The following is a 56,163-nucleotide window of genomic DNA, read 5'->3' as shown; positions in this document are numbered from 1 at the left end:
CAGCAGCGGCGGCTCGGTGGACGGCGCGCCGAGCAGCGCCCGCAGCTCGTGGCAGACGGCCTGGGCGGCCCGGGCGGCATCGTGCTCCAGGGAACCGAGCAGCGGCTCGTGGACGAAGAGCACGTCCGCGTCCGAGCCGTAGCCCAGCTCGTGGCCGCCGAACCGGCCCATCGCGATCACCGCGATCCGGGTCGGCAGGTCCCCGTGCTCGGCCTCCCAGCCGGCGACGCAGGCGCGCAGTGCGCCCTGCAGGGTGGCGGCGTTGAGCGCGGTCAGTGCCTCGCCCGCGGTGTCCAGGGCCTCGGCGGGGTCGTCGCCCAGGCGCCCGAGGACATCGGCGGCGGCTGTACGGAACAGTTCGCGGCGCCGCACCGAGCGGGCGGCGGCGACGGCCGCGGCGGTCGACCCGGCCCGGCCGACGGCGGCCAGTATCTCCTGCTCCAGCCCGGCCCGGCGGCGCGGCTCCAGGCCCTGCGGGTCGCCCAGCATGGCAACCGCCTCGGGCGCGCGCAGCAGCAGGTCGGGGGCGAGCCGTCCGGCCGACAGCACCCGGGCCAGCTGCTCGGCGGCGGCGCTCTCGTCCCGCAGCAGCCGCAGGTACCAGGGGGTGCGGCCGAGCGCGTCGGAGACCTGCCGGAAGTTGAGCAGCCCGGCGTCCGGGTCGGCCGAGTCGGCGAACCAGCCGAGCATCACCGGCAGCAGGGTGCGCTGGATCGCGGCCTTGCGGCTGACCCCGGAGGCGAGCGCGGTGAGGTGCCGCAGCGCGGCGGCCGGGTCGGCGTAGCCGAGCGCCTCCAGCCGGGCCCGGGCCGCGTCCGGGGTCAACCCGGCCGCGCCGGGCGGCAGTTCGGCGACGGCGTCGAGCAGCGGCCGGTAGAACAGCTTCTCGTGCAGCCGCCGGACCTCGACGGCGTGCCGCTTCCACTCGCGCTGCAGCGCGGCGACCGGGTCGGCCCGGGTGTCGTCGTTGATCAGCGGGGCGAGCGAACGGGCCAGCCGGCGCTGGTCCTCCGCGCCGGTGGGCATCAGGTGGGTGCGGCGCAGCCGGTGCAGCTGGATCCGGTGCTCCAGCGAGCGCAGGAAACGGTAGGCGGCGTCCAGCGAGGCGGCGTCGGCCCGGCCGACGTACCCGCCGCGGGAGAGCGCGGCCAGCGCCTCCAGGGTGTTGCCGCTGCGCAGCGCCGGGTCGGTGCGGCCGTGCACGAGCTGGAGCAGCTGGACGGAGAACTCGACGTCGCGCAGCCCGCCGGGGCCGAGCTTGAGCTGGCGGTCCAGCTCGGTGGCGGGGATCGAGTCGATCACCCGGCGGCGCATCTGCTGGACGTCGGCGACGAAGTTCTCCCGGGCCGCGGCCTTCCAGACCATCGGGGCCAGCGCGTCGATGTAGGCGGCGCCGAGCTCGGCGTCCCCGGCCACCGGGCGGGCCTTGAGCAGCGCCTGGAACTCCCAGGTCTTGGCCCAGCGCTGGTAGTAGGCGAGGTGGCTGGCCAGGGTGCGCACCAGCGGGCCGTTGCGGCCCTCGGGGCGCAGGTTGGCGTCCACCGGCCAGATGGTGCCCTCGCCGGTGGTGTCCGAGCAGAGCCGGGTGAGGGCGGCGGCGAGCCGGGTGGCGGCCTTGACCGCCTCGTGCTCGTCGACGCCCTCCTGCGGCTCGGCGACGAAGATGACGTCCACGTCGGAGACGTAGTTGAGTTCGCGCCCGCCGCACTTGCCCATGCCGATCACGGCGAGTCGGCAGGCCCGGGCGGCGTCCGTATCCTGGGCGGCGGCGAGGTCCAGGGCGGTCTGAAGGGTGGCGCCGGCCAGGTCGGCGAGTTCGGCGGCGGTCTGGGCGAGGTCGGTGGTGCCGGTGAGATCGCGGGCGGCGATGGCGAGCAGGCAGCGGCGGTAGGCGATCCGCAGCGCGTCGGCGGGGCTGCGCACTCCCTCTTGGCCGCCGGCCCGGACGCCCTCCGCCAGCGCGCGCCGGAAGTCCTCCGGGCCGGGGTGCATGTCGCGCAGCTCGAACGTGACCAGGGCGTGCCAGTCGTGCGGGTGCCGGGCCAGGTGGTCGCCGAGCGCGGTGGAGGCGCCGAGCACGCCGAGCAGCCGGTCGCGCAGCGGCTTGGAGGTGGTGAGGGTGTCGCGCAGGGTGTGCCGGTCGGCCTCGTCGGCGGCCTCCAGCAGCCGGGCCAGACCGAGCAGGGCGAGGTCCGGGTCGGCGGTGGCGCCGAGCGCGTCCAGCAGGACGGGGTCGTCGGCCAGGCCTTCCAGGCCGGGCCCCGCCAGCAGCCGGACCGCCTGCGCCGGATCGTTGAACCCGCGCCGCACCAGCCGGATCTCCGGCCGGCTGACCCGGCTTCCGGCCCGCTGCTCCTCCACCGCCATCGCCCCTCCGGTTTCCTGCCCGCACCGCCTGACAGCAGCCTACGTTCCCCGGTCGGCGCCCGCCGTCGTACACCTGCCCGCAGGCCCGCCCGGCCACCGGTGGACCGACCGGAGGGGCCCGGGCGTCGGCATGGCGTGTCGGCTTGCCCGCCCGTTCCGGCGCGCGGTGAAGTACGCCCATGACCAGCCTGGACGCCCTCGACGAGGGCTCCCCCGCCACGCCCCCGCGCCCTCCTGGGCGCCGCCTCGCTCCGTTCGTCGCCCGCCCCGGGGTGTTCGCGCCGCTGACCGGCACGCTCGCCGCCGCCCTGATGGCGGTCCGGCTCTTCGTCCCGGGTCCGATCGGAATGGCCGACAACGGCGACGCCGGCGTGCGGATGTGCGCCCTGGACCTCATCGTCCGGGTCGACCACGGATCGGTGCCGTTCCTCAAGTACGCCAACTTCGGCTACGCCAAGGCGGCTCCGTACATCTGCTCCCCGGACCAGACGTACCGGGGCAGCGGCGAGCTGCTGCTGCGGCCGGCCAAGCCGCTGACCCGGATGCTGGGCCTGCCCGGGGTCCTCGACCTGCGGGCGCTCGCCGTCCTGTTCTGCCTGATCGTCGGCGCCGCCTTCGCGGTGTTCGCGGCCGCGCTGCGCGGCTCGCTGCGGGCCCGGCTGCTCGTCTGCGCGGCGCTGTTCGTGGTGGTGGGCGACACGACCTTCGCCGGCTACGCGGCCTCGCCGTACAGCGAACTGGCCGGTCTGGCCGGCCTGTTGATCGCCACGGCCGGTGCCACCCACCTCGGCGGCTCCCCCCGGACCCGGTTCTGCGGGCTGGCGGTGTTCACCGCGGGCGCGGTGCTCGCGGTCGGCTCCAAGGTTCAGTCGGCGACGATGGCCGTGCCGTTCCTCGCCCTGCTCTGCTTCACGAAGGTCCCGCTCGGCCGGGCCGCGGGCCGGATCGCGAGCCGGGTGCTGCCGCTGCTCGCGGCCGCGGCGGTCGTGGCGTCCGGGCTCTTCGCCATGGAGGTCTCACCGGCGGAGTTCCGGGTGATGAACCCGACCGAGATGATCTTCGTCGGCCTGCTCGGGACGAGTTCCTCCCCGGCCGCGGCGGCCGCCGACCTCGGCCTGCCGGAGAGCTTCGCCCAGTACGCCGGGAAGAGCTGGTGGGCCGACCACCCACCGCAGCGCGACCCCGCCTGGCCCACGGTCCGGGACCGGATGACGTACCGCAACATCGCCGGCTTCCTGGCCACCCACCCGGGCGTCACGCTGCGGCTCGCGGCCCACTCGATGGAGGACTTCGGCGCCGCCTACCCGAGCTACCTCGGCTCCTACCCGGCGAGCGCCGGACTTCCCCCGACGGCCCGCGAGTCCCGGCTGGCCGTCTACGGCTCGCTGCTGCGGGACGTGGGCGGCGGCCTGCTCGTGCTGGTGCTCGGCATCGGCGCGGCCGGGATCGCCTGGGTACGCCGGGTCCGCGACAACCCGCGTCGGCGGGCGTTCGTCGCGACCATGCTGTGCCTGGCCGGAGTGACGGCCGTACAGTTCCTCACCGCCACCTACGGCGAGGCGATCGAGGGAACCAAGCACCTGGTCTTCGCCATCTTCGGCGCGGGCCTGGTCCTGGTGATGACGGCCACCGCGGCCTTCTGCACCCCGGCCCCGACGGCCCGGCCCGCCGGACCGCTGCCGACGCCGCGCGAGGAGCGGGACACGGCCCCGGAGCGGACCCCCGCCCCGGCCAACTGACCCGACGCCCACCCCCTGACCGGAGGACGACCCCATGGCGACCGAGCGCCCGGCCGAGGCGCGAGCTCCGCGCCGACGCCCCCTCCAGATCGCGGCCGGCGCGCTCGGCGACCTGCTGTTCACCACGGGAGTGCTGCTCGCCCTGCTGGTCTCCTACTCGCTGTGGTGGACGGACCTGACGGCCACCCGGCACGCGGGCCTCGCCTCCGAGCAGCTGCGCCAGGGCTGGTCGGCGGCGGCCCCCACCGCCCCGCCGACCGACCCCGCGGGCACCGCCGCCGCCCCGCCTCCCTTCGAGGCGGGCGGCGATATCGGCTTCCTGCACGTGCCCGCGATGGGCCCCGGCTACCAGGTGCTGATCAGGATCGGCACCGACGAGGACACCCTCGCGGAGGGGGTCACCGGGGTCTACACGACGCCGTACAGCGCGGCGATGCCCTGGGAGGCACAGGGCAACTTCGCCCTCGCCGCCCACCGCGACGGCCACGGCGCGAAGTTCCACGACCTGGACCTGCTGAAGCCGGGCGACCCGCTGGTCGTGGAGACCCGCGACCGCTGGTTCGTCTACCGCGTCGACGCCACGCTGCCCGAGACCTCCAAGGACGACACCGACGTCATCGCCCCGGTGCCCACCGGCTCCCCGTACACCGCGCCGGGCCGCTACATCACCCTGACCACGTGCACGCCGGTCTACACGTCGCTGTACCGGATGGCCGTCTGGGGCAGCCTGGTACGGGAGCAGCCGATGGACCCGGACCGTACGCCGCCCCCCGAGCTGCGCTAGCCCAGGTCCCTCGAACGGGTGCAGGTAGGAGTACCCACGCCCACCCGGACGGCAATCATGGGCAGAGGCCATCCGCCCCGGCCGTCGAAGGGCGGGCCCGAGCCTCCCGGAGGGACCGTGATTCCGATCATCAATCTCTGGCTCGCCACAGCGCTCATGCTGTCACCGCTCGCCGCAGGCGCGCCCGCCGCCTCCGACGACTGGGTCGAGACACCGTACGGCTGGTCACGGATCGCCTTCACCGACCGCTTCCAGCGACTCGACGTCGGCCCGGGCCGTACCTGGGGCTGGCAGACCGGCGCGTACCGCGACGACTGCCGCGGCAACACCCACGACTTCAAGTCCGACTACCTGACCCCGACCGCGCTGAGCGCCGCGGACGGCCGGTTGACGATCACCGCCCGGCCCGCCGCCGACGGCAGGTGGGACACCGGACTCATCACCACCGGCGACTCGTGCGACACCGGCGGCAGCGGCGCCGAGGTCCGCACCGGCGACCTGTTACTGGCCCAGGTCCGGCTCCCGGCCGCGAACACGGGTGCCTGGCCCGCGCTGTGGACCTGGCGGGACGGCCGCAACGAGCTGGACGTCTTCGAATGGCACGCCGACCGGCCCGACACCCTGGAGTTCGTCAACCAGGTCCATTCCGGCACCGGCCAGTACACCTCCCCGGACATAGCCGCCGGCGGCTGGCTCTGGATCGGCGCACGCTTCGGCGCCGAGAACACGACCTGGTACGTCGGCACCGCGCCGGATGCGCTGCACCCCGTCTACCAGGACGGCACCGGGGTCGGTGAGGACTTCGCCGCCTACGTGGTCCTCAGCCTCTCCGTCAACAACGGGGTCTACCACACCGCCCCCACCACCGACACGCCCGCTTCGCTGGCCGCCGAGGAGATCACGGTCTACCGTCCGGCCCCGCCCGGCCTGCCCGACAAATGACGGACGGGGCGGTGCGCCGGCAGCGCACCGCCCCGGTCGCCCGCTTCAGTGCTCGACCGCCACCGGCGCACCGGCCTTGAGTTCGGCGTTGCGCCTGGTCTTCGCCCAGCTGTCCCGGCCGTTGACCAGCCGGGCCAGCGCCCGCCAGGTGGCCACGCAGTACAGCCAGGTGTAGACGGTGTAGCAGATGCCCCAGCCGATGCTGCGCCAGAACCCGCTGCCGCGCTCGCACTTGGCCCGGTAGAGCGGCCCCCAGAGCGTGAACTGGACGACGCTGAACAGGAGATAGGCGGTCAGCAGCCCCCACCCGCCACTGTCCAGGAACTGGCCGATGATCGCCGGGTGGGCCGCGTAGCGCAGCGCCAGCAGCGCGATCAGCACGGGGTACACCACGCTCCCGAACAGCTGCAGCCACGGCTGGAGGAGGCAGTACGAGATCTCCAGCACGCCGAGCGTGGTCAGCCGCGGGGACCGCCAGATCTGCGGCAGGTACTGCATGCACTGCATGGCGCCCTGCCCCCAGCGGGAGCGCTGGACGAGCAGCTGCTTGACGTTCCACAGGCCCTCCTGATCCACCCAGGTGTCCCGCGTGAACGCCGACCGCCGGCCGGCCAGGGTCAGGCGGAGGCCCAGCTCGTAGTCCTCCAGCAGGGAGCCGCGCCACGGGCCGCCGTCGCCCTCGCTGATGTCCCGCAGCGCGGAGAGCCGGGCGAACTGCCCGTTGCCGCCGAGGGCCACGGTACGGGTGACCCGGCGGCTCAGCTGCATGGCGGGGATCGCGGTACGGAACTCCAGGTCCTGCATGCGGACCAGCGTCCGGCCGAGCAGGTTGCTCAGCCGCCCGCCGTCCGGCATCGGCCGACGCTCGGTGCGGTTGCCCATCCGCACCTCGATCTGGACGGCCGCCACCTCGGGGTCGCCGAAGAGGTGGCCGGCGGCGATGACCTCCAGGCAGCCGGGGGCGGGCGCGCCGTCGGCGTCGAACACGCCGACGACCACCGTGTCGGCCGACGCGCCCTCGGGCAGCCACTCGCACAGCGCCCGGTAGGCCGCGTTGAGCGCGTCGCCCTTGCCCGTCCGGGCGTGCGGCGCGTACCGGGCGACCAGGTGGACGTGCGGGTCCTCGATCTGGTGGGCTCGGATGATGGCGGCCGTGGCATCGGCCGACTCGTCGTCGATCACCCACAGGTGCATCCCGGGGAACTCGGCCCGCAGCCTGGTCAGGGTGTCCCCGATGACCGCCGCCTCGTCCAGGCACGGAACGAACACGTGCCAGTCGAAGGCGCCGGCGTCGCCCCTCGGGTGCGGCTTGCTCCGGAGGAACGGCACCACCAGCGTCACCAGGTAGGCCACGAACGTGCTGCCGAGGATCAGCGACAGCGCCATGGCCGTGCTGACGACGGTGCCTGCGGAGTCGTTCACGGTGCGGTGCCTCCGTCGGCGGGTGCGCTCCCGCGGCCTCGGCCGGTCCGGGAGACGAGCAGGAAGAACGCGGCGATCGAGAGCATCGCCCCGACACTGGTCATCAGGGACCCGACCAGCAGGTGCGACCAGCCGTAGCCGTGCTTCAGGCCCCAGGTGTGCGTGGCGAAGGCGATCAGCAGCAGCCGCAGCTGGTTGACCGCGAACAGGATCAGCGCCGACACGCCCAGCGCCGTCAGCACCCGGCCCACCCGGAACCTGACGAAGCCGACCAGGACGCCGGCCAGCGCCGCGATCGGGGCGATGACCAGCGCGGCCGTGCACTCGGAGGTGATCCTCAACCCCTCCATCCGCAGGCTGTGCACATCGAAGAACACGATCGCGAAGCGGGGGTCCACCGCGACCGGGCTGGCGGTGACGAGGTGGACGAGCGGGCCCGCCGCGACCGCCTCCAGCGAGCGGAAGCGGTCGTTGTGGACCATCAGCAGCAGCGCGCCGATCAGCAGCGCTCCGGACAGGCACAGCCGCAGGGACCGGACCGCGCCCGCGCGCGATCCGGCCCCGGTGCCGAGCGTTCCTGCCGGATTAACGGCCTCAGCCATGCTCGCGGCGCTGACGCGCGACCCGCATCAGCACTGCACCGGAGATGCCGAGGACCATCGCCAGCAGCGTCATCAGAACGCTCTGGCCGCCGCCGGTCGCGGCGAGCGCGCCGCCGCCGGCGGCCACGCCGCCGTGCGGCATAGGGGGTTTGTACATGGGGGTTCCTCCGCTCGTAGTCGGTATGGGGGTGGGCTGGCGTGGTGGTCAGGGCACCGTGACCACTGCCCGGGGCTTCGGCCCCGGCACCGGCAGGGGCCTGCCGGTACGGGTCGCGTCGGCCTGCCGGTCGGCAAGCCCCAGCGCGATCTCGACGATGCGCTCACTGGCCCGGCCGTCCCCGAACGGCGACGGGCGGGCGGCCAGCCGACCTGTCAACGAGGTGTCGGCGATCAGGGCACGCGCGAGGCGGCCGAGTTCCGGGCCCGGCCGCAGGAGGGTGGCGAACCCCGCGTCGACCGCCTCCGGGCGCTCGGTGCTGTTGCGCACCACGATCAGGGGCTTCTTGAGGACCGTGCACTCCTCCTGGACGCCACCCGAGTCGGAGACGAGCAGGCGGGTGTGGAGCGCCAGTCCGAGGAAGGACGCGTGGTCGATCGGCTCGACGACGCGCAGCCGGTCCAGCAGCCCGCCGAGGCCTTGCGCCTCGGCGCACGACCTGGTCCGGGGGTGGATCGGAAACAGCACCGGCAGCCCCAGGTCGGCGAGCTCGGTGAGGATGCGGCGCAGCCGGGCCGGTTCGTCGGTGTTCTCCGGCCGGTGGATCGTCGCCAGCACGTACCGGTCCGGGTCCACCCCGTACCGGCGGAGCATGGCCAGGGACTGCGCCCGGCCGGGCAGCGATTCGGCGACCGCCTCGACGATGGTGTTGCCGGTGATCCGGATCCGTTGCTCCGGCACGCCCTCGGCGCGCAGGTTCGCGGCCGCCGACCCGGTCGGCGCGCAGTGCACGTCGGCGAGCACGCCCACCACCTGCCGGTTGGTCTCCTCCGGCATCGCCCGGTCGCGCGAGCGCAGCCCGGCCTCCACGTGGACCACCGGCACACCCTGGTAGTGGGCGGCCTGGGCGCCCGCGGAGGTCGTGTTGGTGTCGCCCTGCACGATCACCGCGGCCGGCGGATCGGCACTGAACAGCTCGGACAGCGCCGAGATCATCGTCCCGATCTGCCGCCCCCGCGCCGCCCCGCCGACTCCGGCGAGGCGGGTGTAGGGGGGCGGCAACCGAAGCCCACGGAAGAAGGCGCCCGAGAGCGATTCGTCGTAGTGCTGACCGGTGTAGACGACGCGGGCGCGCTCACCGAGCCCGCGCACCACCCCGGCCAGCTTGACGATCTCGGGCCGCGTCCCGAGAACGACGGCCACTGCCCCACCACGGTTCATCCGACGGCCTCCGGGATCACGCCGTGAGGCTGCGGCGGCGACGCCACAGGAAGAACCCGACCGCGGCCGGAGCCGCGACCGCCGCCGCGGCACCCGCGACCGCGGGGTGCGCGACCGGGATCGGCTGGCCGCAGTCGATCTTGAACTCCTTGTGCTTCTCGCCGGAGCCGTTACCCTCGATGCTCACGAACATGCCGTCCGTGAAGCCCATGTCCGTGTTGAGCGGCCCGGAGATGTCCTGCCCGATGTTGCCCGCCCCCGGGTTGAACGTCGCGCTGCCGGCGGCGACCGGCGGCCCGTGCATGCCGAAGGTGCCGGGGGAAACCTCCCAGGTCAGCGTCTCGCCGGCGTCGAAGCCGAAGGCGTCGATGTAGAACTGACAGACCTTCGGATCGTTGCGGTCGTCGTTGACTCCCGTCGTGAGCAGGTGGACCTGGATGTGACCGGCGTTGCCCTGCGCCACGGCCGGCCCGGCGAACGCCGCCGCCCCCATGGCGAGCACCAGTGCCGCCGCCGAGCCCGCCACGACCCTGCTTCTGGCGGCCTTCGCCACTCTGGTCACTACGTTGGACATGCTGGGACCAACCCTTTCCGGACTCCGAACCCGATGCGGTCCCCGCTGATCAGCGAGGCCGCTCGGCGCCTTTACGACGCCAGAAGTGAGGATTCATGGGAAAGGGGCATAAATCGGGCATTTCGTGCAGGACACAGCCGAAGCACCCGGCGCAAATCACTCTGGTGCAGGAACCCGGGCCCGCCCGAAACAGAGCGGGCCTGCCCCGATCGGAGCAGGCCCGCTTGACAGCTGACGGATCGTCAGAGCACCTGGAGGTTCTTCCGCAGCTCGAAGGGGGTGACCTCGGAGCGGTACTCCTCCCACTCCTGGCGCTTGTTCCTCAGGAAGAAGTCGAAGACGTGCTCGCCGAGCGTCTCGGCGACCAGTTCGCTGCGCTGCATCAGGTCGATGGCCTCGCCGAGGTTCTGCGGCATCGGCTGGATGCCGAGGGCGCGGCGCTCGGAGTCGGAGAGCGCCCAGACGTCGTCGTCGGCGCCGGGCGGGAGCTCGTAGCCCTCCTCGATGCCCTTGAGGCCGGCCGCGAGGGTCACCGCGTAGGCGAGGTAGGGGTTGCAGCCGGTGTCCAGCGAGCGGACCTCGACCCGGGTCGAGCCCTGCTTGCCGGGCTTGTACATCGGCACCCGAATCAGCGCCGAGCGGTTGTTGTGGCCCCAGCAGATGTACGACGGGGCCTCGCCGCCCGCGCCGGCGGTGCGCTGGGAGCCGCCCCAGATGCGCTTGTAGGAGTTCACCCACTGGTTGGTGACGGCGGCGGTCTCGGCGGCGTGCTTGAGCAGGCCGGCGATGAAGGAGCGGCCGACCTTGGAGAGCTGGTACTCGGCGCCGGACTCGTGGAAGGCGTTGCGGTCGCCCTCGAACAGCGAGAGGTGGGTGTGCATGCCCGAGCCGGGGTGGTCGGAGAAGGGCTTCGGCATGAAGGTCGCGTGCACGCCCTGCTCCAGCGCAACCTCCTTCATGACCAGGCGGAAGGTCATGATGTTGTCGGCCGTCGACAGCGCGTCGGCGTATCGCAGGTCGATCTCCTGCTGGCCGGGGGCGCCCTCGTGGTGGGAGAACTCCACCGAGATGCCCATCGACTCCAGCATGGTGATCGCCTGGCGGCGGAAGTCGTGGCCGACCCCGCGCGGGGTGTGGTCGAAGTAGCCGGACTGGTCGGCGGGGATCGGCGGGGTGCCGTCGCCGGGCAGGTTCTTCAGCAGGAAGAACTCGATCTCGGGGTGGGTGTAGAAGGTGAAGCCCTGGTCGGAGGCCTTCTCCAGGGTGCGCTTGAGCACGAACCGGGGGTCGGCGAAGGAGGGCGAGCCGTCCGGCATCAGGATGTCGCAGAACATCCGGGCGGTGCCCGGCGTCTCCGAGCGCCACGGCAGGATCTGGAACGTGGTCGGGTCCGGCTTGGCGATCATGTCGGACTCGTAGACCCGGGCGAAGCCCTCGATCGCGGAGCCGTCGAAGCCGATGCCCTCCTCGAAGGCCTGTTCCAGCTCGGCCGGCGCCACCGCGACCGACTTGAGGAACCCGAGCACGTCGGTGAACCACAGCCGGACGAACCGGATGTCACGCTCTTCGAGCGTCCGAAGCACGAACTGCTGTTGCTTGCCCATGGGGACAGTCTCACCTCTGCTCTTTACGCTCGTGTTACGCCCGGAAGGCCCCCGAAGGCGACTGTCCCCATCATGGCCGATCATCGCCGCCATGGGCAGTCCCGGCCCCCTCCCCGGGTGCTCGCCGGCCCCCCGGCCGCCACATTGCGTCAGATCGACGATTACACTCGAAGGCATGCCGAATCTCCGTCTCGCCCTGAGCCAGATCGACCCCTGGGTCGGTGACATCGCCCGCAACAGTGATGAGGTGGTGCGCTGGACCAAGCAGGCCGTGGAGGCCGGTGCCCAGCTGGTCGCCTTCCCTGAGATGGTCCTGACCGGCTACCCGGTCGAGGACCTCGCCCTGCGCCACTCCTTCGTCGAGGCCTCCCGCGGCGCGCTGGTCGAGCTGGCCGGGCGGCTGGCCGACGACGGGCTGGGCGAGGTGCCGGTGGTGGTCGGCTACCTCGGGCGCTCCGAGCACGCCTCGCCGCGCTTCGGCCGCCCGGCCGGGTCTCCGCAGAACTGCGCGGCGGTGCTGCACCGGGGCGAGGTGGTGACCCGCTTCGCCAAGCACCACCTGCCCAACTACGGCGTGTTCGACGAGTTCCGCTGGTTCGTCCCGGGCGACCAGCTGCCGGTGCTGCGGCTGCACGGGGTGGACGTCGCGCTGGCGATCTGCGAGGACATCTGGCAGGACGGCGGCCGGGTGACGGCGGCCCGCGAGGCCGAGGCCGGGCTGCTGCTGGTGATCAACGGCTCGCCGTACGAGCGGAACAAGGACGACCAGCGGCTCGACCTGGTCCGGCGCCGGGCCGCCGAGGCGGGCTGCCCGCTGGCCTACGTGAACATGGTCGGCGGCCAGGACGAGCTGGTCTTCGACGGCGACTCGATCGTGGTCGGCGCGGACGGCGAGGTGCTGGCCCGCTCCCCGCAGTTCGAGGAGCACCTGCTGGTCCTCGACCTCGACCTGCCGGCCGCCAGCAGCGACCACACCGACGGCCTGCTGCTGAGCGACGGCCTGCGCCTGGTCCGTACCGAGCTGGGCGGCGAGCCGCGGCCCGCGCCCGCCGAGAAGCAGGCCACCGAGGTGGCGCCGCGGCTCTCCGACGAGGCCGAGATCTGGGCCGCGCTGGTCTCCGGCACCCGGGCGTACGTCGCCAAGAACGGCTTGAGGTCCGTGCTGATCGGCCTCTCCGGCGGCATCGACTCGGCACTCGTCGCCTCGATCGCCGTGGACGCGATCGGCGCCGGGAACGTGTACTGCGTCTCCATGCCGAGCCGCTACTCCTCGCAGCATTCCCGCGACGACGCGGCCGAGCTGGCCCGCCGCACCGGACTGCACTTCCGGACGGTCTCCATCGCCCCGATGTTCGACGCCTACATGGGCGCCACCGAGCTGACCGGCCTGGCCGAGGAGAACCTGCAGTCCCGGCTGCGCGGCACCCTGCTGATGGCGATCTCCAACCAGGAGGGGCACATCGTGCTCGCGCCCGGCAACAAGAGCGAGCTGGCGGTCGGCTACTCGACCCTGTACGGCGACTCGGTGGGCGCGTTCGGGCCGATCAAGGACGTGTACAAGTCGCTGATCTTCCGGCTGGCCCGCTGGCGCAACGAGGAGGCCGAGCGGCGCGGCGAGGTGCCGCCGATCCCGGAGAACACGATCAGCAAGCCGCCGTCCGCCGAGCTGCGGCCGGACCAGATGGACACCGACTCGCTGCCCGACTACGACCTGCTGGACAGCGTGCTGGACCGGTACATCGAGGGCGACGAGGGCCGGGACGCGATCGTCGCGGCCGGCTTCGACCCGGCCGTGGTGGACCGGGTGGTCCGGCTGGTCGACACCGCCGAGTACAAGCGGCGCCAGTACCCGCCGGGCCCGAAGATCTCGGTCAAGAACTTCGGCCGGGACCGCCGCCTGCCGATCACCAACCGCTGGCGGCGCGGCTGATCCAGCGGCTGATCTAGGCGTACCGGTAGGTGGCGGCCACCGCGAGGTGGTCGCTGCCGTCCCGGGGCAGGGTGCGGGAGTCGACCGGCAACAGGGCGCCCTTGCTCATGATCTGGTCGATCCGGGCCATCGGGAAGGCCGCCGGCCAGCTGAAGCCGAAGCCGTCCCCGGCCGCACCCTGGGCCGAGCGCATCTGCGAGGTGACCGGCGCCAGGCTGCGGTCGTTCATGGTGCCGTTGAGGTCGCCGAGCAGCAGCACCTTCTTCAGCGGCTCGGCCTGGATCGCGTCGCCGAGCGCCTGCGCGCTGACGTCCCGCTGGTCGACGGTGAAGCCGCCCTCGGCCTTCAGCCGGACGGACGGCAGGTGCGCGACGTACACCGCGACCGGGCCCTGCGGGGTGGTGACCTGCGCCCGGAAGGCCCGGGTCCAGCCCATCTTGAGGTCAACCGGTGTGACATCGGCGATCGGGTACTTCGACCAGAGGCCGACGGTGCCCTCGACCGCGTGGTACGGATACGCCGGGGCCAGGCCGGTCTCGTAGCCGCGCAGCGCCTTGCCGGCCAGCTCCTGGAGGGCGACGATCTGTGCGCCGGAGTCCACCAGCCCGCGGACCGTGCCCGGCACGTCGGTGTTGTCGGCGGCCACGTTGTGGCTGACCACCGTCCAGTCGCCCTTGCCGCCGCTCTTGTCGGTCAGCAGGCCGCCGAACAGGTTGAGCCAGAGCACGGCGGGCACCAGCAGGGCGATCAGCGCGGTGGCCGAGCGGCGCAGCAGCGCCGCGACCAGCAGCACGGGGACGGCCAGGCCGGCCCAGGGCAGGAAGGTCTCCAGCAGGCTGCCGAGGTTGCCGACGCTGTTGGGGATCTCGGCGTGGAAGGCCAGCAGCACGGCGGTGAGCAGGGCCAGCGCGGCGAGGACCAGGCCGCGCCGCCAGGTGGTGCTGCCGCGGCCGTCCCGGCCCCAGTGCCGCAGGCCCAGGAAGCGCCCGGGACGGCCCGCGGGGTCCGGGGCGCTCTCCTCGCGCCGGGGCCGGTCGGTCCTGTCCGTCTGCGTCATCCGTGGCTCCCGTTCGCTCGTGCCGTCCGCCGGTCCGGCGCCGGGTCCGTCGGGTTCCGGGTGTTGTGCCGGACTGGTGCCGGTTTGATCGGATCCCGGCTCAGCCTATGCCGGGACAGACGCGGGGCCCTTGGAGCGGGGTTCCGGCGTGGCCCGGTTTGGTGAGCCAGGCCACGTCAGGCGTCGGGGCGTTCAGACGTCCGGCGTCAGGGGGCGGCGGGGCGGGGGGCGAGGCCGTCAAGCAGGGCGTCGACCATCTTGCGGGCCAGCTCCGGGTCCTCCAGGTCGGAGTCCTCCCAGAGGATGCTCCGGTAGAGGATCGGGCCCAACAGGAGGTCGCCGAGCAGGTCGAGATCGAGGTCGGCGCGCAGCACGCCTTCGTCGATGGCCCGTTGGACCAGGTCGAGGGCCGCCTCGCGCCGCGGCTTGACCACCCGGTCGTGGTAGGCGGCGTGCAGCTCCGGGAGGCTGTGCATCTGGCCGAAGGCGGCCTTGAGCACCCAGCGGGTGCGCTTGGCCAGGCCGCGCCGGCGCATGTAGTCGATCATCGCGACCAGCTCGTCCCGGGCGCTGCCGCCGGTCGACTCCGGCATCGGGACCTCCAGCCGGCTGACCACGTCGACCAGCAGGGCCTCCTTGTTGGGCCAGCGCCGGTAGATGGTGGCCTTGCCGACGCCGGCGGCGGTGGCGATGCCCTCGATGGTGAGCTCGGACAGCGTGGTGCCGCCCGCCATCAGGTCCTCGACGGCGGTGAAGATGGCCTGTTCGGCGGCCTCGCTGCGCGGCCGGCCGCGGCGCGCGGTGGCGCAGGGCTGCCCGGCCCCGGCGGCCGGAGTGTCCGTCTTCATCCCCGCTGTTCTCCCTGGATCTACGGGCGCGCGGGCGCCGTTCCGTTTCCCATGGTCCGGGGCCGGCCGGGTGGTGGCCGGACCCGGTCCGTAAGGCCCTGCCGCTCCGGGCGTACCCGGGGCGGCAGGGCCATTGTCGCTCAGCGCTTCGCCGGTCAGGCGTCCGCGGCCGCGGTCTCCCGCCGGTCGGTCGACTGATCGGCCGGCTGGACGGCCGGGGCGCCGGGCCCGCCGGTGGGGCCGGCGGCCTTGCGCGGGAGCAGGAACCAGGCGATCAGGGCGCCGGCCACGGTGATGCCCGCGGAGAGCGAGGCCACCACGTGCATGGCGCTGATGAAGGAGTCGTTGGCCGGGCCGAGCAGCGCCTGCCCCTTGGGACCGAGCCGGCCGGCGATGGCCAGGGTGGCCTCCAGGGACTCGCCGGCCTTGTCGCGGTACTCGGCCGGCAGCTGGTTCAGGGTGTCGGTCATGCCGTCGCGGTAGAAGGTGGAGAGCACCGCGCCGAGCACGGCGACCCCGAGCGAGCCGCCGACCTGGCGGAAGGTGTTGTTGACGGCCGAGCCGGCGCCGGCCTTCTCGCGGGGCAGCGAGCCCATGATCGCGACGGTGACCGGCGGCATGACGTGGGCCATGCCCGAGCCCATCAGCAGGCCGAGCACGATCAGCACCCAGATCGGCGTGGCGGCGGTCAGCAGGGTGTAGCCGACGAAACCGACCCCGATCAGCAGCATGCCGACGGCGGCGGTGGCGGCGACGCCGAAGCGGTCGACCACGAGCCGGGCCCGGGGCGCGAACAGCAGCTGGGCGACGGCCAGCGGCAGCATCAGCAGACCGGCCTGGAGCGCGCTGTAGCCGCGCACGCTCTGGATGTAGAAGACGCCGAAGAAGGAGACGCCCATCAGCGCGAAGAACACCACGCCGACGACCACCACGGAGGCACTGAACACCTTGTTGCGGAACCAGGTGACGTCCAGCGCGGGGTGCGCGGTGCGGCGCTCGAACCAGACGAACGCGACCAGGGCCACCACGCCGACCAGCACCGGCACCCAGGCCCCGGCGGCGGTGAAGTCGGCCAGCTCGCCGCCCTTGATGATGCCGTAGATCAGCGCGACCAGGCCGATGATCGACAGCAGCACACCGACCGGGTCGAGCCGGCCCGGGTTCGGGTCCTTGGACTCGGGCACCAGGATCACCATCGCGATCACCGCGACGATCACGATCGGGACGTTGATCAGGAAGACCGAGCCCCACCAGAAGTGCTCGATCAGCACGCCTCCGGTGATCGGGCCGATCGCGATGGCCAGGCCGACCGCGCCCGCCCAGATGCCGATCGCCTTGGGCTGCTCGGCGCGCTCGAAGACGTTCATGATGATGGCCAGCGTGGCGGGCATCGCGAGTGCGGCGCCGACGCCCATCAGGGCGCGGTAGCCGACGAGTTCACCGGGCGTCGCGGCCATGGCGGACAGCAGCGAGGCGATGCCGAAGACCACCATGCCGGCCAGCAGGGCGCGCTTGCGGCCGAAGCGGTCGCCGAGCAGGCCCGAGGTGAAGAGCAGTCCGGCGAACACCAGGGTGTAGGAGTTGATCGACCATTCCAGGTCGCTCTGGGTGGCGCCGAGTCCGACCGGCGCCGGGGTCGCGATGGTCTTCATCGCGACGTTGAGGATCGAGTTGTCGAGGACGACGACGAGCAGGGCGAGCACCAGGGTGCAGAGGATCGCCCAGCGGCGGCGGTGGATGGCTTCCGGCACACGGGGTGGCGCGGCTGCGGTGGTCATTGGTCTTCCCGTCCGTGATGGCGTGGCACTGGCGGGCAATTCCGAGCCGCGGACGTCTCGTAACCCCCTTGATCAGAGTAGCCGCCTTTTCGATACGAGACGACCCCGTTTCGCAAAATGAGGGCAAAGCCCGTCCGGTGTGCCCCAGCCGGTGTGCCCCAGCCGGTGTGCCCCAGCCGGTGTGCCGCAGATCGCACCGGGCCGCCCGCACGCCCCTTTGCGCTCGCGCCGGGGCGTGCAAGCATGGAGGTGATCCGGGGACGCCGCACGGCGCCACGAGACGACAACCCTTCAGGAGCCTGTTCGATGAACGCTTCTCCGTCTTCGCCTGCCCAGAACCAGGCGTCGCCCGCCACCCTCTACGGCGGGGTCACCAACCGACGCGTCACCGTCCGCGATCTCGCCGCCGCCAAGCAGCGCGGCGAGAAGTGGTCCATGCTCACCGCCTACGACGCCCTCACCGCGGGGGTGTTCGACGAGGCGGGCATCCCCGTCCTGCTGGTCGGCGACTCGGCCGGCAACTGCCACCTCGGCTACGAGACCACCGTGCCGGTGACCATGGATCAGATGGTGATGCTCTCCGCCGCCGTCGTCCGCGGCACCGAGCGGGCCATGATCGTCGCCGACCTGCCGTTCGGCTCCTACCAGGAGTCCCCCGCGCAGGCCATGCGCAACGCGGCCCGGCTGATGAAGGAGGCCGGGGTCGGCGCGGTCAAGCTGGAGGGCGGGGAGCGCAGCGCCCGCTCGATCGAGCTGCTGGTCGAGGCCGGCGTCCCGGTGATGGCCCACATCGGCCTCACCCCGCAGTCCGTGCACGCCCTCGGCGGCTACCCGGTCCAGGGCCGCGGCGACGAGGCGGCGCACCAGCTGCTGCGCGACGCCAAGGCCGTCCAGCAGGCCGGCGCCTTCTCGGTGGTGCTGGAGGCGGTGCCCGCCGAGCTGGCCGCCCAGGTCACCGAGCAGCTGGCGATCCCGACCGTCGGCATCGGCGGCGGCCCGGAGACCGACGCCCAGGTTCTGGTCTGGACCGACATGGCCGGCATGACGGCGGGCCGGGTGCCCAAGTTCGTCAAGAAGTACGCGAACCTGCGCGGCGTCCTCGGCGACGCCGCACGTGAGTTCGCCGAGGAGGTTCGCACCGGCGCCTTCCCGGCGGCCGAGCACAGCTTCCACTGACGGCACCTGGCTCTACGGCCCCGCTCCGCAGGTCGGAGCGGGGCCGCTGTCACGCCCGAGCGGCGATGACAGCGGCGTGACAGCGGGCCCGGCCGTACGACAGGGCGCTGACAGCCGGGGCGGACAGCCTGGAGGCATGACAGGAATCGCCACCGCCCCGAACACGCGGGGAACAGCCGGGAACGCCGTCGAGGTGCACGGCATGGTCAAGCACTTCGGCACCACCAAGGCCCTCGACGGCGTCGACCTCACCGTCCGCGAGGGCACCGTCCTCGCCCTGCTCGGCCCCAACGGCGCCGGCAAGACCACGCTGGTCCGCATCCTCTCCACGCTGATCAAGCCGGACGCCGGCACCGCGTTCGTCGGCGGCTACGACGTCCTGCGCCAGCCCAAGCAGCTGCGCCGCACCATCGGCCTGACCGGCCAGTACGCGTCCGTGGACGAACTGCTCTCCGGCTACGAGAACCTCTACCTGATCGGCCGGCTGCTCGACCTCTCCAGCCGCGGGGCCAAGGCCCGGGCCGCCGAACTGCTGGAGCGCTTCTCGCTCACCGAGGCCGCCAAGCGGCCCGCCAAGACCTACTCCGGCGGCATGCGCCGCCGCCTCGACCTGGCCGCCAGCATGATCGGCCGCCCCCAGGTGCTCTACCTGGACGAGCCCACCACCGGTCTGGACCCGCGCACCCGCAACGAGGTCTGGGACGAGGTGCAGCGGATGGTCGCCGAGGGCAGCACCGTGCTGCTGACCACCCAGTACATGGAGGAGGCGGAGCAGCTCGCCAACGAGCTGACCGTCATCGACCGGGGCAAGGTGATCGCCAACGGCGGCGTCGCCGAGCTCAAGGCCAAGGTCGGCGGCCAGATTCTCCAGGTCCGCCCGGCCCACCCGGCCGAACTGCCGGAGATGGCCCGCCGCCTGCACGAGAGCGGCATCACCGGCGCCACCATCTCCCCCGACGACGGCCTGCTCGCGGTGCCGATCACCGGCGAGGAGCAGCTCACCACCGTGATCGGGGTGCTCGGCGGCCGCGGCTTCGCGATCGCCGGCATCGACACCAAGGTGCCCAGCCTGGACGAGGTCTTCCTCGCCATCACCGGCAAGCCCACCGCCGACCCGGCCACCGCGCCCGCCATCGCCCTCGTCAAGGAGCCCGTCGCATGACCACCGCCACGCTCGCCCCCACCCGGGCCGGGGACACCCGGGCCGAGGACCCCCGGATCGGCCTGGCCGGCACCCTGCGCCACGTCGGCGCGCTGACCCGGCGCAACCTGATGCGGATCAAGGCCGACCCGGAGTCGATGTTCGACGCCGTGCTGATGCCGATCGTCTTCACGGTGCTGTTCGTCTACGTCTTCGGCGGCGCCATGTCGGGCAACCAGGACGACTACAAGCAGCGGCTGATCCCCGGTCTGCTCGGGCAGACCGGCATGACCCTGGCACTGGCCGTCGGCACCGGTCTGAACAGCGACTTCCAGACCGGGGTGATGGACCGGTTCCGCACCCTGCCGATCGGCCGGGCCTCCGTCCTGCTCTCCAAGATCGTGGCGGAGACGCTGCGGGCGCTGATCTCCTCCGCGATCCTGCTGACCTTCGCGTTCATCCTCGGCTTCGAGCTCAAGACCGGCGTACTGGAGCTGCTGGCCGCGGTCGGCCTGTCGCTGGTGTTCGGCATGTCGATCGTCTGGATCTCGATGCTGCTGGGCATGGCGATGAAGAGCGCCCAGGCCGTCCAGGGCGTCTCCATGCTGGTCCTGATGCCGATGCAGTTCGGCAGCTCGATCTTCGCGCCGACCGAGACCATGCCGGGCTGGCTGCAGGCCTTCACCAAGGTCAACCCGCTGTCCGCGCTGGCCGACGCCGCCCGTGGCCTGCTCAACGGTCAGGGGCCGATCGCCCACCCGGTGATGGTCGTGCTGATCTGGTCCGCCGCCTCGACCGCGATCTTCGCCCCGCTCGCGGTGGCCCGCTTCCGCAAGCGCACCTGAGACGGGGCGGCCGGCCCTCCGCGGGGGGAAGGGCCGGCCGCCCGCCCCGGTCAGCCGATCACGGTCTCCAGCAGGTCCCTGGTCTGCTGCGGGGTCATGCCGTTGCCCTCGGCGTGGGCGGTCTCGTACGCGTCGTCACCCAGCACGGCCCGCAGGGCGGCCGCCGAGCGCTCGCGTTCCGCCCGGTCCAGGAAGCCGCCCTTCGGGCCGTTCAGCCCGGTGTGCGCGCCGAGCAGGACGGTGGCCAGGCGGGCCTTCGCCAGGTCGCCGTCGCGCTCGGCGAAGGCGCGCAGCACCCCCACCGTGGCCGGCACGACCATGACCGCCATCTGCTCGGCGAAGCCGCTCCCGGCCTTCGTCGAGCGGAGCAGCCGCCGGCCGTCGCGCATCAGGGCGAGTCCCCGGTCCGGGTCGCCGGCGCGCGCCGTGACCCAGCCCCGCGCGGTCGTCAGCAGCCCGGCCGTCATGCCGGGGGCGAAGCCGCCGACCCGGGTCACGTCCAGTTGGTCCAGCTCGGCCAGCGCCTGCGGGTACTCGCCGCGGTGGGCGTGGATGCCGCAGAGCGTCAGATGCCCGAACAGCAGCGCGCCGGTGGTGACCTGCCTCGCACCCGGGTTGTCGAGGGCAGCGAGGGTGTCCCGGATGATCCGCTCGCCGCGCGCCATGTCCTGCTCCAGCACGGCGCTGCCGAGGTTCACCCGCAGGATCGGCACCTCCTGCGGCGCGCCCAGCTCCTCGGCCAGCTCGATCGCCTGCTCGTACGCGGCGGCGGCCTCCTCGGCGTCCCCCCGGTTGGCCAGCGCCTCACCGCGGGCCGAGAGCGCCTGGGAGATTCCCCAGAGGTCCCCGGCCTGCCGGCACAGCTCCAGGGACCGCTCGCCGTCACGGATTCCCTGCTCCGCGCCGCCGGGCCAGTCGTTCATCATCTTGGCCCGGATCTGCAGGATGAACGCCAGATCGGTCGGCCCGCCGTGCACCTCGCAGCCGCGCACCGCGTCGTCCATCAGGTCCTTCATCACGTCCAGCCGGCCCGTCAGGAAGGCCGCGAACACCCGCATCAGCGCCGGGAACCGGTAGGCCTGCGGCAGGTCCGGGGTGTAGGCGGCGAGCAGGTGCTGCGAGACGGCGATCGCCTCCGGGTCGCCCAATACCTCCAGGTTCCCCTCGAACAGCCCGACCAGCCGGTACATCGCGAGCATCCGGCGGGCCTCCTCGGCCACCCCCACCGGCATCGGCACGCCGTACGCGAGCACGTGGCGCTCCAGCGGCACCGGGGCCGGCCCGGCCGGGTCGAACGGGTCCGGGGCGAGCGCGGCCACCGCGTCGTACCAGCCGCGGGCCTCCATGCTGTAGCCGCGCAGCGACCAGTACCAGCTCATGCCGAGGGCGACGACCAGCGCCTGTTCCTCGTCCCTGCGGTCGACGGCACGGCGCAGCGCGGCCCGGATGTTGTCCTGCTCGCTCTCCAGCACGGCCAGCCAGTGCAGTTGCTGCGGGCCGTGGATGTTCAGGTCGGCGGTGGCGACCACCGCGCGGAAATGCGCCAGGTGGCGGCCCTCGGTCGCGGCCTGCTCGGCGGACTCGGCCAGCCGCTCGACCGCGTACTCGTGGATGGTCTCCAGCATCCGGTAGCGCGGCAGGCCCGCGCCGCCGAGGTCGGCCACCAGCAGGGACTTGTCCACCAGCGAGAGCAGCAGGTCCGCGACCTCCTCGCGGGGCACCTCGGAGTCGTCGGCGCAGATCGCCTCGGCGTCCTCCAGCCGCCAGCCGCCCGCGAACACCGAGAGGCGGCGCAGGACGGCGCGTTCGCGCTTGCCGAGCAGGTCCCAGCTCCAGTCGACGACCGCGCGCAGGGTCTGCTGGCGCGGCAGCAGGGTGCGGCTGCCTGCGGTGAGCAGGCCGAAGCGGCCGTCCAGGCGGTCGGCGATCTGGCGGGCCGTCATCACCCGCAGCCGGGCGGCGGCGAGTTCGATGGCGAGCGGCAGACCGTCCAGGCGGCGGCAGATCTCGGCGCAGGCCTCCGGCTCGCTGCGCGGGTCGAAGCCGGGACGGGCAGCGGCGGCGCGCTCGGCGAGCAGGCGCAGCGCCACCGGGTCGGGCAGCGGCTCGACGGGCAGGACGGTCTCGCCGGGCACGCCGAGCGGTTCGCGGCTGGTGGCGAGCACGGTCAGGCCCGGGCACTCGACCAGCAGCACCTCGGCGAGGTCGGCGGCGGCCTGGATCAGGTGCTCGCAGTTGTCCAGGACGAGCAGCATCCGGCCGTGGCCGCAGTGTTCGACCAGCCGGCGCAGCGGGTCCTCGGCGCGCTTCTCGATCACCTCGGCAACCATGCTGCTGCTGTGCAGGACGATCTCGCGCAGGCCGAGCGCGGAGACGACGGCGGCGGGGACGGCGTCCGGGCTCTCCAGCGGCGCGAGTTCGGCCAGCCAGACGCCGTCCGGCCAGTGCCCGGCGGCGAGTTCGGCGCGGCCGGCCTCGATCGAGAGACTGGTCTTGCCGGAGCCGCCCGGGCCGGTGAGGGTGACCAGCCGACTGATAGTCAGAACCTCGCGCAGGGCCGCGAGATCGCTCTCCCGGCCGACGAAGCTGGTGAGCCGGCCGCGCAGGTTGCCTACGGCGCGCGGGGGTTGGGGCGGCGTGGGGGTCCGCTCCGCCGCTTGCGCCGGGGCCGTCTCGGACGGGGCCAGCAACTCGGCGTATAGGGACTTGAGTTGACGACCGGGGTCGACGCCGAGCTCGTCGGCGAGGGCGCGCCTGGTCCGCTCGTAGTGCCGCAGCGCCTCGGCCGTCCGGCCGCTCTCCTGCAGCGCCCGGACCAGCAGGTACTGCCACGGTTCGTCCAGCGGACGCCGGTCGCACAGTTCGGCCAGCTCCGCGACCAGCTCGGCGGCCCGGCCCAGCCCGAGATCGGCGGTGATGCGATGCCGGCGGGCCTCGTCGCGCTGCGCCTCCAGCCGGGCGGCCGGGCCGCCGCGGTCCGGCAGGTCGGCCAGCGCGGGGCCGCGCCAGAGCGCCAGGGCGGCCCGCAGCCGCTCGGCGGCGCGGGCGTGGTCGCCGGCGTCGAGCGCGTGGCGGCCCTCGTCGGCCAGCCGGCGGAACTCGGCGAGGTCGGTGGCCGGGCCGGTCAGCCAGTACCCGGCGGGGCCGGAGCCGACCTCGTCCCGGCCGATGGTGCGGCGCAGCCGGCCGACCAGGGTCTGCAGCGCGGCGGAGGAGTCCTGCGGCGGCTCGGTGTCCCACACCTCGTCCACCAGGAGGTCGGCCGGCACCGGGCGGCCCTGCCGCAGGGCCAGCGCGGTGAGCAGCGCCCGCAGCCGGGCGCCGCCGAGCGGGACCGGCGTGCCGTCGTCGTGGTGGGCGGTGGTGGTTCCGAGGATGCCGTAATGCACCGGACCATTCTGGTCGATGCCCGGTGGTGCGGGCGCACAATTGTGCTGGCCCTCCCGCCCGGCCCTGCGGCTCCGACGTTCGTGTCCGCGCGGAACCCGGACGGGGGTGCCGGACGTTCACCCGGGGCGGCTTGTCCGGTCACCGGCGCGCCCGGCATGATCGATCCCCCGACCACCCAGAGCCCGCTCTTCCCGACAGACCCGGAGCACCCCACCATGACCTTCGCCGCAACGCAGCGCTCGCGCAGCGACGACCGCCGGATCAGCCCGGTGTTCTGGGTGCTCCTCGCCATACTCGGCACCTCCGCCTGGGCGGTGTACGCCGGGTACGGCAACACATCGTTCGGGGTGTTCCTGTTCGTGGTGGCGGGCTGGATGGTCTCGCTCTGCCTGCACGAGTACGCGCACGCGCGCACCGCGCTGCACGGCGGCGACATCAGCGTCGGCGCCAAGGGCTACCTGACGCTCAACCCGCTCAAGTACACCAACGTCCTGCTCAGCTTCGTGCTGCCGATCGTCTTCGTGATCCTCGGCGGCATCGGCCTGCCCGGCGGCTCGGTCTGGATCGAGCGGCACCGGATCCAGGGGCGGCTCAAGCACAGCCTGATCTCGGCGGCCGGGCCGCTGGTGAACCTGGTGTTCGCGGCGGTGCTGCTGATCCCGATCGGCGCCGGCTGGCTGGACGACCCGACCGTGCACGCGGTCTGGAACGGCTACGAGCTGCCCGTCTCGCCCTTCTCCGGCGCGCTCGGCTTCCTCGGCTTCCTCCAGCTCAGCGCGGCGCTGCTGAACCTGCTGCCGGTGCCCGGCCTGGACGGCTACGGGATCGTCGAGCCCTGGCTGTCGTACCAGACGCGGCGCGCCGTCGAGCCGTTCGCCCCGTACGGGATGCTCGCGGTGTTCGCGCTGCTGTGGCAGCCGCAGGTCAACTCGTTCTTCTTCGGGGTCGTCCACGACATGATGAGCCTGTTCGGCGTGGACGCCGACTACGCGACGCTCGGCCGATACCTCTTCAGCTTCTGGAAGAACTAGGCCCGGTCGGTGGCCTGGTCGGTGGCTTGGGAGGCCAGCTTCGCCCGACGGCGGTTCATCCAGAGCACGTTGCTCGCCACGCCCGCCATCGGGATCCAGATCAGGCCCAGCCAGTAACCCTGGGTCAGCGAGACCACGGCGGCGGTCAGCGCGAGGACGACGACGATCAGGGCGAAGAGGGACGTGCGGGGCATGACGGAAGGCTCCTAGGGCCGGGAACGGTCGGGCCGGGGGGCGGCCGGGACCCATTGTCGCCGACCTCACCCCCGGACCGGGTCCGGGGGTGAAGCCGACACGACATCGCCCGGGATCAGACGTCCGTGATCCGCAGACCCGCGTGCGCCTTGTAACGGCGGTTGACCGAGATCAGGTTGGCCACCAGCGACTCCACCTGGTGGGCGTTGCGCAGCCGCCCGGCGAAGATCCCCCGCATGCCGGGGATCCGCTCGGCCAGGGCCTGCACGACGTCGGTGGCGGCCCGCTCGTCGCCGAGCACCATCACGTCGGTGTCGATCTGCTCCACCGACTCGTCCTGGAGCAGCACCGCCGAGAGGTGGTGGAAGGCGGCGGTGACCCGGGAGTCCGGGAGCAGCGCGGCAGCCTGCTGGGCGGCGCTGCCCTCCTCCGGCACCAGCGCGTACGCGCCCTGCTTGTCGAAGCCGAGCGGGTTGACGCAGTCCACGACGATCTTGCCGGCCAGTTCCTCGCGCAGCGCGGTGAGGGTCGCGGCGTGCCCGTCCCACGGCACCGCGACGATCACGATGTCGCTCTCCCGGGCGGCGGTGGCGTTGTCGGCGCCGCGCACGCCGAGGCCCAGCTCGGCGGCGGAGGCCTCGGCCCGGACCGCGTCGCGCGAGCCGATGATCACCTGCTGGCCGGCCTTGGCCAGCCGCAGGGCCAGTCCGCGCCCCTGGTCGCCGGTGCCGCCGAGGACGCCGACCACCAGCTGCGAGACGTCCGGCAGCTCGTGGGCCGGGTTTGTCGCTGAATCGAGGGAAGTCATGGGCCGATCCTGCCAAACTCCCAGCCGGGCGCGACATTCTGGCCCGCATGGACGCGGTGAGAGTTTCGGCACTCCGGCAGCATCTGGCGGGCACCGGCTGGCTGGAAGTGGTCGGCGGCTTCGCCGGCTCGCTGCGGCGGTCGGTGTCCCGGCGCGGGGCGGGCGGGCTGCTGCTGGTCGGCACCGAGGCGTACGAGCCCTGGCATCTGGCCGCCCACCTGGAGGACGAGGCCGCGTGGTCGGACGTCCCCCGGCTGGCGCCCACCCTGCTCCGGCACCGTCCGCCGGCCGGCGCCCCGGCCCACCTGGCGCAGGACCTGCGGCGGCTCACCGAGGCCCGGCGCGGCGCGACCGTCCTGGTGGTGGCCCCCTCGGCGGCCGGCGCGCCGCTGCTGGAGCGGGTGCAGGACGCCCGTCGGCACGGTGCGACGGTGCTCGCGGTGGACGGCGCGGCCCCGGCCGATGCCGGGGACCTCGGCGGGCTCGCGCACGAGCGGCTGGCCGTCGGCACGGCCGCGGACGAGCCCTTCGACCTCGCCCAGCACCTGGTCAGCGCCGCTGCCGGGCAGCCCCCGGCCCGGCGCTCGGCACTGGACCGGCTCGCCGACCTGGCCGGCCGGCTCACGGCGGCGCCGGCGATCAGCCGCTGGTAGCTCCGCGCCGGCGGAAAACCCGTTGCCCACACCGGCACATCGAGGCCGCCCGACCCCAGCGCTGGGGTCGGGCGGCCTCGACGTTTCGTCAGGTGTTGTAGATCGTGGAGCGGTGGCCGACGTGTACGACCCACACCACCAGCTGTCCGTTGTCGATCGTGTAGACGATTCGGTAATCGCCCACGCGCAGGCGCCGGCGGTCGGGCTGCGACACGAGTGCGGTGGTGTTGAAGCCGAGCGGATCGCTTTCCAGCTCGGTCAGCTTGGCCAGGATGCGAAGCGCCATGTCGCGGGGGATCTTCCGAAGTTCGGCCTGAGCCTCCGGCCGGAACACGGTGCGGTACTCACTCACTGCGGGCCAGCGTCTCCCTCATGACGTCCTCGATGGGAATGCCCGGCGAGGGGTTGGCCATGCGCTCGTCGATGATCCGGTTGATCTCGCGCTCTTCCCACGCCTGGTACTTCCGCAGGACCTCGATCGACACGACGGCGGCGACCTCCTTGCCGCGGCGTGTGATCACGGTGGGTACGTCGTCCCGATCGGCCCGCTCGACCACTTCGGCCAGGTGCGCGCGGACGTCGCGGATCGACTCTATGGGCAACGGCTGCGTCATGCGCCCAAGCGTACACGGTGTCCCATGTGTACACAATGGCCCCTCGCCCGCAACCGTCCGGCAAGCGCTACTCGGCCTCGTCCTTCGGCTTGTCGCTCCAGCGCGGGTCGTTCTGCCACTCGCGGTTGCGCTCGTCGGCGAGTTGGAGGGCATGGGCGGCCTCGTCGGGGGTGGCGTACGGGCCGAGGCGGTCCTTGGCGGGGCACTCGGGGCCCTCCTCGACCTTGCCGTGCTTGATGCAGTAGAACCACTCGCCGGGCCGGCCGGTCGGCTTGCGGTGGAATCCCAGGGGCATGACGGTCTCCCGTGCAGACGGATGGGTCGGTACCGATCATTCCCCGCGCGGGGCCGCTCCGCACACCGCCCGGCCGGACGGGGCCCGGCCGATAGACTCGCAGGCATGGCTCTCGTACCCGGCATCCAGTCCCCCACCCGCAAGGTCCCGGCGCACATCGCGCGCCCCGAGTACGTCGGCAAGCCCGCGCCGACCCCGTACACCGGGCCCGAGGTGCAGACCGCCGAGACGATCGAGAAGATGCGGATCGCGAGCCGGATCGCCGCGCAGGCGATGGCGGAGGCGGCCAAGCTGATCGCCCCCGGCGTCACCACCGACGCGCTGGACGCCGTCGCCCACGACTACATGTGCGACCACGGCGCCTACCCGTCCGACCTCGGCTACCGGGGCTTCCCCAAGTCGATCTGCACCTCGATCAACGAGGTCATCTGCCACGGCATCCCGGACTCGACCGTCCTGCAGGACGGCGACATCGTCAACATCGACGCCACCGCGTACATCCACGGGGTGCACGGCGACCTCAACGCCACCTACCTGGTGGGCGACGTGGACGAGGAGTCCCGACTGCTCGTCGAGCGGACCCGGGAGTGCCTCAACCGGGCGATCAAGGCGGTCAAGCCGGGCCGTCAGATCAACGTGATCGGGCGGGTCATCGAGTCCTACGCCAAGCGCTTCGACTACGGCGTGGTGCGGGACTTCACCGGGCACGGCATCAACACGTCGTTCCACTCCGGCCTGGTCATCCCGCACTACGACAGCGAGCGGGCCACCGAGGTGATCAAGCCCGGGATGACCTTCACCATCGAGCCGATGCTCACCCTGGGCACCTACGACTACGAGATCTGGGCGGACGGCTGGACGGTCGTCACCGAGGACCGCAAGCGCACCGCCCAGTTCGAGCACACCCTGGTGGTCACGGCGGACGGCGCGGAGATCCTCACCCTGCCGTGACCCCGTTGGCCTCGCACCGAGGTCGGCGCGCCTTTCAGCCGATGAGCCACTGCTCCTCGGCGACCGCGCCGACCTCGGTGCAGGCGTCGGTCAGCACGTCCAGGACGCGCAGCGGGTCCGGCAGGGGCAGCTCGGGCCCGCGCAGCCACCCGACCTGGGAGCCGTCCGGCAGCGCGGCCGGCGGGAGCAGCGTGTACGAGCCGCGGCAGTGCCAACGCAGGCCGGGGTGCTCGGACATGGTGTCCGGGGTGGAGTCGAGGACACTCGGCCACCACTCGTCCTCGTCCTGCGGGGTGCCGCGGGTGGCGGTGAAGAACAGGTAGCGGTCATCGCCGACGGCGGCCACCGGCCCCTCGACGCCGAGCGCGGTCAGCCGCTCCAGCGCCAGCCGCCCGGCCTCGGCCGGGACGTCCAGGACGTCGTGCACGCGGCCGGTGGCGGTGACGAAGTTGGCCCGCGGGTCGCGGGAGATCCAGCGGGCCAGCTGCTCGGGGTCGGTGGTGGCCTGGGTCTGCCAGGCGAAGGACACCGGGTGCTGGGCGGGGGCCGGACAGGCGACCCGGTCGCAGGAACATCGGTAGCCGGCCGGATGGGCGGCGGGTGCGAGCGGGAAACCGGCGCGGACCGCGCCGAGCAGCTGATCCAGTCGGGCGGCGGGAGTGTCCGCGTCGCCCGGGCGGGCCCGCTGACGATCACGCTTCTGCCACCAGGTCGTCCACCTGCTGCCGGCTTCCATCGGGCCCCTTCCGCGCGCTGCCGTGCCTGGTTTGACACAGCGTTCGACGTACCACTCCGACGCAACACACGGCACCCCCCGCTGCTTCCCGGGTCGGTGCTCGGCCTTGCTGTCCCCGCCCTGCCGACCGGGGCCGGGATCACCGGACGGCCGACGCCCGGGTCACGGTACGGAGTCGCGGCAGCGCTCAGGCTGCGGCTCGGCGGCCCGGAGAGCACGCCGATACGCGCCTCGCCCGGCCCGTACGGGGCCCGCTGACCCGGGTGAACCCCGAGGGCGTACAGGAAGGATAAGGGTGCGCGGGGCCTCCGGATTACCGGGGGCGGTGCCTCGCCGGTCACACTCCCGGCACGCGGCCGTCACACCGGCTTCTCGTCCGGGCTCCCGGCGGCGGCTCGGCGGCCTGGTCCGGCCATCTGCTCCGGGCACCTGCTCCAACCACCGGCTCCGACCGCCGGCTCCGGGCACTGGCTCCGGTCACTGGCTCCGGTCACTGGCTCCGGTCACTGGCTCCGGTCACTGGCTCCGGTCACCCGTGCGGAGGTGAGACCCTGGTGGGGTGAAAGCGGACACCGAATTCGTCGGCGGCCCTCTCGACGGCCGGATCCTTGCCATCGAGGTGGGGATGATGCTCGGCGTGCCCAAGACCTACAAGGTGCCGGTCCCCGCGCACGGCGACACTCCCGCGCGCACACTGGTGTACGTCCGGTCCAAGCAGGTGCGGGGCATCCGCTGGTTCTGGCGCTACGAGTACGACGAGGCGGCCACCGAACGCGCGCCCGGCTGACGACCGCGCCCGCCGCCGTTCGCAGCCTCCCCGGGAGGACGGCCATGGCGAGAACCGTGCGGCACCCCAGGAGCAGGTCCGAGGCGGTCGCGCACCACAACCGGCAGGTGGCCGGGGTGACCGCGCTGCTGCTGGTGGCGGTCAGCGTCTACACCGTCGTGATCGGAGCGAACGGCTGGCTCTGGTTCGGCTGGGCGGTGCTGCTGCTCGCCTGTGTGGCCCTGTTCACGGTCCACCCCTGAGCAGCGGCACCACCCGTCGCCGATATCTCCGGCGTCCCCCCTCGTCGGTCAGTCATCCTCGGCGAGGATCAGGTACAGCTTCTTGCGGGCCTCGTTGAGCACCACAAGGCCCTTGGTGCGCTGCGCCTCCGTGCCGGTGGTCATGACCTGACGGATCGCCTGGTCGACCGCGGCGAGCGCCTGGCCGACCTCCTGGACGGCCTCCCAGTCGACCTCCCGGCCGGCCTCCGCCCACGGCTCGGCGGGCCCCGCCTCGGCCTCGGCCCGGCCCGCCTCGGTGAGCGAAACCAGCCGCTTGCCGCCGACCTCCTCCGCGACGATCAGGCCCTCCTCCTCCATCAGCTGGAGGTTGGGGTAGATCGAACCCGGGCTGGGCCGCCAGGCCCCGCCGGTCCGCTCGGCGATCTCGGCGATCATCTCGTAGCCGTGCATCGGCCGCTCCTTGAGCAGCGCCAGCAGCGACGCCCTGACGTCCCCGCGCCGGGCCCGGCCGCCCCGCCGGCCGTGCGGGCCACCGCGTCGTCCGCCACGCCCGCCGAAGCCGTGTCCGAACGGGCCGCCCATCGGGTGGCCGGGACCACCGCCGAACGGCGGGCCGAAGCCGCCGAACGCCCCGCGGCCCTCGAAGCCCTCCCCGGGCATCCCCTCGAACTCCGGGCCCGGGCCGCGGCGCCGTCCGCCGCGGGGGCTCTCCCCACGAAATCGCATTCCTGAGCGCATGGCGCCCACCTCCTCTGAGTCGTCGGGACAGTCGAGTAACTGTCTCGATAGCTCGACGATATATCGGCGACTGTCGCTCGTCAACGGATTCCGACCCGGATTCCGACCCGGCGTCCGCCCCGGCCCCCGACACCGGCTCCGACACGGCCGGACGCCCGGGACCCGGGCCCGGCCCAGCCGCTACGGTGGCGGGCATGGCCGGTGAACGAGATCTCGCGACGCTGCTGCGCGGCATGCGCCCAGTGCTCAACCCGGGGCGGTACGTGTACTGCACGCTGCCCGCGAAGGTGCCCGCCGGAATGCGGCCGGTGGTGACCGTCGCCGAACCCGAAGGCGTGACGGTGGTGGTCGCCCAGGAGGAGGCGGACGCGCTCGGGCTGCGCTACGAGTACGTGGCGGCCTGGATCACCCTGCAGATCCACTCCGCGCTGGAGGCCGTCGGGCTCACGGCGGCGGTGGCCGGGCGGCTCGCCGAGGAGGGGATCAGCTGCAACGTGGTGGCCGGCTTCCACCACGACCACCTGTTCGTCACCGCCGACGACGCCGAGCGCGCCGTCCGGGCGCTGGAGGAACTGTCGGCCCGCTCCGCGTGACAGTCGCTCCGCCTGACGGGGCCGCCGAGTGGCCGCCGCCGGAGGGGGCTCCGACACTGGGAGAGGCTGCCGGACCGCCCCGGCCCGTCGGCCCCTCACCGGAAGGAGACGGCCGCCATGGCCATCTGCGTCACCTGCGGAAACGACTACTGGCTCGCCTTCGAGATCAAGACGATCACCGGCGACACCTACACCTTCGACAGCTTCGAGTGCGCCATGGAGAAGCTTGCGCCGCGCTGTGAGCAGTGCCAGGTCCGGATCGTGGGCCACGGCGTGGAGGTGGCCGGCCGGTTCTTCTGCTGCGCCAACTGCGCCCGCGTCAACGGCGGCCTCGGCGAGCAGATCCGCGACGCCGTCGGCTCGCATCCCGCCTGACCCGCACGGCCGGAGGCATGGCGCACCCGGCCTGGCCGTTGGCCTGGCCGGGAGGCGGAAAGGGGGCGGAAGAGTCGGCCTGTACGCCGGGTTCTGTCTCCCGGGCTGCTTGCGCGGCCCGGGGAGGCGGCCATCCATCTAGGACTGCCGTTGCCGACAGCCTCGTGCGGTCTACCCGCGAGCTCGGGCGAGCAGCCCTCGAACACTCGCGCACGGCGCCCGAGGGCACCGATCTTGACCTTGCTCCAGGTGGGGTTTACCGAGCCGGCCGGGTCACCCCGGTCGCTGGTGGTCTCTTACACCACCGTTTCACCCTTACCCGTCGCCTGAGCGGCGGGCGGTCTGTTTTCTGTGGCACTGTCCCGCGGGTCACCCCGGGTGGGCGTTACCCACCACCCTGCTCTGTGGAGCCCGGACGTTCCTCGGCGGGTCAGGGACCCGTCGCGACCGCCCGGCCGGCTCTTCCGCCGTAGTGGTCATCGTAGCCGCTCGGACGGAGCCTCCCGTACTCCGGCCCGGGCCACCGGCGCATCCCCGCCGAGCCGGGCCGCGACCCGGGCGGCGCCCGCGGTGGCCCACGGGGTGGTGGTGGCCAGGCCGAGCGCGAGGATCGCGCCGCCCAGGCCGACCAGGATCCACCAGCCGGCGTGGCTGGCCGCCGCGAAGCCGGTGGCGACCGGGCCGACGACCGCCGAGGTGACGACCGTACCGATCACCGCCACCCCGAGCGACTGCCCGACCTGCCGGCTGGTCGACGCGACGGCGGCCGCCACGCCCGCCTGGGCGCGCGGCATGCCGGAGACGGCGGCGTTGGTGATCGGCGCGTTGACCATGCCGAAGCCGAAGCCGAACAGCGCGTACGCGACGAGCAGCAGCACCGCCGGGGAGTCCGCCGTCAGCCGGGTGAGCAGCACCCCGCTCGCGGCGAGGCCGAGCCCGGCCGCGACCAGCGGGCCGCGCGGGCCCCGGCTGCCGACGATCCGTCCGGACAGCGGCGCGCAGACCAGCATCATCCCGGCCATCGGCAGCGTCCACAGGCCCGCCTCGACCGGGCCGTAGTGGCGGACGTCCTGCAGGTAGAGGGTGTTGAGGAAGAGAAAGCCGCCGAGCCCGGCGAAGGCGCAGACCGCCGTGACGGTGGCGCCGGTGAACGGCGGGCTGGCGAAGAACCGCGGGTCGACCAGCGGCTCGGCCACCCGCCGCTCCCACAACGGGAAGGCGACCAGCGCGGCCCCGGCGGTCGCGGCGAGGGTGAGGATCAGCGGGGACGTCCAGCCGTTCCCGGGGCCCTCGATGATGGCGGCGGTGCCACAGCCGAGCAGGACGATCATCAGCAGCTGCCCGACCGGGTCCAGTCGGCGCGGCCGCGGCGCGCGCGACTCGGGGACGTAACGGGCGGTCAGGATTATGGCGACCAGGGCGACCGGAACGTTGATCAGGAAGATCGACGGCCAGCCCGCGCCGTCCACCAGGAAGCCGCCGAGCAGCGGCCCGAGCGCCATCGAGATGCCGACCACACCGCCCCACACCCCGATCGCGCGGGCCCGCTCCCTCGGATCGGTGAAGGTGTTGGTGATGATCGACATCGCCACCGGGTTGAGCATCGAGCCGCCCACCGCCTGCAGCGCGCGGAACGCCACCAGCCACTCCAGGCTCGGCGCCAGGCTGCACAGCAGCGAGCCGAGCGCGAAGCACAGCAGCCCGGTCTGGAACACCCGACGGCGGCCGAACCGGTCCGCCACCGAGCCGAACAGCATCAGCAGCGAGGCCAGGACCAGGGTGTACGCGTCGATGATCCACTGCAGACCGGAGGCCGGGGCGTCCAGATCGCGCTGGATCGCCGGCAGGGCGATGTTCACCACGGTGTTGTCCAGGCCGACGATGAACAGGCTCAGGCAGCAGATCGCCAGGACGAGCAGGCGGCGGTGCCGCCCGGGGACGGAGGGGGTGAGGGGTTCGGGCACGGGACGATCCTCCCACCCCCGCGAAGGTCAGACGGCGGCGAAGCGGACCGTCCGGGTGGCCGGATCGGCCGTCGCCAGGCGCACCCGGATCAGCCCGCCGAGCGGCAGCGCCGCGCGATCCGCACCGGCTCCGCCGTCCGCGGCGTCGCAGCGCGCCCGGACGGCCGGTTCGCGCAGCTGGACGGTGCCGGAGCCGGGCCGCTTCTCGTCCACGTCGATGACGACCGCCGTGAAGTCCTCGCCCTCCCGGCCGGCCAGCAGTTCGGCCTCCACCAGGTCCACGCAGGCCCGCTCGACCTCGCCCGAGCGGCGGTCCCCGCTCGCCATCAGCGCCGGTACGGCGGGCAGCGCCTCGCGCGTCCAGTCCGGCACGTCCTCCCCCGCGGCGACCGCGGCGCACACCTCCTGCGCGAACCGGTCGCCGAGCCGGCGCAGCGGGGCGGTGCAGTGCGCGTACGGCGCGGCCAGCGCGGCGTGGTCCGGATCGGCGGGGGCGGGCAGGCCGCGGGACTCGTCGAAGGCGTGGTAGCCGGCGCCGCGCAGCAGCCCGGTGCACTCGTTGAGGAACGCGGCGTTCAGCGGCACGTCCGGGTCGAGCGAGCGGATCAGCTCCGGGTACGGGAGACCCGCCGGCCAGTCGACGTCCAGGGCCTGGGCGATCCTCCGCAGCCGCTCGTACGCCTCGGCGGGCGCGGCCGGCAGGGTGCGCAGCAGGCCGACCCCCGCGTCGAGCATCAGGTCGGCCGCGGCCATGCCGGTGAGCAGCGAGATCTGGGCGTTCCAGCCGTCCGCCGGTCCGGGCGCGCGGTAGCCGAGGACGTAGCCGTGCAGGGTCTCCTCGACCTCCTGCTCCGGCACCGGCAGGCTGATCCCGCCGCGGGCGCGCTCCTGCTCCTCGCGCAGCCGGCCGACGGTGGCGAGCAGGGCGAGCTGCTCGTCGGCGCCGCCGAGGTCCACGCTGCGCTGGACGGCCGCGTAGTCGAGGCGGCGGTGCGAACGGACCAGGGCGCGGCGCAGGTCCGCCAGGACGACGGCGCCGTCCGCGTCCAGGTCCAGCTGCCAGAGCAGCGCGGGGCGGGGCTCGCCGGGCAGCAGGCTGGCGGCGTCCTCGGAGATCCGGGCGGGGTGCAGCGGGATGCGGTGGTCGGGGAAGTACAGCGTCTCGACGCGGCGGCGGGCCTCGACGTCGATCGCCCCGCCCGGGTGGACGAAGGCGGCGACGTCCGCGATCGCGTAGTACACCCGGTAGCCGCCGCCCGGGCGGCGGGTGAAGTGCATGGCCTGGTCGAGGTCGCGCGAGCCGGGCGGGTCGACCGTGAACAGCGGGAGGTCGGTGGCGTCGTACTCGGGCAGCCGGGGGCGCTCGGCCGCCTCCTCCGCCTCGGCGAGCACCTTTTCCGGCCACTCGGTGTGGATCTCCAGGCGGGCCCTGAGCTCGGCCAGTTCGGCGTTGATCCGGGCGGAGTCGGCGGCCTTGACGCGCAGTTTTCGGCGAGGCATGCAGGCCAGCGTAGGGCGAATCGGGTGATCCCGGACGGAGGCTCAGCGTCCCAGGAGGGACGGTGATCCCGGACGGAGGCTCAGCGTCCCAGGAGGGACTTCAGATCCTTGGCGGCGAGGGCGACGGTGTCGTCGTAGCCGCCGGTGGCCAGCCGGAGGACGTACGCGACCGCGTCGTCCGGGTGCGGGTCGGTGTACGGCTCGCCGTTGTAGTCCAGGAACAGCAGCATCGCCTCGAAGGCGGTGCGCTTGTTCCGGTCCACCAGCGGGTGGTTGCGGGCCAGGCTCTGGCCGAGGGCGACGGCCTTCGTCCAGAGGTCCGGGTAGGCGTCGGCGCCGAACAGGCTCGCCTGCGGGCGGCCGAGCGCGGAGAGGAGGGCGCCGAGGTCGCGGATGTTGCTGGGGCCGCCGGCGAGGTAGGTGACGTCGTCGAGGTCCAGGTACTCGGTGTTCGCGGTCACAGGTCCTTGAGCCTCTCCAGCGTCTCGGCGTTGGCCGCGCGGATGCGCGCCACCATGGCCGCCCGGCGCTCGGCCCGGTCGGGCCGGGGCTGCTCCGTCAGCGCCTCCGGCACCTCGGACTGGCGCACCTCGAAGGCCAGCTCGGCGGTGTCGTCGCCGGCCGCCGTGCCGATGACCCGCACGCGCCCGGCCATCACCGCCTGCGCGGCCGCGCGCAGCGCGAACTCCAACGCCTGCCGCGTCTCCGCCGGCATCCCGGCCGGCAGCCGCACGGACAGGGACTCCTCCACGGCATCGTCATCGCCGGGCACCAGGTCCAGGGGTTGCAGGCTCATCTCGTTCACTCTCCTTCGCCACTCACCGTAACCGTCAACGCCCACCGAGCCCACCGAATTGCCGGCCGCCGCCCACCCGACGGACAGGGGGCGCCTGCGGGGGCGGGATTTGCGTAGGGTGGCGGGGTTCGTTCGCCACAAAGTGTTGAGGAGTCCGCTGTGCTGGTGCTGTTGCCGCCCTCGGAGGGTAAGGCCGCGTCCGGGGACGGGGGGCCGGTGGCGCTCGGCGGGCTGTCGCTGCCGGGGCTCACGGCGGCGCGGGGTGAGGTGCTGGACTCGCTGGTGGGGCTCTGCCGGGGCGACGAGGACACCGCTGCCGAGGTGTTGGGGCTCAGCCCGGGGCTGCGGGGCGAGATCGCCCGGAACGCCGGGCTGCCGTCGGCCGGGGTGCGGCCGGCGGGCGAGGTGTACACCGGGGTGCTGTTCGACAACCTGGGGCTGGCGAGCCTGGACGAGGCCGCGTACGGCCGGGCGGAGCGCTCGCTGCTGGTGTTCTCCGGCCTCTGGGGCGCCGTGCGGATCACCGACCGGATCCCGCCCTACCGCTGCTCGATGGGCGTGAAACTCCCCGGCCCGGGGGCGCTCGGAGCGTACTGGCGGAGCGCGATGGCGACCGTGCTGCCGGAGGTCGCGGACGGGCTGGTGCTGGACCTGCGCAGTTCCGCGTACGCGGCGGCGTGGAAGCCGGCCGGCGAGGTGGCGTCCCGGACGGCGACCGTCCGGGTGCTCCAGGAGCGGAACGGCAAGCGCACGGTCGTCAGCCACTTCAACAAGGCGACGAAGGGCCGGCTCGTCCGGGATCTGCTGGTCGCGGGCGCCGAGCCGAAGACGCCCGGCGAGCTGATGGACGCGCTGCTGGAGCTGGGCCACCGGGTGGAGCTCGCGGCGGAGGGCACGGCCCGCAAGCCGTGGCAGCTGGACGTGGTGGTCACCGAGGTGCACTGACGGCGGGGTGCGCTGAAGGCGGAGGTGTACTGACGGCGCCGAGGCGGGGCCCGTGTCCCGCCTCGGCGTGGATCAGCGCAGGTGCGACGTGTCGTTGAGCAGCCGCACCGAGGCGTTGCCGTCCGCGTAGTACTGGACGGCGCAGAGCGAGGCTGCGGAAAGCTCCATCCGGTACAGCGAGTCCGGCGGCGCGCCGAGCGCGAGCCGGACCAACGTCTTGATCGGGCTGACGTGCGAGACGACCAGCACGGTCCTGCCGGGATTCCGGGCGAGGATCTTGTCCCGGGCGACGCCGGCCCGGTGGGTGAGCGTGGTGAAACTCTCGGTGCTGCCGGTCGGCTTGGCCTTGGCGGAGCCGAGCCAGGCGGCGAGGTCGTCCGGGTAGCGCTCCTGCACCTCGGCGAAGGTCAGGCCCTCCCAGGCGCCGAAGTCCACCTCGCGCAGCCCGTCCTCGTACCGGACCTCCAGGCCGAGCCGGGCTGCGACGGTCTCGGCGGTCTGCCGGGTGCGCCGCATCGGGGAGGCGACGACGGCCTGGATGCTGCCGCGGGCGGCGAGCGCCTCGGCGGCCCGTTCGGCCTGCCAGCGGCCCTTCTCGGAGAGCTCCGGGTCGCTGCCGCCGCTGCCGGAGAATCGCTTCTCCGGGGTGAGCGCGGTCTCGCCGTGGCGCAGCAGGACGAAGGTGGTGGGGGTGCCGAGGTCGGCCTCGGCGGCCCAGCCGGCCTTGGGGACGGCGGTCTCCAGCGGCGGCTCGGCGACGACGGCCTTCGCCGAGGTCGTCGTCGAGGTCGTCGCTGCGGCCGGCTTCTTCGGCTCCCACTGGCGCCCCGCCTTGCCGGCGTCCATGGCCTCGTTGGCCAGCCGGTCGGCGTCCTTGTTCCGCTCGCGCGGGATCCAGGTGTACGTCACCCGGCCGCGCGGGAGGATGGTCCGCGCCTCGGCAGCGAGCGGCTGCATGTCGGGGTGCTTGATCTTCCAGCGCCCGGACATCTGCTCGACGACCAGCTTGGAGTCCATCCGGACGTCCACCGAGGCGTCCGGGTCCAGCTCCCGGGCCGCCTTGAGGCCGGCGATCAGGCCCTTGTACTCGGCCACGTTGTTGGTGGCGTGGCCGATGAACTCGGCGGCCTCGGCGATGATCTGCCCGGTGTCGCCGTCCCGGACCACCGCGCCGTAGCCGGCCGGCCCCGGGTTGCCCCGGGACCCGCCGTCCGCCTCGACGATGAAGCGCGCCGCCACCGGGTCAGACGCCCGATTCGGCGGTACGGACCAGGATCCGGGAGCAGTTCTCGCAGCGGACGACCTTGTCGGCCGGCTCGGCCTTGATGGCGTTCAGCTCGGTGATCGAGAACTCGGTGCGGCAGCCCTCGCAGCGGCGCTGGTAGAGGCGGGCCGCGCCGACGCCGCCCTGCTGCTCGCGCAGCTTGGTGTAGAGCTTCAGCAGGTCGGCCGGGACGACGGCGACGACGGTCTCGCGGTCGCGGCGGACCTTCTCGGCCTCGCCGTCGATCTCGGCGAAGGCGGCGTCCCGGCGGGTCTCGGCCTCGGTGAGGACGACGGTGGAGTGCTCCAGGCGGGCGGTCAGCTCGTCGACCCGGGCCTGGGCGGTCTCCAGGCGCTCCATGACGTCCAGCACGACCTCCTCCAGGTCGCCCTGGCGCTTGGCGAGCGAGCCGATCTCGTGCTGGAGGTTCTCCAGGTCCCTCGGCGAGGTGATCGCGCCGGAGTCGAGGCGCTGCTGGTTGCGGGCGGAGCGGGTGCGGACCTGCTCGACGTCCTGCTCGGCCTTGGTCAGCTCGCGGGCGGTGTCGCCCTGCTGGGCCTGGGCGGCGACCACGAGGTCCTTGAGCGCGGTGTGGTCGGCGGTGACCTTCTCGATCTCGGCGTGCTCGGGCAGGCTCCGGCGCCGGTGGGCCAGCTGGTCGAGCTTCGAGTCGATGGCCTGGAGGTCGAGCAGGCGGATCTGGTCGGCGGGCGCGGCGTTCAAGCGGAAAGCTCCTGTGAATCGGGTCAGGCGGTGAAGGACATGGGGGCGTGCGCGGTCCACGGGTCGGTGACCCGGTGGGAGACCTTGGTCTCCACGGCCCAGCCGCGCTTGTCGGCGGCGGCCCGCAGGGCCCGCTCGGCCAGGGTGAGCCAGGGCCACTCGGTGGCCCAGTGCGCGGCGTCGACCAGCGCGACCGGTGCCGCCTCGGCGGCCTCGGACGCCGGGTGGTGGCGCAGGTCGGCGGTGAGGTAGACGTCCACGCCGGCCGCCCGGACCTCGGCGAAGAAACTGTCGCCGGAGCCGCCGCACACCGCGACCCGGCTGACCAGCCGGGCCGGGTCGCCGGAGACGCGGACGCCGGCGGCGGTGGCGGGCAGGCCCTTGGCGACCTGCTCGGCGAAGGCGGAGAGGGTCAGCGGGGGTTCCAGCAGGCCGATCCGTCCGGTGCCGCGGCGGCCGAGCGGGTCGGTCGGGTCCGGCACCAGCGGGCCGGTGACCCGGACGCCGACGGCCTCGGCGAGCGCGTCCGAGACGCCGGGGTCGGCGTGGTCGGCGTTGGTGTGCGCGACGTGCAGGGCGATGCCGTTGCTGATCAGCGTGTGCACCACCCGGCCCTTGAAGGTGGTGGCCGCGACGCTGGTGGTGCCGCGCAGATAGAGGGGGTGGTGGGTGACGACCAGGTCGGCACCCCACTCCACGGCCTCGTCGACGACGGCCTGCACGGGGTCGACGGCGAACAGGACGCGGCTGACCTCGGCCTGAGGGTCCCCGCAGACCAGGCCGACGGCGTCCCAGGACTCTGCCCACTGCGGCGGGTAGACCCCTTCGAGCGCGGTGATGACGTCGGACAGTTTCGGCACCTGTCGAGACTACCGTGCGCGCGGGGGCGGTCGGGCCTCGGCGGCTCTCCGCTGGGGCTTTGAGGGCGGGTGGGGGCGGGTCTTAGGGGTGGGCAGGGGCTCGCGGGGTCGCACGCGGGACGCTCGCGCGGCGCTGGTGGGGGCGCTTCGGACGTGGGTGCCGCCGGCGTACGGATGCGCGTCAACCGGCGACGGGAGGCGCCGGGGCGGGGCGTTGCGGGCCGTGCACGCCGGTGCGCCGGGCGCCTGCTGCTCACACCGCGCCCCTCGCGCACATTCGAAACCCGCTCCGGATCACCCTTATGAGTGAAGTGACCCGCTTCGCGTTGAGCCTCCCCTGCCTCGAAAGTAACTTCAGTTCTGCGAACGGGAGTTGCCCCGGCAGTAACTCCGAGCGAGGGGCCGCCGGCAGCAGCCCCGACCCGGGGTCGGGAGACCGGCCCGGGGCCGGGAGGACGCTCCGCCGGACGCGGGCCCGGAGCCCGCCGGGGTCCGGACGGCACTCCCGCTCCTTCCGAGGAAACCGATCAGGCCGTGCCGCGCCCGGGCGCCGGAGCAGTGGGCACCCGCGGGCAGCGGCCGAGACGAAGGGATGTGAATGCAGATGGGGGCGGGCACATCGCTGCGTACGGCCGGGGACAGGGGATCGACGGGCGGCGGACCGGATGGGGCCGGTCCGTGGCCGGAGGTGACGCGGGCGGCGCTGGCCGGCGCCGGAGGCCGGGGAGGCGGCGGGGACTGGGACGTCACCGTCGAGGGCTTCTGGTGCACGGCCAGGCCGTCCACGCCTTCGGCGTCTTCAGGAGTTTCAGAGCCTTCAGGGGCTTCCGGGGCTTCCGGGGCTTCCGGGGCTTCCGGGGCTTCCGGGGCTTCCGGGGCTTCCGGGGCTTCCGGGGCTTCCGGGGCTTCATCCTTACCCGGCCAGGGCTGGAAGCTGCACGTGAGCGCGGCCTCGGCGGTGGGGGAGGCGGTGCTCGCCGCCGTCGTGCGGGTGCTCGCCGACGACCCGTGCACGTTCAAGTTCGCGGCCGGGGAGCAGCGGCTGCGGGAGATCAACTCCCGTAACAGCGACCGCGGTTCGGCGGGCAAGTTCATCACCGTCTACCCGGCGGACGACGAGCAGTTCCGGCGGCTCGCCGCCGCGCTCGACCGGGCGACGGCCGGGCTGCCCGGGCCCGCCGTGCTCTCCGACCGGCCGTACCGGCCCGGCAGCCGGGTGCACTACCGGTACGGCGCGTTCGCGGCGCGGGCGGAACTCGGCAACGACGGCGAGTACCGGTCGGTACTGCGCGGGCCGGGCGGGGAGCGGGTGGTGGACGTCCGCGGGGCGTCGTACCGGGCGCCGGGGTGGGTGCGGGATCCGTTCGCTGCCGCCTCGGCGGTGTCGGGAACGTCTTCGGCGTCGGGGGCCCGGCGTCGGGGTGGGGTGCTGCTCGCCGGGCGGTACGCGATCACGTCGGCCGTCCGGCACGGTACCAAGGGCGGGGTGTTCCTCGGCCGGGAGGCCGCGAGCGGCACCGAGGTCGTGGTCAAGCAGGCCCGCGCCCACATCGAGACCGACCGCGCCGGCACCGACGCCCGGGACGCCCTGCGGCACGAGGCCGCACTACTGACCCGGCTCGCGGGGCGCGATCTGGCGCCGGCTGCGATCGAACTGATCGAGCAGGACGACTCCGTCTTCCTGGTGCAGGAACGAATCGCCGGACAGCCGCTGGGCAGCTGGGTCACCGCCCGCCTGCGGCGCGACGGCACCCCCGACGTCGACTGGACCGAGGCCGAGCCGATCGCCCGGGCGTTGCTCGACCTCGTCTCCCGGGTGCATGCGGAGGGGCTGGTGCTGCGCGACCTCTCCCCCGGCAATGTGATGGTCCGCCCGGACGGCACCCTGCGGCTCGTCGACCTCGAACTCGCCGCCGAGGCCGGCCGCCCCGCCGGCTCAGCCGGCACCCCCGGCTACCGCGCCCCCGAACAGGGCCCCGGCCGGCTCACCGTGGTCACGGACGGCACCTGCCTCGCCGACCCCGCCGCCGACCTGTACGCCCTCGGCGGCCTCTACTTCCTCCTCGCCACCGGCCACGACCCCGTGCTCCCCGAGGACCTCCCCCAGGCCCGCCCGGTCACCGAACGCCTCACCCGCTGGCTCACCCTCGCCGCCCGCACCGGCACCACTGCCCGACGCCTGGCACCGGCCATCCTCGCCCTCCGGGCCGAGGAGGCGGCGGAGCGGTGGAGCCTGGCCCAGGTTCGCGAGGCACTTTTCGACGACAGCCGCCAGGCGCCGGCCGCCGCTGGGCAGCAAAGCGACACGTCCGCCGCCGCTGCCGCCAGTGCACGCGTCGAAGGCCTGGCCGAGGGCGCCGGCCCTTCGACGGCCGTGGCCGCCACCGTGGCTTCAGCGGCTGCCACCGGCCGGCCCAGCGCCGAGGGCGGCCGCTCGGCATCCGCCGCCACGGCACCGCCGTCCACTGCCCCGCAGCGACGCACCTCCACGGCCCACCTATCGCACGGCGTGCCTGCCGCCGCCCGGCGGCTGGGTGGTGTGGGCGCGCCGGTTGCCTCCGGCGCCGATCGGTGCGCGGCCGACCTCGATCGGGTGCTGCATGACGGGCTGCGTCACCTCGCCGGCACTGCCACGCCCGGGCGGCGTGATCGGCTGTGGCCCGTCGTGCCGGCCGGAGAGCGGACGGATCCCTGCAATGTGCAGCACGGCGCCGCCGGGGTGCTGGCAGTGTTGGCGCGGGCGGTGCTCGTGGACGGGCTTCCAAGTAACGTGCGGGCGGCGGCTCGGCGGACGGTGCAGGTGGCTGCCGAGTGGGTCGAGCGGCGCTGTGCCGCTGAGCCGGTCGTTCTGCCCGGGCTGCATTTCGGCCGCTCCGGTGCCGCCTGGGCGCTGCTCGACGCCGCCCGTGCGCTCGGGGACGACGGACTGGCCGAGCGTGCGGCCGCGACCGCCCGGCGCGTGCCCGTCGAATGGCCCAATCCCGATGTCTGCCACGGCGCAGCGGGCGCCGGATTCACCCAACTCCGTTTCGCTGCCGATGCTTTGGACGGAGACGCGGACGCCTTCCTCGCCCGCGCCGCCCGCTGCGGCCACGCTCTCCTCGGCGCCGCCCGGCGCGAGCCGTACGGGCTCGTTTGGCCGGTGCCGACGGATTTCGACTCGGCGCTCGCCGGGATCACCCATCTGGGGTTCGCGCACGGCGTGGCCGGCGTCGGTGCCTTCCTGCTCGCCGCCGCCGAGGCAACCGGCGATCGGGCGTTGTTGGCGGGCGCCGCCGAGGCGGGCCGTACGCTGGCCGCGACCGTCCGCCGCGAGGCCGGGGCCGCCTGGTGGCCGCAGAGCGCGGACGACGCGCAGCACGTCCGCCTCGCACACTGGTGCAGTGGCGCGTCCGGTGCCGGCACCTTTCTCCTTCGCCTCTGGCAGGTGACCGGCGACGCCACCGCCCACGAGCTGGCGCTCGCCGCCGGGCGGGCCGTCCTGGCCGGCCGCTGGCACAGCGGCGTGAGCGCCTGCCACGGCCTGGCCGGGAACGGCGAGTACCTGCTCGATCTTGCCGAGGCCACGGGGTCACCCGAATTCTGCACCGGGGCCGAGGAGTTGGCCGAGCTTATCGCCGCCCGCTCCGCCCTCCGGAACGGCCTGCTGGTGCTGCCGGACGAGACCGGCACGGGTTGCGCAGCCGGGTACGGCACCGGTACGGCGGGTGCGCTGGCCTTCCTGCTCCGGTGGCGACACGGCGGTCCCCGGATCTGGGTGGACCCGGCGCCGCCCGCCGTCCGCCAACTGCCGTCCTCCGCAAGCGAGGTGAGTCCGGCGTGAACGTGGCCACCCGTACCGTGACACAGGCGCTGCGCCGGTTGAGCTTCACCTTTGCGGCCGACGGCAGCCACGCCGCCTGCCTCGCCTCCGCCGCCGACGGCGGTTGGTACGCCGAGAGTTGGCGCCTCCCCGTGGACGACCGCCCGGCCGAGCCGACCGCGCTGCCGTTGTCCGGGAACCGTTCGGAGAGCCTGCGTTCGCAGCTGGTCTCGCTGCCGGACAGCTCGGTCCTGGTCTGCCGGCACGACGGCGAGCGGCACGATCTCGTCCGCCTCGGACCCAGCCAAAACGGTTCCGCAGAGCAGCAGTTGGCGACTCTCCGGATGCCCGGCCTGCGCCTGCTGCCGCTCCCGTCGCGCCCCGGTTCCGGCGCGCGCACGCCGGTGGCGGTCGCGCTCGGCACCGACACCCGCCCGGCGACCACGGTCTGGCTGGTGCGAGTGGACGGCAGCGAGCCCGAACAGGTCGCCGAGGTACCGGGATTGCACGGCGGCGGCGTCTGGCTGGACCACGCCGGTGCGCTGCTCGCGCTGGACCGGGTGAGCGCGGGGATCGTCCGCAGTGTCGTGCTGGACCTGCGCAGCGGCGCGGTCACCCCGCTGCTGGAGATCGGCGAGCACAGCAACGACCGGCTGGTGCTGTTCGATCCGGACAGCCGGTTCGCGATGGTGCGCAGCGACGCGCCGGGCACCGATCGGCTGGGCTGGGGCATGCTGGGCGGCGGCGATCCGCTGCACTTTCCGGAGTGCCTGCACGTCGCGGGGATGTTCCTGCGGCCGGTGGCGCTGCGGCAGGCGGCGGACGGGCCGCGGGTGGCGGTGCAGATCGACCACGGCGCGGGTTCGGCGCTGGCCCTGTGGCGGCCCGCGATGGGCCGGCTGGATCCGCTGCCGGTGCCGCCGGGCCGGCTCGGCGCGGTCGGGCACTGGGGGGAGGCGGGGCTGCGGATGCCGTACTCGTCGCCCGATCATCCGGCGGCGCTGGCCGCCCTGGACGTGGACACGCTGCTGGCGCACGGCCCGGCGCCCGCCGTTTCCGGCCCGATGCCGTTGCCGCTGCAACTGGCGCCGCTGGGTTCGGGGCTGCCCGGACCTTGGCGGGACACCGTACTGACCTGGCAGCCCGGCGGTCCGCACATCTCCCGCACGCCGCTGGAGGGTTGGCGACTGGATGGCAGCACGCCGCCCGGGGACGGCGGCCGCTGGAAGTCCGCCCAGAGTCTCGAACTGGCGGGCCCGGCCGGTCCGTTGGAAGCAGTGGTGTACGGCGGGGACGCCTGGCTGAGCAGTCCGCACCTGGTGCTTGCGCTGCACGGCGGCCCGGCGGACGCCTGGCGCCTGGAGTTCGACCCGGCCCTGCAGCGGATGGCGGCGGAGGGGCTGGCCGTCGTCGCGCCGAACCAGCGTGGATCCACCGGCTACGGGGTGCCGCACGCGATGGCCATCCGGGGTGCCTGGGGCGGGCCGGACCTGGACGACGTCCTGTACCTGCTGGACGGCATCGCGGGGCAGCGGGCGGCGCTCGGCCTGGAGCCGCCGGCCCTGTTCGGCGTCAGCTACGGCGCGTTCCTGGCGCTGCTGGCGGCGGCGCACGCCCCGGCCGAGCACGTGGCGCGCTGCGCGGTGGTCGCGCCGTTCCTGTCCGGCGCCCGGCTGCTGGCCGAAGCCGCGCCCCCCGTGCGGGCGTTGACCACCCGGCTGGGCGGCGGCGAGCCGATCGCGGACGCCCGGGGGCCGCGCGACGTGCTCCAGCTCGCGCACCGGCTGAGCGCCCCGCTGCTGGTGGTGCACGGCAACCGGGACGAGGTCGTGCCGGTGAGCCAATCCCGTTCGCTGCGGCACGAGTTGCTGCGGATCGGCCGGGTCGAGGGCGCGGACTTCCGGTACGTCGAGGCGGCCGGGTCCGGGCACGAGGTGCTGGCCGAGGAGGGCGCGGCCGTGCTGCACGAGCTGCTGGCCGCCTTCCTGCGGACCGGCCGGCCGGGCTGACCGGCGGGGGCCGGCCGGCCGGGCTGACCGGTCAGGGCCGACCGGCCGGGGCCGACCCGCCCCACCACTCACAGACTCCCGGGCCCGACGGTCCGGGGCACCACCCCGGTGCGGCGTCCCGAGCCGCCCGGGGGCCAACACCCGATGCCCGCAGGCAGATTGCGGCGGGCGCGTTCCAAGGGGAGGAACCGATCATGGAGAACATGGTGGACTTCGAGACCGACCTCGCGGCGCTCCAGGAGCTGCCGGAGACCGAGTCCGTCGAGCTGACCGGCCACGGCGGCGGCTGCCAGTACACCTGCCTCATCCTGACCTGCCTGATCTTCACCGTCAGCTGATCACGCTGGTGAAGCGGCCGGTCACCCGGTGATCCGTGGCGCCGTTCCCGCCTGTCCGGACAGGCGGGAACGGCGCCGTCCTCTTTCCTATGTCCAACTCACCGACGGGAGCCACGACTTGCCCCGCCGCCCCACCGGCTGGACCCTCGCGCTGGGCCTCGCCCTGCCCGTCGAGGCCGCCACCACGCTCGCCCTGCCCGCCGTCCTGGCCGGGGCCGTCGACGCCGTCCTCGGTGGCGCGGACCGGTCCGGGGTCGTCGCGTTCGCCCTGCTCGCCCTGGTCCTGGGCACGGCCGCCGCCGCCAACGCCACCGCCGCTGCCGCCGGACCGGCCTGCGCGGCCGAGGCCACCGCCGCGCTGCGCGGACGCCTCGTCCGCCACCTGCTCGCCCTCGGGCCCGGCGGCCGGCTGCACGACGGCCCCCCGCCCGGCGACCTGGCCGCCCGCGTGGTCGGCTCCGCCGGCGACGCGGGCGGGCGCCGGCCGGCCGTACTCGGCGCGGCCACCGCCCTGCTCACCTCGGCGGGCGCGGTCGTCGGCCTCGGGGTGCTGTCGCCGTGGCTGGCGCTGGCGTTCTTCGCGGGGGTCGTGCCTGGCGTGGTGCTGATCCGGCTGTTCCTGCGCGACGCCGGACCAGCGTTCGTCCGCTACCAGGAGGTGCAGGCCGAACTCGCCGCACGCCTCACCGGCGCCCTCGCCGGGCTGCGCAGCATCCACGCGGCGGGCGCCGAACAGCGCGAGGCCGCACGGGTGTTGGCGCCACTGCCCGAACTGTCGGCGGCCGGGAGCGCGCTGTGGGCGGCGCAGCGCCGCACCGCGTGGCAGGCGACGCTGCTGATCGCGGCCGTCGAGGTCACCGTGCTGACGACGGCGGGCGTGCTGCTCGCGGACGGCGCGCTGGCGCCCGGCGCCCTGGCGGCGGCGGCCGGTTGGGCGGCGCTCGGGGCGGGCCTGTTCGAGCAGGTCGAGTCGCTGGTCGGGGTCGCCCACGCGCGCGCCGGGCAGAACCGCGCCGACGAGCTGCTCGCCCTCCGGCCGGCTCCCACCGGTACGGCCGTCCTACCGGCGGGCGGCGCCGGGGAGCTCGCCTTCCGCGGCGTGGTGGTGCGCGACGGCGAGCAGGTGCTGCTCGGGCCGCTCGACCTCACCGTCCCGGGCGGGCGGACGCTCGCCGTGGTCGGGCGCTCCGGCTCCGGCAAGTCGCTGCTGGCCGCGCTGCCCGGGCGGTTGCGCGATCCGGACGAAGGCGCGGTGCTGATCGACGGCGTTCCGGTCGACGCGCTGGCGCCCACCGAGCTGCGGCACGCGGTCGGCTACGCCTTCGAGCGGCCCGCGCTGGTCGGCCGTACGGTCCGCGACGCGCTCGCCGGCGCCGGCCCCGCCGAGGCCGCGGCCGCCCGCGCGGACGGCTTCCTCCGGCGGCTGCCCCGGGGGTGGGACACACCACTCGACGAACTCCGGCTGTCCGGCGGCGAGTTGCAGCGGCTCGGACTGGCCGGGCTGCTGGCGCAGCCTGCGCGGGTGGTCGTGCTGGACGACGCCACCTCGGGGCTCGACCTCGCCACCGAGTACCAGGTCACCGAGGCCCTCGACCGCGCCACCCTCGGCCGCACCCGCGTGGTGATCGCCCACCGCGCCACGGTCGCCGCCCGCGCCGACCTGGTCGCCTGGCTCGACGCCGGCCGGCTTCGTGCCCTCGCCCGCCACGTCGACCTCCTCGCCGACCCTGACTACCGCGCCGCCCTGTCCGACTCCACCCTCCACGCGGCGACCACCTGATGGGCCGCCACCGCACCCCGCGCGCAGGAAGTCGGCCGGATCGACTTCCTGCTCCTGCGTATGCCGTGCCGCCCACGGCAGCAGGAGACCGGCCTGCGCCCGTACCCGCGCATCCCGCCGACACGGAAAGTCGGCCCCGCCGACTTCCTGCGCCGCGCCGCCCGGCAGAGCCCTCCACCCCACCCCGCGCAGGAAGTCGACGACGTCGACTCCCCACTCCCACCTCCCCCGGGTGGACGCTCCTCCTCCACCAGCTCGCCACCACACGCCGCCCGCTGCTGCGGCTGCTCGCCTGGTCCGCGGTCGAGGCGATGCCGCCGTTGCTCTCCGGGCTGCTCGTGTCGGCCGCCGTGGATCGCGGGTTCCTCGTCGGACGGCCGGGGGTCGGGGTGGCGTGGCTGGCCGGGTTCGGTGCGGCGATGGCCGTGCGGGCGTATGCGGCGCGGGCCGGGTTTCCGCATCTGGCAGCCGTCGTGGAGCCGTTCCGGGACGCCCTCGTCGAACGGGTGGTGCGCGGCGCGCTCGCCCGCCCCACCGCCGGCCCGGCGGAGGTCGCGCGGCTCACCGAACAGGTCGAGTCCGCACGGCAGTTGACCGCCACCCTGCTGCGCACCCTGCGCGGGGTCGGGGTCACGCTGGCCGCCGCCCTGCTCGGCCTGACACTGCTCGCGCCCGCCGTCCTCCCGCTGGTCCTGCTGCCGCTGCTCGCCGCCGGCCTGCTCTTCACACGCCTGCTGCGCCCGCTGGTGGAGCGCCGCCGGGCGGTCGTCCTGGCCGAGGAGCGGCTCGCCGCCGAGGCGGGCCGGGCGCTGCACGGTCTGCGCGACGTCCAGGCGACCGGCACACAGACACAGGTCGGCGCTCAGCTGGCCGAGACCGCCCGGCTGAGCGCCGCCGCCTCCCGCGCCCTGGGCCGGTCCTCGGCCCTGCGCGCGCTCGTCGTCGCGCTGGGCGGCCGCCTGCCGGTGCTGGCCGTGCTCGCGGCCGCGCCGTGGCTGCTCGCCCACGACGCCCTGACACCCGGCGAGCTACTGGGCGTAGCGACGTACCTGCTCCAGCAACTCGACCCGGCGGTACGGACGCTGGCCGGCACGGTCGGCGGCTGGCTGCTCGGCCTCACCGTGGTCCTGGACCGCCTGGCCATCACCTCCGCCCACCCGACCACGCCCGACCCCGCGCCGTCCGACCCCGCGCCGTCTGCCCCTGAACCATCCCTCCGCCTCACCGCCCTCCACTACACCCACGCCCCCACCGCCGCCCCCGTCCTCGACGGGCTCCACGCCACACTCGCCGCCGGCGAGCACATCGCCGTGGTGGGCCCGAGCGGGACGGGCAAGTCGACGCTGGCCGCGCTGCTCGCCGGGCTGCTGCCGCCTACCTCCGGCGAGCTGGCCATCGACGGCGTCCGCCCGAGCAGCCTCCCGGCCGCCGACCGCGCCCGGCTCGTCGCGCTGCTCCCGCAGGAGGCGTACGTCTTCCCCGGCCCCCTGCGCGAGAACCTGACCTGGCTCGCCCCGACCGCCGCCGACTCCCAACTCGCCCACGCCACCGCCCTCCTGGGCGCCGACGTACTCGTCGCCCGGCTCGGCGGACCGGACGCCGTACTCACCGACCCCGCCGCCCTGTCCGCCGGGGAACGCCAACTGCTCGCGCTCGTCCGGACGTACCTCTCCCCCGCGCCCGTCGTGGTGCTCGACGAGGCGACCTGCCACCTGGACGCCGCCGCCGAGGAGCGCGTCGAGCGGGCCTTCGCCGCCCGCCCGGGCACGCTGGTCGTCGTGGCACACCGGATCAGTTCGGCCCTGCGCGCGGACCGCGTCCTGATGCTGGACGGAGGCCGCGGCATCCTCGCCCGGCACGGCGATCTGCAGGTGCTGTCCCCGCTCTACCGGGAGCTGGTCGGCCACTGGCTGGGGTCGGCCGTGCCGGGCACCGCCGTACCGCCCGCGGGGTCCGTGTCGTGATCTCGATAGGATCTCGTCCGTCCCGGCCGTTATGGTGGCCGGGGCACGGGCCGCGATCACCGGCTGTGGCGTGTACCCAGCGCCCGAACGGGGACCCGACCGCGCATCCACAGTGCCGGGCGGGCGCCGATGCATCCGCAACCACCGCACGGAAGACGATTCTGATGTCCGACACCCTCACCGACACCACCGGATCCGCGTTCCACGGGACCGACGCCGACGAGACCACGGCCGAGGACAACGCGTCGCACGGCCGCCACCGCGGCGGGTCCGCCGCCGACGACCGTCCCGAGGCCGGCCCGCACGGCCGGCACCGCGCCGCCGCCGACCAGGGCTGACCGGCGGGCCGGCCGACGGCCGGCCGCACCGACCGCAAGGGCCCGCCGGGGAACACCCCGGCGGGCCCTTCGCCGTATCAGCCCAGCGTGACGACCGCGATCACCCCAGCGTGACGACCGTCCGCAGCGCCTCGCCGCTGCGCATCTGCGCGACCGCCTCGTTCACGTCCGCCAGCCCGACCCGGTGCGTGACCATGCCGTCCAGGTCGATCCGCCCGGCCCGCCACAGGTCCACGACCAGCGCGATCGTGGACGCCACCGTCGCCCCGCCGTACAGCGAGGGCAGCAGGCGCTTCTCGTTGAAGAACAGCTCGCCCATGGTGAACTGCGCCAGGTCGTCCTGCGCACCGGCGCCGATCACCACCACCGCGCCGCCGCGCCGCGCCGCGTCGTACCCGGCCCGGACGGTGGCCGACCGGCCGACCGCCTCGAAGACGTAGTCGAACCCGCCGCCCGGCAGGCCCTTCGCGGTGGCCTTCAGCTCCTCCGGGGCGATCGCGTCGGTCGCGCCGAAGGCCAGGGCCCGCTCGCGCCGCGACACCACCGGGTCGACCACGGTGATCCGGCCCGCCCCGCAGACCCGGGCACCCTGCACGGTCGCCACCCCGACGCCGCCCGCGCCGATCACCGCCACCGAGGCGCCCGGCTCCACCCGCGCGGTGTTGACGGCGGCGCCGACGCCGGTGGTCACCCCGCAGCCGATCAGCGCGGCGGCCTCGTACGGCAGGTCGGCGGGCACCTTGATCACGGCATCGGCGGCGACCACCACCTCCTCGGCGAACGACCCGGTGCCGTAGAACCCGGACGCCTCCACGGCCGCGCCGCCGCCCTCGAACCGGAACCCGGGCGCGCCGAGGCGCCGCAGGCTCGCGATGCAGAGGTGGCCGCGGCCCCGCTCGCAGTGGGCGCAGCTGCCGCAGGGCGCCATCCAGCACAGCACCACGCGATCGCCCGGGGCGAGACCCCGCACCCCCTCGCCGACCTCCACGACGTCCCCCGCCCCCTCGTGCCCGGGCACGAACGGCGCCGGCTGCGGCAGCACGCCGCTCATGGCCGAGAGGTCGGAGTGGCACAGGCTCGCCGCCCGCATCCGCACCCTCACCATGCCGGGCCCGAACCCGACCGCCGTCACGTCCTCCCGGACGTCGAGCGTGTCCTGGCCGGTCTTGTGCAGGACGGCTGCGCGCATGGGGCTGCTCCCGGTGTGCCTCGGATCCGCTGGTCGCGCCGATTCTGACACGCCCGCCGGAAGAGGACTGGAACACGTTCCAGAACCACCCCGCTCACCGAGGCTCGCTCGGGCAGTGGGGGCGGGATGAGGGAGGAGGCGAGCACCGGGCACGGCGAGGGGCCGGGCGTACTGTCGAGTAGGGTCCGTTCGACCGTAGTCACCCATCGCGCAAGGAGCCGCCGTATGTCCGATCTACTGGAGAGCACCCGTCCGGCGGACGAGGTGGTGGCGGCGTTCGAGGCGGCGACCGGGTTCATGCCCGTCGACGAGGGGCTCGCGCTGTACGCGGCGGCGGTGACGGCGGCGCGGCAGACCGGGTTGCCGGTGCTGGAGATCGGGACGTACTGCGGGCGGTCGGCCGTTCTGCTGGCAGCGGCGGCCCGGGAGACGGGGACGGTCGCACTGACGGTGGACCATCACCGGGGTTCGGAGGAGCAGCAGCCGGGGTGGGAGTACCACGACCCGACGCTCGTGGACCCCGAGGTCGGGCTGATGGACACGCTGCCGACGTTCCGCCGGACGCTGCACGCGGCCGGGCTGGAGGAGTACGTGGTGGCGCTGGTCGGGCGTTCGCCGCGGATCGCGGCGCTGTGGGGGCATCCGGTGGGCCTGGTGTTCATCGACGGCGGGCACACCGACGAGCACGCGACCGGCGACTACGAGGGCTGGGTGCCACATCTGGCGCCGGAGGGTCTGCTCGTGGTGCACGACGTGTTCCCGGACCCGGCGGACGGCGGTCAGGCGCCGTACCGGGTGTACCTGCGGGCACTGGAGGAGGGCTTCGAGGAGGTCTCGGTGACGGGATCGCTGCGCGTGCTGCGCAGGCGTCCGCAGATGCTCTAACGTCGTGCCGGGGCTGTCGTGCGGGGGTTCGAACGGTACGGTGTCCGCGCAGCACCAGGCAGAGCATCGGCGGACGGTGGGGGCTAGCGGCACATGACGGATCAGCACAACACCGCTCCGGCGGTCTGGGATCCGACCGCGCGCGGCGGCGCGGGTGGCTGGGTGCGCGGCCCGCAGCAGCCCGCCTCCCCCGGACCGGCCCAGACGCCCCCCGGACCGGCCCAGACACCCCCGGCGCCGCCCGTCGCCCCGCCGCCCGCCCCGGGCGCGGTGGGCGACCAGGGCCCGCCGCTGGGCGCCCGCCCGTACCTGGCGACCGCCCCCGGCTACGACGCCCCCAATGCACCCGCCTTTCCTGCCGCGCCCCCGGCCCCGCCGCCCACCACGCCACCGCCCACGTCGCCGTTCCCCGCCCACGCCACCGCGCAGGCCGCCGGGCACACCTCCGCGCAGGCCCCCGGCCCCGGCTACCAGTACCCGCCGCGGCCCCCGTACCCGGCTCAGCCCGACTACCCGGTCGGCTACGAGGACCTGGACGACCACGAGGACCGCTCCAACAACCGCAAGGCGCCGCTGCTGATCGGCTTCGCCCTCCTCCTGGTGCTGGCGGTCGGCGGCGGCCTGCTGATGGCGGTCAAGGGCAACGACAAGAAGGACCAGGCCGCGCCCGCCCCGTCCGCGGCCAGCACCGCGGCGACGCCGTCCGAGAACCCGCAGCCGGCCCCGCCGACGAACGGTACGGCCGGCGCCCCGAGCACCGCCGCGACCGACCCGGCCTCGGCGAGCGCGACGCCCAGCGCGACCGCGACCGCCGCCGGGCCCAACGCCAAGACCCAGGCCGCCGCCCTGGACGACCTGCTCACCCAGGGCGAGAGCGCGAAGGCCCCGATCGGCAGCGCGGTCGCGAAGGTGACCAGCTGCCCGGCGAAGCCCGACATCGAGAGCGCCGCGCAGGTCTTCGACAACGGCGCCAAGCAGCGTGACGACCTGCTGCGCAAGCTCGCCGGCATGAGCACCTCGGACGTGCCGGGCGGCGCGGACGCCGTCCAGTCGCTGAAGTCGGCCTGGCAGCTGTCGGCGGACATCGACCGGGCGTACGCGGCGTGGGCGCGCGCGGTCGCCGGCCAGGGCTGCTCCGGCAAGGCCCCGACCACCCCGGACAAGAAGCACGCCGACGAACTCAACCCGCAGGCCACCCAGGCGAAGTCGGACTTCGTGGGCAAGTGGAAGCCGATCGCCGACATGTTCGGCCTCACCCCCCTGACCCAGGACAGGATCTGAACCACCCGTGACCGGCTCGACGCACCGACCACACCGCCGTTCCGCCCTGCTGCGCGTCACCACGGTGGTGGGCGCGGCCGTGCCGCTCTGCATGGCGGGATGGCTCGGCTGGCAGGCCGTCAGCGGCAACGCCCCGGCGGCCTCCACGGCCGCAACGACCACGGCCGCCGCCGTGCCAACCAGCGCTGCCACCACGACAACAGCGACGGCAACGCCCACGCCGACGCCCACGCCCGCCCAGACCCGACCGGAAGCCGCCCCGCCGTCGACGGCGCCCGCCCCGACCCCGTCGGACACGCCCACCGCCCTCACCGGCCGCACGATCCTCCTCGACCCCGGCCACAACCCCGGCAACTTCTCGCACCCCACCGAGATCAACCGCCAGGTCGACATCGGCAACGCCCACAAGGAGTGCGACACCACCGGCACCGAGACCAACTCCGGCTACACCGAGGCCGACTACACCCTCGACGTCTCCCGCCGGGCCCGCGCGATCCTCGCCGCCCGCGGCGCCACCGTGGTGCTGACCCAGGACGGCGACCGCCCCTGGGGCCCGTGCATCGACGAGCGCGCCAAAGCGGCCGCCGACGCCCACGCCGACGTGGCGCTCTCGGTGCACGGGGACGGCGGGCCGGCGAGCGGCAGCGGATTCCACGTGATCCTGCCCGCCAAGGTGGTCGCCGGGAAGGCGGACAACTCGGCGATCGTCGAACCGTCGCACCGGCTCGGCCTGTTGCTGCGCGAGCAGTTCCAGACCGCGACCGGTGAGCCGTACGCCGACTACACCGCCGGTGACGGCCTGGACACCCGCTCCGACCTGGGCGGCCTCAACCTCTCGACGGTACCCAAGGTGTTCATCGAGTGCGGTAACATGCGCAACTCGGCGGACGCGAAGCGGATGACGGACCCTCAGTGGCGGCAGAAGGCGGCCCAGGGGATCGCCGACGCGCTGACGGCGTTCCTGACCACGCGGTAGGGACGTTCCGGCGCCGAGCGGCGGGCAACGGGGAGGTCCGCGGCGGTCCGGGAAGGCTCGTCCGGCCCGAGCCGTTTGCAACGACTTCGCCCCATTCCCGGTCCCGCTGTGCACCGGCGGGGCGGTTGGCCCTAGGCTTCTGGTCCGTTCGGGGGTTTTCGGCTGGTCGGCCCGACCGAACGAACCGCCGTCCACGACACGTCAACGAGGGGAACGTAAGTGAATCTGCGCGCTCTCACCAGGGGAGACGCCGCCGTCGCAGGCGCGGCCGTCCTGCTTTTCATCGCCTCCTTCCTGCCCTACTGGACCTACAGCAGCAGCTGCGTCGGGGCGTACTGCGGCGCGAGCGTCAGCAACTCGCAGAACGCGTGGAGCACGGAGCTGTTCCCCATCCTGCCCTCCATCTACCTGCTGGGCATCGCCGCCGCCGTGCTGATCCTGCTGCAGCGGTTCCAGGGCCCGGCCGTGGCCAACCGCCAGGTGCTCGGCCTGCGGCTGGACCAGTGGGGCATCGCGTTCGCGGTCGCCGCGCTGTGGACCTCGATCTGGTCGCTGGGCGGCGGCCCCTCGGGCACGAACTTCGGCCACGGGTTCGGCGCCTGGCTGGGCCTCATCTCGCTGGTCGTGCTCGCCGGCGCGGCCGCGGCCGGCCCGCTGGTGCCCGCACTGAAGGCGCCGCTGGTGACCGACCGTCCGGCCGTCCCGTACCAGGGCGGTTACCCGATGCCGGGTCAGCCCGGCCAGCCGGGTGCGCCCGGTCAGCCCGGCCAGTACGGCTACCCGGTGCCGGGCCAGGACCCGAACCAGGCCCCGGGTTACGGTGCCCAGCCCGGCGGCTACGGCTACCCGGCCCCGGGTGCGCCCGGCCAGCCCGGCCCGCACGACATCACCCCGGCGGCCGCCCCGCAGCCGATGCCGGCCCCGGCCCCGGCGGCCGACTTCGCGCCGTTCTGGTTCGCCGTCCCGTCCCCGCGTCCGCTGGCGCCGAAGGACAACCCGGTGGGCGCCCCGATCGGCGAGCTGGTCCCGGGCACCTGGTACCTGGCGGTCGAGCAGCGCGGCACCGCGCTGGTCGCCCAGCTCCAGGACGGCACCCAGGGCGTGCTGGCCGACACCACGGGCATCCAGCGCGGCTGACGTCCGAGCACCGCAGCCCAGCACCACAGATATGCGGAAGGGGCGGGACCGAATCGGTCCCGCCCCTTCCGCATGCCCGCTCGGATTCCGCCTGCCCGCTCGAAAGCGTCAGCAGCAGTCCTGGACCACCAGCCCGTCCGGCAGCTCGTCCCCGCCGAACACCGCGACCGTCGCCGGGTCGCCGCCGAGCGCGGCCACCGCGAGCAGCAGCGCGCCGGCCGTCCAGGTGGTGCGCTCCTCCGGCCAGATCGCGTCGTCCTCGAAGACGTACCCGGTCCAGTACGAGCCGTCGTCGTGCCGCAGGTGCTTCTGGATCCAGCGCAGGATGTCCACGGCGCGGTCGGACTCGCCGATCGCCCAGAGCGCCAGGGCCAGCTCCGCGCTCTCGCCGCCGGTCACCCACGGGCGGTCGCTGACGCAGCGCACGCCGAGGCCGGGGACGACGAAGCGGTCCCAGTCCTTCTCGATCCGGGCCAGCGCCGCCGGGCCGCGCAGGGCGGTGCCGAGCACCGGGTAGTACCAGTCCATCGAGTAGCGGCCCTTGTCGAGGAACCGCTCGGGGTGGTGCGCGACGGCGTGCCCCAGCCGGCCGGCCGCGAGCTCCCAGTCGGGCTGCGGCTCCTCCAGGTACGCGGCGATGGCCAGCCCGCAGCGCAGCGCGTGCAGGATGCTGGACGAGCCGGTGAGCAGCGCCTCGTCGGTGGCGGTGCCGTCCTCTTCGAGGCGCCAGGCGATCGGGCCGCCGGGCAGGCGCAGGCCGACGATGAAGTCCAGGGCGCGCCGGACGACCGGCCAGATCCACTCCAGGAAGGCGTCGTCGCCGGTGCTGAGGTGG

52 protein-coding genes and 1 other RNA gene (2 of these 53 running past the window's edge) are annotated in these 56,163 nt (G+C 74.0%); 25 read left to right on the top strand and 28 right to left on the bottom strand.

The window, feature by feature from the left end; all coding sequences use genetic code 11:
• A protein-coding gene (locus KV557_RS03095) for a bifunctional [glutamine synthetase] adenylyltransferase/[glutamine synthetase]-adenylyl-L-tyrosine phosphorylase (RefSeq protein ID WP_218198030.1) crosses the window boundary here: on the bottom strand, positions 1–2,367 show its 5' portion. 666 nt of this gene lie to the left of the window's left edge; 2,367 of the gene's 3,033 nt are visible here — the first part of the coding sequence; its start codon is at positions 2,365–2,367; its stop codon lies off the left edge, out of view.
• Positions 2,368–2,546: 179 nt separating this feature from the next.
• Between KV557_RS03095 and wsfD the strand changes: the two genes are divergently transcribed.
• The 3 genes from wsfD (at position 2,547) to KV557_RS03080 (ending at position 5,832) form a co-directional block, all read left to right on the top strand.
• Positions 2,547–4,106 (top strand): glycan biosynthesis hexose transferase WsfD, encoded by a 1,560-nt coding sequence (gene wsfD / locus KV557_RS03090; RefSeq protein WP_218198029.1) that lies wholly within the window; start codon positions 2,547–2,549, stop codon positions 4,104–4,106.
• Between the two features lie 34 nt (positions 4,107–4,140).
• On the top strand, positions 4,141–4,890 hold the full coding sequence (locus KV557_RS03085; protein WP_218198028.1) for a class E sortase: 750 nt from the start codon (positions 4,141–4,143) through the stop codon (positions 4,888–4,890).
• 117 nt (positions 4,891–5,007) lie between these two features.
• Positions 5,008–5,832 carry a beta-glucanase gene (locus KV557_RS03080; RefSeq protein WP_218198027.1) on the top strand — a complete coding sequence of 275 codons (825 nt, stop codon included), beginning with the start codon at positions 5,008–5,010 and terminating at the stop codon, positions 5,830–5,832.
• Between the two features lie 45 nt (positions 5,833–5,877).
• Here KV557_RS03080 and KV557_RS03075 read toward each other — a convergent pair whose 3' ends face one another.
• From KV557_RS03075 to glnA, 6 genes are all read right to left on the bottom strand, one after another.
• Positions 5,878–7,254 carry a glycosyltransferase family 2 protein gene (locus KV557_RS03075; protein ID WP_308129742.1) on the bottom strand — a complete coding sequence of 459 codons (1,377 nt, stop codon included), beginning with the start codon at positions 7,252–7,254 and terminating at the stop codon, positions 5,878–5,880.
• Positions 7,251–7,856 (bottom strand): exosortase/archaeosortase family protein, encoded by a 606-nt coding sequence (locus KV557_RS03070; protein WP_218198026.1) that lies wholly within the window; start codon positions 7,854–7,856, stop codon positions 7,251–7,253. Before KV557_RS03070 ends, KV557_RS03075 begins: the two co-directional genes overlap by 4 nt.
• Positions 7,849–8,013 (bottom strand): hypothetical protein, encoded by a 165-nt coding sequence (locus tag KV557_RS03065; RefSeq protein WP_218198025.1) that lies wholly within the window; start codon positions 8,011–8,013, stop codon positions 7,849–7,851. Before KV557_RS03065 ends, KV557_RS03070 begins: the two co-directional genes overlap by 8 nt.
• Before the next feature lie 48 nt (positions 8,014–8,061).
• Entirely contained in the window at positions 8,062–9,216 is a 1,155-nt protein-coding gene (gene wecB / locus KV557_RS03060; protein WP_308129741.1) for a non-hydrolyzing UDP-N-acetylglucosamine 2-epimerase, read from the bottom strand.
• A gap of 34 nt (positions 9,217–9,250) precedes the next feature.
• A complete protein-coding gene (locus tag KV557_RS03055) occupies positions 9,251–9,808 on the bottom strand; it encodes a hypothetical protein (protein ID WP_218198023.1) in 558 nt (185 codons plus the stop codon).
• A gap of 242 nt (positions 9,809–10,050) precedes the next feature.
• Positions 10,051–11,412 (bottom strand): type I glutamate--ammonia ligase, encoded by a 1,362-nt coding sequence (glnA, locus tag KV557_RS03050; RefSeq protein ID WP_218198022.1) that lies wholly within the window; start codon positions 11,410–11,412, stop codon positions 10,051–10,053.
• A 175-nt stretch (positions 11,413–11,587) separates the two neighbouring features.
• Between glnA and KV557_RS03045 the strand changes: the two genes are divergently transcribed.
• Entirely contained in the window at positions 11,588–13,342 is a 1,755-nt protein-coding gene (locus KV557_RS03045) for an NAD+ synthase (protein WP_218198021.1), read from the top strand.
• Between the two features lie 13 nt (positions 13,343–13,355).
• On the opposite strand, the gene KV557_RS03040 is transcribed toward KV557_RS03045, so the two are convergent.
• The 3 genes from KV557_RS03040 to KV557_RS03030 form a co-directional block, all read right to left on the bottom strand.
• Positions 13,356–14,399, bottom strand: a complete 1,044-nt coding sequence (locus KV557_RS03040) for an endonuclease/exonuclease/phosphatase family protein (protein ID WP_218198020.1) — start codon at positions 14,397–14,399, stop codon at positions 13,356–13,358.
• A 206-nt stretch (positions 14,400–14,605) separates the two neighbouring features.
• Entirely contained in the window at positions 14,606–15,247 is a 642-nt protein-coding gene (locus tag KV557_RS03035; protein WP_218198019.1) for a TetR/AcrR family transcriptional regulator, read from the bottom strand.
• Between the two features lie 155 nt (positions 15,248–15,402).
• Complete coding sequence (locus tag KV557_RS03030; RefSeq protein WP_218198018.1) at positions 15,403–17,025, bottom strand: MFS transporter; 1,623 nt, start codon at positions 17,023–17,025, stop codon at positions 15,403–15,405.
• Positions 17,026–17,331: 306 nt separating this feature from the next.
• Between KV557_RS03030 and panB the strand changes: the two genes are divergently transcribed.
• From panB to KV557_RS03015, 3 genes are all read left to right on the top strand, one after another.
• Positions 17,332–18,201: a 3-methyl-2-oxobutanoate hydroxymethyltransferase gene (gene panB, locus KV557_RS03025; RefSeq protein ID WP_218198017.1), complete on the top strand. Its 870-nt coding sequence runs from the start codon at positions 17,332–17,334 to the stop codon at positions 18,199–18,201.
• A gap of 136 nt (positions 18,202–18,337) precedes the next feature.
• Positions 18,338–19,363, top strand: a complete 1,026-nt coding sequence (locus KV557_RS03020; protein WP_218198016.1) for an ATP-binding cassette domain-containing protein — start codon at positions 18,338–18,340, stop codon at positions 19,361–19,363.
• Positions 19,360–20,187 (top strand): ABC transporter permease, encoded by an 828-nt coding sequence (locus KV557_RS03015; protein ID WP_218198015.1) that lies wholly within the window; start codon positions 19,360–19,362, stop codon positions 20,185–20,187. Before KV557_RS03020 ends, KV557_RS03015 begins: the two co-directional genes overlap by 4 nt.
• A 50-nt stretch (positions 20,188–20,237) precedes the next feature.
• On the opposite strand, the gene KV557_RS03010 is transcribed toward KV557_RS03015, so the two are convergent.
• The gene (locus tag KV557_RS03010; RefSeq protein ID WP_218198014.1) at positions 20,238–23,576 is read right to left on the bottom strand and encodes an ATP-binding protein; all 3,339 of its coding nucleotides are present in this window, start codon (positions 23,574–23,576) and stop codon (positions 20,238–20,240) included.
• Positions 23,577–23,792: 216 nt separating this feature from the next.
• On the opposite strand from KV557_RS03010, the gene KV557_RS03005 reads away from it, so the two are divergent.
• The gene (locus KV557_RS03005) at positions 23,793–24,608 is read left to right on the top strand and encodes a site-2 protease family protein (protein ID WP_218198199.1); all 816 of its coding nucleotides are present in this window, start codon (positions 23,793–23,795) and stop codon (positions 24,606–24,608) included.
• Here the strand turns inward: KV557_RS03005 and KV557_RS03000 are convergent.
• Together KV557_RS03000 and npdG are read right to left on the bottom strand one after the other, a co-directional pair.
• The gene (locus KV557_RS03000) at positions 24,605–24,802 is read right to left on the bottom strand and encodes a hypothetical protein (protein ID WP_218198013.1); all 198 of its coding nucleotides are present in this window, start codon (positions 24,800–24,802) and stop codon (positions 24,605–24,607) included. The genes KV557_RS03005 and KV557_RS03000 overlap by 4 nt on opposite strands.
• A gap of 116 nt (positions 24,803–24,918) precedes the next feature.
• Positions 24,919–25,611: an NADPH-dependent F420 reductase gene (gene npdG, locus KV557_RS02995; RefSeq protein ID WP_218198012.1), complete on the bottom strand. Its 693-nt coding sequence runs from the start codon at positions 25,609–25,611 to the stop codon at positions 24,919–24,921.
• A 47-nt stretch (positions 25,612–25,658) separates the two neighbouring features.
• Between npdG and KV557_RS02990 the strand changes: the two genes are divergently transcribed.
• Complete coding sequence (locus KV557_RS02990; RefSeq protein WP_218198011.1) at positions 25,659–26,264, top strand: hypothetical protein; 606 nt, start codon at positions 25,659–25,661, stop codon at positions 26,262–26,264.
• 88 nt (positions 26,265–26,352) lie between these two features.
• Here KV557_RS02990 and KV557_RS02985 read toward each other — a convergent pair whose 3' ends face one another.
• The 3 genes from KV557_RS02985 to KV557_RS02975 form a co-directional block, all read right to left on the bottom strand.
• Complete coding sequence (locus tag KV557_RS02985; protein ID WP_218198010.1) at positions 26,353–26,616, bottom strand: type II toxin-antitoxin system RelE family toxin; 264 nt, start codon at positions 26,614–26,616, stop codon at positions 26,353–26,355.
• Positions 26,609–26,878 carry a type II toxin-antitoxin system Phd/YefM family antitoxin gene (locus KV557_RS02980; protein ID WP_218198009.1) on the bottom strand — a complete coding sequence of 90 codons (270 nt, stop codon included), beginning with the start codon at positions 26,876–26,878 and terminating at the stop codon, positions 26,609–26,611. The genes KV557_RS02985 and KV557_RS02980 overlap by 8 nt, the downstream gene beginning before the upstream one ends.
• A gap of 67 nt (positions 26,879–26,945) precedes the next feature.
• Positions 26,946–27,173, bottom strand: coding sequence for a hypothetical protein (locus KV557_RS02975; RefSeq protein WP_218198008.1), 228 nt, complete (start codon positions 27,171–27,173; stop codon positions 26,946–26,948).
• Between the two features lie 105 nt (positions 27,174–27,278).
• On the opposite strand from KV557_RS02975, the gene map reads away from it, so the two are divergent.
• Entirely contained in the window at positions 27,279–28,124 is an 846-nt protein-coding gene (map, locus tag KV557_RS02970; protein ID WP_218198007.1) for a type I methionyl aminopeptidase, read from the top strand.
• Between the two features lie 34 nt (positions 28,125–28,158).
• Here map and KV557_RS02965 read toward each other — a convergent pair whose 3' ends face one another.
• Complete coding sequence (locus KV557_RS02965; RefSeq protein ID WP_218198006.1) at positions 28,159–28,860, bottom strand: bifunctional DNA primase/polymerase; 702 nt, start codon at positions 28,858–28,860, stop codon at positions 28,159–28,161.
• A gap of 559 nt (positions 28,861–29,419) precedes the next feature.
• On the opposite strand from KV557_RS02965, the gene KV557_RS02960 reads away from it, so the two are divergent.
• Entirely contained in the window at positions 29,420–29,647 is a 228-nt protein-coding gene (locus KV557_RS02960) for a hypothetical protein (protein WP_218198005.1), read from the top strand.
• Between the two features lie 44 nt (positions 29,648–29,691).
• The gene (locus KV557_RS02955) at positions 29,692–29,889 is read left to right on the top strand and encodes a hypothetical protein (protein WP_218198220.1); all 198 of its coding nucleotides are present in this window, start codon (positions 29,692–29,694) and stop codon (positions 29,887–29,889) included.
• A 48-nt stretch (positions 29,890–29,937) separates the two neighbouring features.
• Here KV557_RS02955 and KV557_RS02950 read toward each other — a convergent pair whose 3' ends face one another.
• Complete coding sequence (locus tag KV557_RS02950) at positions 29,938–30,609, bottom strand: PadR family transcriptional regulator (protein ID WP_218198004.1); 672 nt, start codon at positions 30,607–30,609, stop codon at positions 29,938–29,940.
• Positions 30,610–30,803: 194 nt separating this feature from the next.
• On the opposite strand from KV557_RS02950, the gene KV557_RS02945 reads away from it, so the two are divergent.
• A complete protein-coding gene (locus KV557_RS02945) occupies positions 30,804–31,202 on the top strand; it encodes an ACT domain-containing protein (RefSeq protein WP_218198003.1) in 399 nt (132 codons plus the stop codon).
• Between the two features lie 117 nt (positions 31,203–31,319).
• The gene (locus tag KV557_RS02940) at positions 31,320–31,577 is read left to right on the top strand and encodes a Prokaryotic metallothionein (RefSeq protein ID WP_218198002.1); all 258 of its coding nucleotides are present in this window, start codon (positions 31,320–31,322) and stop codon (positions 31,575–31,577) included.
• A 66-nt stretch (positions 31,578–31,643) separates the two neighbouring features.
• On the opposite strand, the gene rnpB is transcribed toward KV557_RS02940, so the two are convergent.
• From rnpB to KV557_RS02915, 5 genes are all read right to left on the bottom strand, one after another.
• An RNA gene (gene rnpB, locus KV557_RS02935) (RNase P RNA component class A) lies at positions 31,644–32,040 on the bottom strand.
• Positions 32,041–32,053: 13 nt separating this feature from the next.
• On the bottom strand, positions 32,054–33,541 hold the full coding sequence (locus KV557_RS02930) for an MFS transporter (protein ID WP_218198001.1): 1,488 nt from the start codon (positions 33,539–33,541) through the stop codon (positions 32,054–32,056).
• Positions 33,542–33,568: 27 nt separating this feature from the next.
• On the bottom strand, positions 33,569–35,041 hold the full coding sequence (locus KV557_RS02925; RefSeq protein ID WP_218198000.1) for an RNB domain-containing ribonuclease: 1,473 nt from the start codon (positions 35,039–35,041) through the stop codon (positions 33,569–33,571).
• Between the two features lie 80 nt (positions 35,042–35,121).
• The gene (locus KV557_RS02920) at positions 35,122–35,502 is read right to left on the bottom strand and encodes a type II toxin-antitoxin system death-on-curing family toxin (protein WP_308129740.1); all 381 of its coding nucleotides are present in this window, start codon (positions 35,500–35,502) and stop codon (positions 35,122–35,124) included.
• On the bottom strand, positions 35,499–35,837 hold the full coding sequence (locus KV557_RS02915) for a hypothetical protein (protein ID WP_218197999.1): 339 nt from the start codon (positions 35,835–35,837) through the stop codon (positions 35,499–35,501). Before KV557_RS02915 ends, KV557_RS02920 begins: the two co-directional genes overlap by 4 nt.
• 159 nt (positions 35,838–35,996) lie before the next feature.
• Here KV557_RS02915 and yaaA point away from each other — a divergent pair, with 159 nt between their 5' ends.
• Complete coding sequence (gene yaaA / locus KV557_RS02910; RefSeq protein ID WP_218197998.1) at positions 35,997–36,782, top strand: peroxide stress protein YaaA; 786 nt, start codon at positions 35,997–35,999, stop codon at positions 36,780–36,782.
• Positions 36,783–36,854: 72 nt separating this feature from the next.
• Here yaaA and KV557_RS02905 read toward each other — a convergent pair whose 3' ends face one another.
• From KV557_RS02905 to KV557_RS02895, 3 genes are read right to left on the bottom strand one after another with little or no spacing between them, the layout of a single operon-like run.
• On the bottom strand, positions 36,855–38,021 hold the full coding sequence (locus KV557_RS02905) for a bifunctional RNase H/acid phosphatase (RefSeq protein ID WP_218197997.1): 1,167 nt from the start codon (positions 38,019–38,021) through the stop codon (positions 36,855–36,857).
• Between the two features lie 4 nt (positions 38,022–38,025).
• Complete coding sequence (locus tag KV557_RS02900) at positions 38,026–38,769, bottom strand: zinc ribbon domain-containing protein (RefSeq protein WP_218197996.1); 744 nt, start codon at positions 38,767–38,769, stop codon at positions 38,026–38,028.
• A 23-nt stretch (positions 38,770–38,792) separates the two neighbouring features.
• A complete protein-coding gene (locus KV557_RS02895; RefSeq protein WP_218197995.1) occupies positions 38,793–39,629 on the bottom strand; it encodes a Nif3-like dinuclear metal center hexameric protein in 837 nt (278 codons plus the stop codon).
• A gap of 598 nt (positions 39,630–40,227) precedes the next feature.
• On the opposite strand from KV557_RS02895, the gene KV557_RS02890 reads away from it, so the two are divergent.
• From KV557_RS02890 to KV557_RS02865, 6 genes are all read left to right on the top strand, one after another.
• Positions 40,228–43,452: a class III lanthionine synthetase LanKC N-terminal domain-containing protein gene (locus KV557_RS02890; protein ID WP_445156339.1), complete on the top strand. Its 3,225-nt coding sequence runs from the start codon at positions 40,228–40,230 to the stop codon at positions 43,450–43,452.
• Positions 43,449–45,440 carry a S9 family peptidase gene (locus tag KV557_RS44365; protein ID WP_218197993.1) on the top strand — a complete coding sequence of 664 codons (1,992 nt, stop codon included), beginning with the start codon at positions 43,449–43,451 and terminating at the stop codon, positions 45,438–45,440. The genes KV557_RS02890 and KV557_RS44365 overlap by 4 nt, the downstream gene beginning before the upstream one ends.
• Positions 45,441–45,634: 194 nt before the next feature.
• Positions 45,635–45,778: a VenA family class IV lanthipeptide gene (locus KV557_RS02880; RefSeq protein ID WP_218197992.1), complete on the top strand. Its 144-nt coding sequence runs from the start codon at positions 45,635–45,637 to the stop codon at positions 45,776–45,778.
• Positions 45,779–45,896: 118 nt separating this feature from the next.
• Complete coding sequence (locus tag KV557_RS02875; RefSeq protein ID WP_256176841.1) at positions 45,897–47,558, top strand: ATP-binding cassette domain-containing protein; 1,662 nt, start codon at positions 45,897–45,899, stop codon at positions 47,556–47,558.
• Between the two features lie 311 nt (positions 47,559–47,869).
• Positions 47,870–49,522 carry an ATP-binding cassette domain-containing protein gene (locus tag KV557_RS02870; protein ID WP_218197991.1) on the top strand — a complete coding sequence of 551 codons (1,653 nt, stop codon included), beginning with the start codon at positions 47,870–47,872 and terminating at the stop codon, positions 49,520–49,522.
• A gap of 164 nt (positions 49,523–49,686) precedes the next feature.
• A complete protein-coding gene (locus KV557_RS02865) occupies positions 49,687–49,860 on the top strand; it encodes a hypothetical protein (protein ID WP_218197990.1) in 174 nt (57 codons plus the stop codon).
• A gap of 100 nt (positions 49,861–49,960) precedes the next feature.
• Here KV557_RS02865 and KV557_RS02860 read toward each other — a convergent pair whose 3' ends face one another.
• Entirely contained in the window at positions 49,961–51,049 is a 1,089-nt protein-coding gene (locus tag KV557_RS02860) for an alcohol dehydrogenase catalytic domain-containing protein (RefSeq protein ID WP_218197989.1), read from the bottom strand.
• A 225-nt stretch (positions 51,050–51,274) separates the two neighbouring features.
• Here KV557_RS02860 and KV557_RS02855 point away from each other — a divergent pair, with 225 nt between their 5' ends.
• The 4 genes from KV557_RS02855 (at position 51,275) to KV557_RS02840 (ending at position 55,328) form a co-directional block, all read left to right on the top strand.
• Positions 51,275–51,934 (top strand): class I SAM-dependent methyltransferase, encoded by a 660-nt coding sequence (locus KV557_RS02855; protein ID WP_218197988.1) that lies wholly within the window; start codon positions 51,275–51,277, stop codon positions 51,932–51,934.
• A 93-nt stretch (positions 51,935–52,027) separates the two neighbouring features.
• Positions 52,028–53,215 (top strand): hypothetical protein, encoded by a 1,188-nt coding sequence (locus tag KV557_RS02850; RefSeq protein ID WP_218197987.1) that lies wholly within the window; start codon positions 52,028–52,030, stop codon positions 53,213–53,215.
• Positions 53,216–53,222: 7 nt separating this feature from the next.
• Positions 53,223–54,191, top strand: a complete 969-nt coding sequence (locus tag KV557_RS02845; RefSeq protein WP_308129739.1) for an N-acetylmuramoyl-L-alanine amidase — start codon at positions 53,223–53,225, stop codon at positions 54,189–54,191.
• 219 nt (positions 54,192–54,410) lie between these two features.
• Positions 54,411–55,328, top strand: coding sequence for a hypothetical protein (locus KV557_RS02840; protein ID WP_218197986.1), 918 nt, complete (start codon positions 54,411–54,413; stop codon positions 55,326–55,328).
• A gap of 108 nt (positions 55,329–55,436) precedes the next feature.
• On the opposite strand, the gene KV557_RS02835 is transcribed toward KV557_RS02840, so the two are convergent.
• Positions 55,437–56,163, bottom strand: the 3' portion of a protein-coding gene (locus KV557_RS02835) for a prenyltransferase (RefSeq protein ID WP_218197985.1). The gene runs 335 nt beyond the window's last position; the window shows 727 of its 1,062 coding nt (coding positions 336–1,062); its start codon lies off the right edge, out of view; it ends in the stop codon at positions 55,437–55,439.

This window comes from Kitasatospora aureofaciens, assembly GCF_019192735.1.
Lineage (GTDB): Bacteria > Actinomycetota > Actinomycetes > Streptomycetales > Streptomycetaceae > Kitasatospora > Kitasatospora aureofaciens_A.
Note: the sequence above shows the minus strand (reverse complement) of the source record. Positions and strands in the feature narration are given on the sequence as shown.

Bases quoted from the DNA above. Each gene is read 5' to 3' on its own strand.
- wsfD (WP_218198029.1), top strand. From the start codon at position 2,547: ATGACCAGCCTGGACGCCCTCGACGAGGGCTCCCCCGCCACGCCCCCG.
- KV557_RS03085 (WP_218198028.1), top strand. From the start codon at position 4,141: ATGGCGACCGAGCGCCCGGCCGAGGCGCGAGCTCCGCGCCGACGCCCC.
- KV557_RS03070 (WP_218198026.1), bottom strand. From the start codon at position 7,856: ATGGCTGAGGCCGTTAATCCGGCAGGAACGCTCGGCACCGGGGCCGGA.
- KV557_RS03065 (WP_218198025.1), bottom strand. From the start codon at position 8,013: ATGTACAAACCCCCTATGCCGCACGGCGGCGTGGCCGCCGGCGGCGGC.
- KV557_RS03055 (WP_218198023.1), bottom strand. From the start codon at position 9,808: ATGTCCAACGTAGTGACCAGAGTGGCGAAGGCCGCCAGAAGCAGGGTC.
- glnA (WP_218198022.1), bottom strand. From the start codon at position 11,412: ATGGGCAAGCAACAGCAGTTCGTGCTTCGGACGCTCGAAGAGCGTGAC.
- KV557_RS03045 (WP_218198021.1), top strand. From the start codon at position 11,588: ATGCCGAATCTCCGTCTCGCCCTGAGCCAGATCGACCCCTGGGTCGGT.
- KV557_RS03040 (WP_218198020.1), bottom strand. From the start codon at position 14,399: ATGACGCAGACGGACAGGACCGACCGGCCCCGGCGCGAGGAGAGCGCC.
- KV557_RS03035 (WP_218198019.1), bottom strand. From the start codon at position 15,247: ATGAAGACGGACACTCCGGCCGCCGGGGCCGGGCAGCCCTGCGCCACC.
- KV557_RS03030 (WP_218198018.1), bottom strand. From the start codon at position 17,025: ATGACCACCGCAGCCGCGCCACCCCGTGTGCCGGAAGCCATCCACCGC.
- panB (WP_218198017.1), top strand. From the start codon at position 17,332: ATGAACGCTTCTCCGTCTTCGCCTGCCCAGAACCAGGCGTCGCCCGCC.
- KV557_RS03020 (WP_218198016.1), top strand. From the start codon at position 18,338: ATGACAGGAATCGCCACCGCCCCGAACACGCGGGGAACAGCCGGGAAC.
- KV557_RS03015 (WP_218198015.1), top strand. From the start codon at position 19,360: ATGACCACCGCCACGCTCGCCCCCACCCGGGCCGGGGACACCCGGGCC.
- KV557_RS03005 (WP_218198199.1), top strand. From the start codon at position 23,793: ATGACCTTCGCCGCAACGCAGCGCTCGCGCAGCGACGACCGCCGGATC.
- KV557_RS03000 (WP_218198013.1), bottom strand. From the start codon at position 24,802: ATGCCCCGCACGTCCCTCTTCGCCCTGATCGTCGTCGTCCTCGCGCTG.
- npdG (WP_218198012.1), bottom strand. From the start codon at position 25,611: ATGACTTCCCTCGATTCAGCGACAAACCCGGCCCACGAGCTGCCGGAC.
- KV557_RS02990 (WP_218198011.1), top strand. From the start codon at position 25,659: ATGGACGCGGTGAGAGTTTCGGCACTCCGGCAGCATCTGGCGGGCACC.
- KV557_RS02980 (WP_218198009.1), bottom strand. From the start codon at position 26,878: ATGACGCAGCCGTTGCCCATAGAGTCGATCCGCGACGTCCGCGCGCAC.
- KV557_RS02975 (WP_218198008.1), bottom strand. From the start codon at position 27,173: ATGCCCCTGGGATTCCACCGCAAGCCGACCGGCCGGCCCGGCGAGTGG.
- map (WP_218198007.1), top strand. From the start codon at position 27,279: ATGGCTCTCGTACCCGGCATCCAGTCCCCCACCCGCAAGGTCCCGGCG.
- KV557_RS02965 (WP_218198006.1), bottom strand. From the start codon at position 28,860: ATGGAAGCCGGCAGCAGGTGGACGACCTGGTGGCAGAAGCGTGATCGT.
- KV557_RS02955 (WP_218198220.1), top strand. From the start codon at position 29,692: ATGGCGAGAACCGTGCGGCACCCCAGGAGCAGGTCCGAGGCGGTCGCG.
- KV557_RS02950 (WP_218198004.1), bottom strand. From the start codon at position 30,609: ATGCGCTCAGGAATGCGATTTCGTGGGGAGAGCCCCCGCGGCGGACGG.
- KV557_RS02945 (WP_218198003.1), top strand. From the start codon at position 30,804: ATGGCCGGTGAACGAGATCTCGCGACGCTGCTGCGCGGCATGCGCCCA.
- KV557_RS02940 (WP_218198002.1), top strand. From the start codon at position 31,320: ATGGCCATCTGCGTCACCTGCGGAAACGACTACTGGCTCGCCTTCGAG.
- KV557_RS02925 (WP_218198000.1), bottom strand. From the start codon at position 35,041: ATGCCTCGCCGAAAACTGCGCGTCAAGGCCGCCGACTCCGCCCGGATC.
- KV557_RS02915 (WP_218197999.1), bottom strand. From the start codon at position 35,837: ATGAGCCTGCAACCCCTGGACCTGGTGCCCGGCGATGACGATGCCGTG.
- KV557_RS02890 (WP_445156339.1), top strand. From the start codon at position 40,228: ATGCAGATGGGGGCGGGCACATCGCTGCGTACGGCCGGGGACAGGGGA.
- KV557_RS02880 (WP_218197992.1), top strand. From the start codon at position 45,635: ATGGAGAACATGGTGGACTTCGAGACCGACCTCGCGGCGCTCCAGGAG.
- KV557_RS02870 (WP_218197991.1), top strand. From the start codon at position 47,870: ATGCCGCCGTTGCTCTCCGGGCTGCTCGTGTCGGCCGCCGTGGATCGC.
- KV557_RS02865 (WP_218197990.1), top strand. From the start codon at position 49,687: ATGTCCGACACCCTCACCGACACCACCGGATCCGCGTTCCACGGGACC.
- KV557_RS02860 (WP_218197989.1), bottom strand. From the start codon at position 51,049: ATGCGCGCAGCCGTCCTGCACAAGACCGGCCAGGACACGCTCGACGTC.
- KV557_RS02855 (WP_218197988.1), top strand. From the start codon at position 51,275: ATGTCCGATCTACTGGAGAGCACCCGTCCGGCGGACGAGGTGGTGGCG.
- KV557_RS02850 (WP_218197987.1), top strand. From the start codon at position 52,028: ATGACGGATCAGCACAACACCGCTCCGGCGGTCTGGGATCCGACCGCG.